The sequence below is a fragment of the Nonomuraea sp. NPDC050786 genome, from assembly GCF_040654115.1.
Classification (GTDB): Bacteria; Actinomycetota; Actinomycetes; order Streptosporangiales; family Streptosporangiaceae; genus Nonomuraea.
This window is the reverse complement of record NZ_JBFAHJ010000029.1, coordinates 57672-113834: the sequence shown is the minus strand read 5'-3', so window position 1 is coordinate 113834 and position 56163 is coordinate 57672. Positions and strand designations below refer to the sequence as shown.

The window sequence follows — 56163 nt, the reverse complement described above, 5'->3', positions numbered from 1 at the left end:
CCTCTCATGCGGGGCCAGCTCGCAGGCGTGCGAGTCCGGCCAGATCAGCACGAAAACGCCCCGCAGGCGTGAGCCGGTCGTGATGGGAGCGGCGGCTATGGCGAAGGGGTACGGCGCGGCGAGCGCGGTCGCCGGGAAGCGCCGGGCGAGATCTTCGTGGTCGGCCACCCAGACCAGCCGGCGTTCGCGGGCGGCGGACGCCACCGGGGCGCCGGCGTTCATCCTGACCCTTGTCCAGGGCTTGACGAGCTGGGCCGGCAGGCCGACCTCCACGTCCATGACGAGGACGGGTTCGGTTTCCGACAGGAGGTAGACGACGCCGATATGGGCGCCGGACTCGCGTACCGCCTGGCGGAGCACCTCATCCGCCTCGGTCCCCTGCCGTGGCGCCGGATACTCCGCTCCACCCTGCGACAACGGTGCCGCATGCGAAGAAAAACCCATATAACGACCGTAAGAGGGCCGCGCCTGAGGCAAGAGTCCCCATTGCCAGATCCTGGCCGCCAACTGGGTGGAAAATGGGCGATTTACAATGTTCCACACATGTCTCCCAGAACCACCGCGTAACAATCTTGCAAAGGGCTCTTCACCAGCCGTGTGTGACCGGTCACACTGATGTGACAGTGATGTGACCGGTCACATGTTCCCTTTGGCGTCCTACGGGCGAATCCGTCCTGTTGCAGGAGAGACCACCCATGCACCGACCCCCCGACGTCGTCACCGTCGACTTCGCGCAGCGCACCGGCCCCGTCCACGGCGGAGCGACCGGCATGCTCTACGGACTGTCGGACCCGGGGGTGCCGGGAGACGCCCTCCTCGCCGGCGCCCGGCCGCGCACCGTCGCGCAGAAGGCGCCGGACGGCGACCAGCACCCCAACGGCGACGCCCTCGTGATCGCGGACGGCTTCTTCGCCGCCGGCGGCGAGGAGATCGTCATCTACATGCAGGACGTCTACAGCCAGTGGCCCTACGAGAACCGCGGCATCGACGACTATGTCGCGAAGGTCGACACGATGGTCCGCAAGGTCGTCCGGGAGCGGCCGCGGGACAAGGAGAAGTTCGTCTGGGTGCCCTTCAACGAGCCCGACAGCATCTGGTACCAGGACTGGGCGAGCGCCAAGGAGCAGTTCTTCAGCGACTGGCAGGCGGTGTTCGCACGCATCCGCTCGATCGACCCTGGCGCCAGGATCGTCGGCCCGAACGAGGCCGACTACAACCCCGGCCGGCTGCGCGACTTCCTCACCTGGGCCAAGGACGCCAAGTGCGGCGCCGGGAACTGCCTGCCGGACATCATGAGCTGGCACGAACTGTCGCGCAGCCGGCTCGCCGACTACCGGGGCCACTACGAGCACTACCGCCAGATGGAACGCGACCTGGGCATCGGCCCGCTGCCCATCAACATCGACGAGTACGGCAACCGCCGCGACATGTCCGTCCCCGGCCAGATGATCCAGTGGATCTCCCTGTTCGAGGAGACCAAGGTCGACGCCGACATGGCGTACTGGACCTACGCCGGCAACCTCGACGACCACGCGGTGCGCACCCGCCAGGCCAACGGCGGCTGGTGGCTGCTCAAGTGGTACGCGGACCTCACCGGGCAGACGGTCGAGGCGCGCCCGCCGCAGGTCGACGTCGCCGACACGGTCCAGGCCGTCGCGGCGATCGACGAGTCCGCCAGGCGCGGCACCATCCTGGTCGGCGGCGGCTCGGAGCCGGTCCGGCTCGACGTCTCCGGGCTCGACCCCGCCGTCTTCGGCGAGCAGGTCGACGTGCTCGTCTCCAGGACCACCTGGACCGGGTACGAGGGCGACGCGCTCCTACCGCCGGTCGTCGCGGCGCGGCGCACCGCCGTGTCCGGCGGCGGCCTGCGGGTCGACCTGCCCGGCGGGGACGTGATGGCCGCCTACCGGGTCACCATCGTCCCCGCCGGCGGCGGCGCGCCGGCGCCGGACGCCCCCTGGACGGTCTCGGTCGAGGCGGAGTCCGCCACGCTCCACTCGGCCCAGGTCTTCGCCCAGGACACGACGGCGGACCCCCAGCTGTACGCGACCTCCGGCAAGCGGGACGTCGGCGCCATGAACAAGGTCGACTCCGCTGTGACGTTCGCCGTCACCGTGCCCCGCGACGGCCGCTACCGGCTGGGCATCCACCAGGGCGCGAACAAGGTGCCCGGCCGGCACGCGCTCTTCGTGGACGGCGCTCTCGACCAGATCGTCCAGTACTCCGCGACCCTCGGCTGGACCTACCGGGGCCGCACCGACGTGGAGCTCCAGCTGACCGCCGGCACCCACCAGCTCTCCCTGCGCACCAGCGCCGACGGCACGAACCTGCTGCCGGGCAGCGACATCACGCTCGACAGGTTCGACCTCACCGAGGCCGGCGCGGCGGAGCGGGCGGCCTACCCCGCCGACGAGGCGCGCCTGTCCGGCGGAGCGCGGATCACGCGGCACGGCACCGGCCCCGCCATCGTCCTGGGCGGCGGCGCGCGTGCCACGTTCTTCGTCGCCGCGAGCGAGCACGGCTACTACGACCTGGAGCTCGACTACCGGGCACGCGAGACGGGCGGCCTCCGGCTCCTCGTCGACGGGCGCGAGATCCCGGGCCTGCGGGCACCGCGTCCCGGCGAGGCCTCCTCGCGGGCCCGGGTGTACCTCCCGGCCGGCATCTCCAAGGTCGACGTCGGTGGCCCGGCCGGCCTGGAGCTGCGCGGCCTCACCACGGTACGGGCCGGGCAGGCGGACTCGGCCGTCCACCGGGTCGAGGCCGAGCAGGCGCCGCTCGCCGGTGCCGCGCAGCTGGTGGAGGTCCCGGCCACGAGCGGCTCGAACGCCTCGGGGCACGCCTATGTCGGGCAGATCGGCAACGGCGCGGGCAACACCGTGACCCTCCCCCGCCCTGACGGGTTCGGTCCCGGCGAGTACGTCCTGACCGTGCATTACGCCAACGCCGCCAGGAACAGCGGCCATCCGTACAACACGGACGTCATCAGCCGGTTCCTCGACATCACCGAGACCGGCGGCTCGACGACGCGCGGTGTGTTCCGGCACACCTACGCGTGGGACAACTTCTGGCCGCAGGCGACCCCGATCACGCTCACGACGGAGAAGGGCGCGATCGTGCTCGGCAACGCGACGGCCCACGGGCCGAACATCGACCGGCTGGAGCTCGCGCGGCTGGTGCTGGAGGTCGACAACCGGCCGCGCGACTGACCCCGTGCCGTCACCCGGCGCACCCCGGCGTCGGCCGAGGCGCCTTCTCCCGGCTGTAGAGGGATCTTCTGTTCGGCCGGCACAGTCCTCACAATGATCAACCCATGTTAGAAAGGGGCTCGCGTTTCTGAGGACGAGGTGTACTGGGTGATGGACGACGTGCTCCGTGCGATGGCCGAGAAGATCTCGGCGGGGGCGCCCTCCGGGTGGCGGCGGGCGGAGCTGCGCGGGTTCGCGAGCGGTCGCGGCGGGTCGGGGCACCGCGGCCTCAGGTTCGAGCCCGGGGGCGCGGGTGACGACATCGACGTGCATCCGGAGCTGACCGCGCTGCACGACCTCGCGAGGGCGCCGAACGGCCGGCTCACCGTCGAGCTGGTCGTCGAGGCCAGGGGCCGGTACGAGGCGGTGATCAGCCGGTCGCTGGAGCGCGATGAGGACAACGGCTTCCTGTACGTGCTCGATCCCACCGCCCTGCCGCCCGAGCCGGGCACGTTCCAGCAGGGCCCGGAGAACGCCACGCCCGCCGGAGACCCGCGCGAGGCGGTCGCCCTGCTCGGGGCGTACCTGAGCGAACGCGACCGGATCCTGGGCTGGGACACGTACGCGCCGCCGCCCGCGCTCCCCGGGGCCCGCCGCGCCCGGCTGGAGGCCCGCCTGCCGGCTCCGCTCCCCGACGACCTGCGCGCCCTCTACACGCGGGTGGACGGCGACGGCGGCGAGGGCCTGCTGGACCGGCATCCGTGGTTCGGCCTCGAACTGCTGGAGAACCAGAGCAGGCGGGAGAACCGGTGGTGGGCGGCGGGCCGCGCCTGGCGCGACCACCTGGAGAGCCCGGTCATCAGCAGCGCGGGCGCCCCGCTGGCGGTGCGCCGGATGTCGGACCACCCGCGCTGGATCCCGTTCGCCACCAGCACCGGCGGCGACTTCCTGGCCGTGGACCTGGCGCCGGGGCCCGGCGGGCGCCCCGGCCAGGTCATCCGCATGGGGCTGCACCACGGCGGCGGCCCGGCCTACGTCGCCGATTCGGTGACCGGCCTGCTGCGGCGGCACGTCGACGCGCTGCGGGCGGGCGCCTACGAGGTGATGCCGAACGGGCTCTGGATCGATCTCGGCAAGCCGGGCCCGGGCGCGCATGAGGAGTCGCGCTCGCTGACGGTCGCCGACGCGGCGTCGATGCGGGGCATGCACCACGGGATCGAGCGGTTATCGGTGGTCAACGCCCCCTCGGCCGATTTCGGGGCGGTACGTGGAGCGCCGGCGCTGTGGGAGGTGCGGGTGGAGAACTGCCCGGGAGCCGACCTGGCGCCGCTCCGGGACACGCCGGTGGAGCTGCTGGACCTGTCCATGGACACGATCGACCTGGCGCCGCTGGCCGGCCACCCCACGCTGCGGATACTGGTGCTGAGGACCGGGCGGCCGGTGGACCTGGCGCCGCTGCTGTCGTGCCCGCGCCTGTACGGGCTGGATCTGTCCGGGGCGCCGATCCGCGACCTCGGCGTGCTCGGTGAGCTGAGCGGCCTGCTCTACCTGCGGCTGCGCCGCGGGCAGTGGGAGGAGCTGTGGAAGCGGGCCGGTCACCCGGCGGGACTCGCGGCGGCCGGGCTGGCCGCCGAGCCACGCCGGGAGAAGACCTGGTGGCGGTCGCTCGACCGGGCCGACCACGCCCCCGAGCCGTCACCGCGGACGGCGGCGGGCTGGGCGATCGCCCTGGCCGGGGAGCGGGCCGACGTGCTGGTACGCACCGGCCGGTACACCCGGCCGCGCTGAGGTCGGCCCTCGTCGACATCAGGTCCGGGGCACGCTGGTGCCGCCCCGGAGAGGGCGCCCTGGTCCAGGTGACCCGGACCAGGGCGGGGTCAAGGAGTCTCGGGCAGGCCCGCCACGCTGTCGCTGAGCGCCGCCGCGACGGCCCCATCCACGGTGGGATGGATGTTCATGATGTCCCACACCTTGGTGATCTGCAGCACACGGGCCGGCATCGGATGCACAGCGGCCAGGTAGAGCCCCTGCGGATGCGCGGCGGCGTTGAGCCGCAAAAGCGTGTGAAGGCCACTGCTGTCCATGAAGCTCAATCCACTCAGATCGAGCACCAAGGGCTGTCCTGACCGGCTCATCCGCGTGGTGTACGACTCGAGCCTGTCAGCGTTGCTACAGTCGATCTCGCCGGCCACGGTGATCAGCACACCTGTGATCAGCTGCCGGCACTCCAGTGTCAGAGGGGTCATGGCGGGTCAGCGCGCCGGTAGCGCCTGCACAACAGTGACGAGCATGGCGTCCTCACAGTAGGTGGTCAGCGTGGATGGGACAACGGCGAAGAGACCGTGTGACAACAATAATCCCCGAAGGGGGTTACCGGAAAGCCGTTTCGCCATAGGATCTTCAGGTAAACAGTTTTTCGCCCGCTCCACGGGTTCGGCATCCCTGGCGCGGAGGAGGCGAAGTGAGCCGTGAGTACATCCGATGACCGTCCCTCCACCTGGACGTTCCTCACCCATCACGCCCGGGTGCTGGTGGAGATCGCCCGTGACCCCGAGGTACGGCTACGCGACATCGCCGCCAGCATCGGCATCACCGAACGCACCGCCCAGAACATCGTGCGCGACCTCTACGAGGCCGGCTATCTCGCCCGCACGCGCATCGGGCGGCGCAACCACTACACCATCAACCTCGATCAGCACTTCCGCTACCCCACCGAGGCCAGCCTGCCCATCAGGCTGCTCATCGACATGTTCACGCAGCACGACCTGCCCACCGCCAAGACCACTCGCGGTGAGCCCTCCGCGTCCTGACCGCCGGGGGTCAGCTCAGCAGTTCGCGGGCCAGCGCCTCGCGCCACCACCGCTCGACCCGATCAGGGGACCAGCCGCGCTCGGCGGTGAGCGTGGTGTAGACGTCGATGCTGCACAGGCCCGCGTAGATGTCGACCGCGGCCGCCACGTTCAGGCCCTCCCGCAGGACGCCCGCGGGCCACGAGGAGAACACCGCCGCGCGGGTCTCGTCGGCCCTCCTGCGGCCGTCGCGGTAGACCGCCGCCAGCTCCGGCTCCGTACGGCCGGCCTCGCGCAGCAGCGTGATCACGTCGCCGGCGCGTTCGTACAGGCGCCGGTCGAAGCCCGCCATCGCGGCCAGCTGCCGCGCGGGATCGCGCTCCGCGGCCTCCAGCTCCGCGAGCTGCTGAGACGGGTCGGCCGACAGGTCGGCCGCGTCGGCCAGCGCCCGGGTCAGCCCGCCCTTGTTGCCGTACGCCGCGTAGACCGTCGGCACGGAGACCCCCGCCTCGCGTGCCACGTCGCGCACGGTGGTGGCGGTCCAGCCTTGATCGACGAAGAGCCGGCGCGCCGCGCGGGCGATCTCGGCACGTGTCTCCAGCGCCTGCGTCGTACGGCGCAACGAGTCGTATCGACGCCGGCCCACCTCTGCATCCATGCTCTGCACCCTAATAAGACACGGGTGCGCGGCGGCCGCGTGGTCCGTGCGGCATGATCGCGGCCCTAGGGTGGGCCTCATGGACCACGTCCTGATGACGGAGCGCCTGATCCTGCGCCCGGTGACCGTGCACGACCATGCCGAGCTACTGGCGCACTGGACCGGCGCCGATGTGCGGCGGTTCCTCTTCGACGGGGCGGTCCTGTCTCCGGCGGAGATCAGCGAGGTCATCGAGGAGAGCGTGCGCGCCTTCGCCGCGGCCGGCCACGGCCTCTGGCTGGTCCGGCAGAAGGACGGGACCGAGCTGGTCGGCACGGCCGGGCTGCGGCCGCTGGAGGAGCTCGGGCTCGAGGTCTTCTACAGCCTGGAGCCCGCCGCGTGGGGCAAGGGCTATGCCACCGAGGCCGCCCGCGCGGTGGTCGAGTACGCGCTCGGCCCGCTCGGGCTGCCCGAGGTGCTGGCCGAGGTGGACGAGGGCAACGCCGCCTCGGTGGCGGTCGTCGAGCGGCTTGGCATGACGGCGTTCGACGTGGTGCCCGGCCTGCTCGGCCAGATGACCCGTTACCGGCGCACCCCCTGACGGGGGCGTACGCGCGTCACGGCAGCTCCCGGATCGCTCCGGCCAGTTCCTCGGCGTGGGTGAGCTGGGGATGGTGATCCGCCCCCTTGATCGTCGTCACCCTCGCCCGCGGGCCGAGCGTGTCGAGCAGCGCTCGGCCCGCGGCGGTCAGCGGGTCCTCGGCGCCCACGATCACATGCACGCGGCCCTGGTAGCGGGCGAGCGCGGCTCGGAGGTCGCCGCGACGGCGCGTGCGGCCGGCGGCGGACAGCAGCCGCGCCGCATGGGCGGCCACGCGGCCTCTGCGCAGATCCTCGGCGCTGGACGCGAGCCGTTCGGCGTGGGCCGCGTCCCCGGTGAGCAGCCGCGCCAGGGCGGCCGGACGCGCCCGGCGGAGGACCAGGCGAGCCAGCGGGGCCACCCGCGTGGCGAGCCCGCCGCGAGCCTGGAGGAAGAAGGGCGAGACCAGGGTGAGCCGCTCGACCCGATCGGGGTGCGCCAGGGCCGCCTCGACAGCGGCGGCGGCGCCGATGGAGTGGCCGACCAGGTGCACGCGGCCGGCCTCCTCGACCAGGGCGCTCAGCCAGGCGGGCAGGTCCCGCGGGCGCCCCGCGCTCATCCCGAGGCCCGGCAGGTCCACCACGCGGGCGTCGCCGAGCGCGACGGCGACCGGAGCCCAGGTGTCGGCGTTGACGGGCAGGCCGGGCAGCACCAGCGTCGGCGCGCCCGGCTCACCGATCCCGAACGTCCGCACGCCCGCGTGCCGCGTGAACCGCCGCACCGGACCGGCGGGCGCGGCCCCGAACCGGTGGGCGGCCAGGTGGTCGGCCCATCGCAGGATCGACTCGGTGGTGGCGGGAAGCGCGAGCCCGTGACGCCCGGCGAGCGCGCGGGCGGGCCCCGTGGGATAGCGGTCCGACGACAGGAAGGTCAGCGTCTCCGGGTCCGTCCTGGTCAGCGCGGCCGGCAGGCGCCGTATCAGTGACACGGGGACCTTCAGGCGCGGGACCTCGACCTCGTAGTGCCGCCCCACGAGCGAGAGGAGCTCCGGCAGCGGCGGGGTGCCGTCGTCCAGGATCCAGTACGAGGCCCGCGCGGCCGCAGGGTCCTCGGGAAGCAGCGTCATGAACCGCGCCAGGTAGTCCACGGGGATCACGGGGACGAACGTCCGCTCGCTCCCGGGCAGAGCCGCGAGCGAGCCGCGCCAGAGCTCCTTCAGGCTCGCGGCGAGCCCGATCTGCTGGTCGGACTCGCCGCTCGTGCTGTCGCCGATCACGCTGGAGGGGTTGACGATGGACCAGGGCACGCCGAGGCGGTCGGCGGTGGCCTGGAAGAGCGCGTCGGACTCGACCTTGGACGCCTCGTAGGGGCCGAGGCGCCGGTAGGCGCGTCGTACGACGTCGTCGCTCCACGGCACCGTCGCGGGGTCCTGGCCTCCCACGCGGTAGCCCGAGACGTGCACGAGCCGCCGCAGGCGGGGCAGCCGCGCGGCGAACGACACGATCGCCCGCACGCTGCCGACGTTGGCGTGACGTGCCTGCTCGACCGTCATCCCGAACCGGTAGGCGCCCGCGCAGTTGTAGATCTCGGTGACGTCCTCCCAGGCCGGCGCGCCGCCCTCGACCAACGCCGGCGCGCCGCCCTCGATCAACGCCGGCGCGCCGCCCTCGATCAACGCCGGCGCGCCGCCCGCGGCCAACGCCGGCGCGTCGAAGTCGACGCGGACGTCGGCCGGGACGCTCCGGCAGCCGTGCTCGGCCAGCCACTCGCCCAGCCGGGCGCCGGAGCCGCTGTCGCGCGTCGCGGCGGTGACCCGGACACCGGCCTCGTCCAGGGCGAGGATGAGGTGGCGACCGACGAACCCGGTCGCGCCGAACACGAGCGCGTGCCTGCTCACGGCGCTCATGGGGTCTCCTTCGCGGGCGGCTGGTCGAGAAGGTCGCCGAGCACCTGGGCGGCGTCGCGCAGCGCCTGCACGTCGCGCCGGGCACGGGAGACGATCACCGCGCCCTCCAGCGCGCTGACGACGGTCGTGGCGAGGGCGCGCGCCGCCGGACGCGCGTGGCCGCGGCCCGCGAGCTGCTCGGTCATCGGCCCGATCCACGACTCGAAGGCGGCGGCGCAGGCGGTGCGGAGCCGTTCGCTCTGCGCGCCCATCTCCAAGGTGACCACGGACACCGGGCAGCCGAGCCGGTAGTCGCTGCCGGTGAGGATCCCGATCAGGACGTCGACCATCCCCCGGAGCACCTCTCCCGGGCTGGCCGCCGCGGCGGCCATTTCGGTCACGAGCCCGCGGAACTGGTCGGCCGCCAGCTCGACGGCCTTCTCGCCCAGCGCCTCCTTGCCTTCGGGGAAGTGGAAGTAGAGCGATCCCTTCGGGGCCCGGGCATGCTCCGTCACCGTGGTGAGCCCCGTGCCGCTGTAGCCGCGCGCCTGGATCAGCTCGAGCATCGACTCCACCAGCCGCCCGCTCGTCCGCGCACCCTTGTCTGTGACCATGGGAGCAAAATAGACCGGTCTACATATTTTTGACAACCCGCAGCCCCCGGTCCGGCTGCCACCAGGCTCCCCCGCGCCCCGCCCTGCCTGCGGGAACGAGGTCGCGAGGGGCCTCGACGATCAACGACCGAAGATCCAGACACGAAGATTCTGGTCACAAACATTTCCTGAAATAACCGGTCTATCGTATTGCCATTGACTGGAATTGTTGGAACATATGGTCATAGTCATCGAGTGAGGTCCAAAGATCGCTTACCGCAATCAGGTGGCGGCGAGGGGAAAGGGGCAACGCTCATGCACCAACGTGCTGTCCGAAACCTGGCCAAGCTCGATACGACGCAAGCCAGAATCACGCGGATCTTCGACGCGGCAGCGGGCGGGAAGAACAACTTCCTGGTGGACAAGGACATGGTGCGCCATTTCGATCAAGTAACCCCCGCACTCACCACCGCGGCCCGCGCCGTGCTCCAATTCCTGTCCCGCGCGGTACGCCACCTGGCCGCCGCCGAGGGCGTGGACCAATTCCTGATCGTGGGCAGCGGCGTCCCCAGCGGCCTTCCGGCCGGGCACCGGCTGCACGACATAGCGCGCCGCGCCTCCGCCGGACCCGGCCCGCGCGTCGTGTACGTGGAGAGCAACCCGATGGTGATGACCATGGCGCAGGCCACCATCGAGCCCTTCGACGACCTGGTCCGCGTGGTGGACGGTGACGTGCGCGAGATCGACGAGCTGCTCCGGGACCACGTGGTCCAGACGTTCCTCGACTGGGACAGGCCGCTGGCGGTGCTGCTGGTGTCGACCCACTGCCTCGACGACGACGAGAGCGCCCATTTCGTGGTCAAGCGGCTCCGGCACGCGGCGCCGAAGGGCAGCTTCCTGGGCCTGCTGCACACCACGTTCGACGCCGTCCCGCCGGAGCTGCTGCCCGCCATCCGGAGCATGGTCGCCATGACACTCCCCCACTTGGCCATCCGCACCCGCGAGGAGGTCCAGGCCCTGCTCGACGGCTTGGACCTGATCGAGCCCGGGCTGGTGTGGGTCCCGCAGTGGCGCCCCGGCGAGCGCGACCTGGCCTGCCCCACCGAGCGCGAGCCCGCCTGCCACGACGAGCCCGCCTCCTCAGGGAACTACGGCGCCGTGGCCCGCATCCCCTGAGGAGCGCGCACCGCCCACCCTTTATCCGATTTATCGGCATATTTCATGATTATCCTGGCCGTCACACCAGCCCCACTGGTCACCAGCGTTACCAGAACGAGACTTCCGACGCGAATGCGTCAATGTATGTCGATTTTATCGGTGGAGCATTTGGGCCATCCGGAAATTTCTCATATGTGCGGTGTCTGACAAGGTCAATTGCCCTGCAAGGCAAATGCAAGGATTTCCCGTCTATGATTCCGCCATGACAAACCGCGGCAGATCCAGCGCGTTGCCGCCATTTTGGCAACTGGGGCTCGGAATAGCGCTCGCCGCGATCGGAGTGCTCCTCTCGGTCCTCGTCGTCGGCGGAGTGCGGCCCCAGCAGCAGGGGCTCCTCCTCGTCGACGCCCGCGGCCAGGACCCGCGGTCCATGGCCGCCCCCGCCGCGCTCAAGACCATCGACCCCGCCGATGTGGACGGCCTGATCATGTTCGTCGACAACCTCCAGCTGTGGAGCGCCTGCTTCGCCAGGAAGGACGGCCCGGTGTGCCGGGCCGTGACGCCGTTCGCGAAGGACGTCTGGTTCTTCACGGACCCCCAGGCCGACGGGGTGCTCCGCATGCTCTCGCTGCCGGCCCGTCCCCTCGCCGGGCCGCGGCCCGTCGCCGTGGTCGGGGTCGGCCCCAAGGAAGGGCGGTCGGCTCTGCCGGGCCTCCTGTCCGGAGCCGCCGCCACCGTCCTGGGGTGCGCCGGCGCCCTGGTCGCCGCCGCCGCTCTCCGGCGGATGCGCAGGCGCGCTGCCGCGGATCCAGCCGGCGTCGAGGAGCGGGAACCGGCCTCCAGGGCTCCCGCCCGCCCGTCCGGCTCCTACCCGCCGCACCACGCACGCTCCGGCGGCGCTTCCGACCCGGCGCACCGCGCGGGCTCCGGCACTGGTTCCGGCCCGGCGCAGCCCGCGCGCTCCGGCGGCGCCTCCGACCCGGCGCACCCCGCGCGCTCGACCAGCATGTGGGACCGGGCGGCCCGCCGCGAGCCGCCCGTCGCGGACCCTGCCCGCCGCGAGCCGCCCGTCGCGGACCCTGCCCGCCGCGAGCCGCCCGGCGCGGACCCTGCCCGCCGCGACCGGCCGGGCAGGGACCCGGCACGCCAAGAAGGATCGGGCTCGGGCCGGACAGGCCGCGAGCGGCCCGGCACGACCACGGACCCGGCGTACCGGACGCGGCCCGGCACGGGCTCCCGCAACCGCGCTCAGCTTGAGGGCGGGAGCGCCGCTCCGGTCCGGGAACCGGAGGCGGGCAGGCGGGACGCGGGCGAGGGGCACGCACACAGCGCGGCGGCGCTGGGCGAGCTGCGCGCGATGGCGGAGCGCGACCAGCCGGGCCTCGGCGCCGTGGCGCGGACGCACTTCGGCCCGGACGGCGGCTACGTGCAGGTGGACGAGGTGGTCGCGTGGGCGAGGCCGGCCGACCCGGGAGCGCCGCCGATCGTCGCGGGAGAACACATACGCCTGGTGGGCGTGGACGAGGTCGGCTGCGCCCTTGTGGTGGCCCGCGCCGGCAACGGTTACGGAGGGAAAGACGGATGAGCATCGACGCGCTGCCCAGGGTGCAACCGGCCAAGAGCCGGCTCCCCATGGCGCTGGTCCTGGACACGTCCAGCTCGATGAGGGAGGGCGACCGGATCGGCGAGCTGAACGCCGCGCTGGGCACCTGGCGTACCGAACTGCGCCGCAACTCCCACCTGGCCAGGCACGGCGAGATCGCCATGATCACCTTCGGCCACCAGGGGGTGCGCGTCGTGGACCCGACGGGGCGCGGCGACGGGGAGCCGGCGGAGCCGTTCGCCTCGGTGGAGGACTTCGCCCCGCGGCCGCTGGTCGCCGGCGGCGTCACGCCGATGATCGAGGCGATCCGGCGCACGTTCGAGCTGATCGCCGCGCGCAAGCAGCAGATCAGGCAGCAGAACCGGGTCCTGCAGAACCGGCCGCTGGTCTACCTGATCACGGACGGCGTGCCGACCGACGACCGGGGCGTGCTCACCGACCGCTGGCGCGACCTCGCTCCGGCGATCCGCGCCCAGGAGAACGGCAACCACCTGCTCTTCTTCGCCATCGGCGTCCAGGGGGCGGACATGGACGTGCTGGCGGGGCTGGCGCCGCGCTCCCACTTCAACCTCGCCGACCTCGACTTCACGCAGGTGCTGCGGCTGGTCTCGACCAGCATGGACAGGACGTCCAGGAGCTCGCGGATGGACCAGCCCGCGGACGAGGCGTACGAAGAGGTCAACCAGCTGATGACGCAGAACGAAGAGATCCGCAAATACCTCGAGAGCAACGGCTGAGATGAACAGGCGAGAGTGGGTCATCGTCAAGGGCAGCGTCACCGGCCCCAGCCACATCCGCGAGGGCGTGACCAATCAGGACGCGACGCTGGTCACCCGGCTCGGGACCGGCGCGTACGTGCTGGCGGTCGCGGACGGCGCGGGCTCGCGCAGCAGGTCCGACCAGGGCGCGCGGCTGGCCATGGACGTCGTCAAGGGCAGCGCGGGCGACTGGTTCGGCACGAAGCTCCCGGCGGACGCCGCGCAGTGGCGGACGGCGGTCAGGATGTACGCCGAGCACTGCCTGACCCGCTTCGACTCCCGGATCGCCCGCCTGGTCGAGGAGATCCGCGCGGAGGAGCGCGACCCGCGGACGGCCGACGACATCCGGGGCGACTTCGCCACCACGCTCTTCGCCGTGATCGCGGCGCCACCGTACTTCGCCTACTTCGCCGTGGGCGACGGCTTCCTCGTCGTGAGCCGGCGGCCGGGCGGCTCGCACCTGCTGCAGGCTCCGTCCGCGGGCCGCGACAACGCCGGCGAGACGGTCTTCATCACCTCGCGGGACCGCGATGCCCACCTCACGCCGCTCGTGCTGGTCGACGACCGGATACGCGGGATCTGCCTGGCCACGGACGGCCTGATCGAGGCGACGCTGGAGCTGAGCGCCGACGCCGGAGGCGAGCAGATGTTCAGCGCCCCGGCCGAGTTCGAGGGCTATTTCAACTACTTCGCCAGACCGGGCGCGGATCCCAGCGATCTGGAACGTCAGCTCCAGTCGACGCAGTTCGCCGAGACCTCCGGTGACGACAAATCGATGATCATCGCGGTGAGGCCCTGATGCAGCGACGGCTGAGAACCCCGGAAGGGCGTTACGTCCCGATCTCCTCGCAGCAGCTGGGCTTAGGGGCCGAGGGCATCGTGTTCGCGCTGGAGGACACTCTCGCCCTGTGCGCCAAGATCTACACCAGGCGGCCGGCCGACGCCGCGCACCGCATCAACAGCCTCGCGCTGCTGCCGCCCGCGACCTGGGACGGCCACGGCCGTGACCACCTGCCGGTGGCCTGGCCCCGGCGGGCGCTGCTGGACGAGGCGGGCGAGCTGCGCGGGTTCCTGATGCCCCGCATCACCGCCGTGGAGCTGGAAGAGCTGTTCGAGCCGCGCGGCCGGGTCATGTCGCTCGACGAGCCCACCTGGAAGACCCTCGTGGCCGTCGCCGCCCGCCTGGCCGAGACCGTCGCCCGCCTGCACGCCGCGGGCATCGTCATCGGGGACGTCAGCCCCAAGAACGTCATGGTGAACCGGAGCGGCCAGGTGACGCTGATCGACTGCGACACCGTGCAGTTCACCGACGCGGGCACGCGCCGCCGCTTCCCGAACACCAAGCGGACCGACGACTACGCACCGCCCGAGATCCTGAACGGCCCGCCGGGCGAGCTGACGCCGGCGCAGGACGCGTTCGGCCTGGCGGTCGTGATCTGCACGCTCCTCATGGAGGGCGACCACCCGTTCGAGGGCCGGGCCGTCAGGCTGGGCCCCGACCAGGACGCCTCGATCGTCCAGAACATCCTCATGCAGGACAACCGCATCTCGCATCCGGAACGGCTGCGCGAGACCGGTGACGAGTACCCGGTGCGCCTGCTGCCGCTGGGCGTGCTGGAGCTGGCGCTGCGCTGTTTCGGCCCCGGCCACTACGACCCGGACGAGCGGCCGACGGCGAGCGAGTGGCAGAGCGCGCTCTACACCGCCGGCCACGACCTCATGGGGTGCCGCGTGAACGAGCGGCACTTCTACTGCGGTGACCTGGACGCCTGCCCGTGGTGCGAGCTGGCCGAGCGGCGCGGCGACGACCTGTATCCGATGCCGGTCACCGGCGCCCGTCCGCGCGCCTCCGAACCGCGCTCCCGTCCGTCCAGGCCGGCCGCCGACAGGCCCGCTGCTCCCAGGCGGCGCCAGACGCCGCCCCGCCAGGCACCGCCCCGTCAGGCACCGCCCCGCGGGCCGGGGCCGGCCCCGCAGCCGGCGCCCGCCCCGAACGCGACCCCGCCGCCGTACTACCCGCCGCCCGCGCCGCCGTCCATCCCCGTGGCGGGGCCGCAGCCGGCCGCCAACCAGCCGCCGACGAGCCAGTACGTGAACGCGCCCGCGAACCAGCCGGGCACGGGCGGCTCCGGCGGCTCGGGGTGGGTCCTGTTCCTGCTGGTCCTCGTCATCATCGTCATCATCATCGCCATCCTGTGAAAGGCGCCCGTTGGCATCCTCCCCCTCGTAAACGAGGGAGAGTCTCACGGTCGCCCGTGAGGGTTCCTGCTTCACCGCCGGTTGCCCGCCCGAGAGGACTCTCGTTGAGGTCTTACACCAGCTCCACAGGCGTTTCAGCTCTCCGCCAGCCCAGCGGCGAGCACGTTCTTGGCCGCGTTCACGTCCCGGTCATGAACCGCGCCGCAAGCACAGATCCACTCACGGACGTTCAGCGGCATCTTGTCTCGCAAGACCCCGCACGCCGAGCACAGCCTCGACGAGGGGAACCAGCGATCCACCGCCACCAATTCCCGCCCGTACCAGGCCGCCTTGTACTCCAGCATGCCCCGCAACTCCCGCCACGAGGCATCGGAGATGGCGCGCGCCAGCGAGCGGTTCTGCACCATGTTCCGCACGGTCAGGTCTTCCACGGCGATCACTTGATTCTCGCGAACAAGCCGTGTCGTGACCTTGTGCAGATGATCCCTCCGACGATCAGCGATGCGGGCATACACCCGTGCCACCCGGCGCCGGGCCCTGTCCCGATTGCTCGAGCCCTTCTCCTTACGGGCGAGCGCCCGCTGCGCCTTGGCCAGCCTCTTGCGGTCGGCCCGCTCGTGACGCGGGTTGACGATCTTCTCCCCGGTGGACAGCGTCGCCAGGGCGGTGATGCCCGCGTCCACACCCACGCTCTGCCCGGCGGGCGGGAGCGGGCTGATCTTCTCCTCGACCAGGATGGACACGAACCAGCGCCCTGCCGCGTCCCTCGACACGGTCACCGTGGACGGGACCGCCCCCTCCGGCAACGGGCGCGACCACACGATGCTCAGCGGCGCATCCATCTTCGCCAGCGTCAACCGGCCGTCGCGCCACCGGAAGGCCGAGCGGGTGTACTCCGCCGACGCCCGCGACTTCTTCCTGCTCTTGAACGTCGGGTACTTGGCCCGCTTGGCGAAGAAGTTCGCGAAGGCGGCCTGCAGGTGGCGCAGTGCCTGCTGCAGCGGCACGGACGACACCTCGGACAGGAAGTCGTACTTACCGCTGCGTTTCCACTCCGTCAGTCGTGCCGAGGACTCCACGTAGGAGATGCGGCGGCCCTGCTGGGTGTAAGCGCGGGTGCGTTCTTCGAGGGCCTTGTTGTAGACGAGGCGGACGCAGCCGAACGTCCGGGCGAGCTCGGAGGCTTGCTCGGGGGTCGGGTAGAAGCGGTACTTGTAGGCCCGCTTCACGGTCTGCGCCACGCCTCACATTCTACCGCCCGACCGGCTAAAAATCGTGCTGATGTTCGATACGGCGGTTCTACCTTACGGCGCATCGCCTAACCCTGCCCTGCTCCGCAGGAGTCCGATTCCTCCCCCGCCTGAAGCTGAAGGCGAGGGGTTCCTCGGAGGTATCTGATGAAGGAAGAGATCCTCATGGTGGCCGACACCCATCCGGCCTGCCACGTGCTCGGGCCCGGCGTGCGGTTCTGCGTGTGGGTGCAGGGGTGCCCGTTGCGGTGCAAGGGCTGCGTCAGCCAGGAGTGGATCCCGATGGCGGGTGGTCGGCCCACGCCGGTCGGCGAGCTGGCCGCACGCGTCGCGGAGCAGGCCAGGGACGGGCTCACGCTCTCCGGCGGCGAGCCCTTCGCCCAGGCCGGGCCGCTGTCCGCGCTCGTCACCGCGGTCCGCCGGGCGCGCCCCGGCCTGTCGGTGATGGCGTACACGGGCTGGACGGTCGAATGGCTGCGCGCCGCCGGCACCGACGACCAGCGGCGCCTGCTGGGCCTGCTCGACCTGCTGGTCGACGGGCCGTACGTCGCCGCCCGCCACGCGGACCTGCGCTGGCGCGGCTCGGCCAACCAGCGGATCCATCTCCTGTCCGACCGCCACCGCGGCGAGCTCGGTGACGATCACGGCCAGGGGCTCCAGTTCGAAGTCACCACGACGGGGTCCGTGCACTGGATGGGCGTGCCTCCCGTGCCCGGCTTCCGCCCCGCGTTCGAGCAGGCGCTGCACCTGAGACTAGGAGAGAGCGGTGAGCAAGTCCCCTAAGTACAGCTCGGCGGAGGCCTCTCGCGAACGGCGGGAGCGCCGCGAGCGCGAGCGGGCCGAACGCGAACGCCGGCGCAGGGAGAAGCTGGAGCGGCAGCGGCTGGCCGCGCTCGAGCGCGCCAGGACCGAGGTCCTGGCGCGGACGGACGTCATCGCCGCGGCCTGCGCCGATCTCGCCGCCCGTGCCGCCGTGCTGCCCGAGCCCGGCCGGTACGGCAAGCCGGCTCGCAAGGCGGAGAAGATCCGCAAGGGCGTCGCGGCCGCCACCGGGCTGCCCGAGCTGGCCGAGGCCGGTCGCCGCCTGGACGAGCTCGAGCAGCGGCAGGCCGCCCTCGCCGTCGAGCTCACCGGCGAGCTGCGCGGCCAGGCCACGGACCAGGTCGAGGCGGTGTCCGCGGCGCTGGAGAGCATGGCCGAGCCGGAGCGCCGGCGGTTCGACGCGAAGGGCGCCGCCGAGGTGGCCGGCGTCCTGGCCGAGCTGCGCTCGGCCGCCGCGGCGGGCGACGCCGTCGCGGTGCGCGACCGCGCCGACGCCGCGTCCGAGCTGATCGGGGCGCACCTCCTGCGGGCGATCGAGGGCCGGAACGCCCACGAGCGGGCCAGGCAGGAGGCGGAGCTGGCGCTGGATCGGGCCGACGCGCGGCTGGCGGCGCTGGAGGACGACGCGCGCGCGACCGGCGTACCGCTGCAGGACCTCGAGCTGGCCCGCGCCGCCGTCACCATGCTCCGCGTCGAGCAGGACCGGGAGCGCTACGCCGAGGTGACGGCGGACGTGGAGCGGCTCGACGGCCGGCTCGACGCGCACGAGCGGGAGCTCGACGACGCGATCGCCCGCATCACCGAACGCCGCCAGCTGCTGACCTCGATCGTGCAGACGCTTCCCAGGCTGGGGTTCATCGTCGAGGCCGGCACCTTGCAGGAGAGCCCTGACGGGGCGATCGGGGTGCGCGCGCACCGCCGGAGCGGCGACGCGGTCGCAGTGGTCGTGGAGGCGTCGGGCACCGGCGAGCACCGCATCCTGTACCTGTCCGACGCGCTGGCCGCGGCGCAGGAGCGCGGCGGCTCCGGCACCCAGGAGTGCGTCTCACTGCTGGACCTGGCCGAGCGCGCGAACGCCACGGTGCGGACCGAGGGGTTCGACGTCGGGCAGGTCGAATGGGACGACCGCGGCGACCCCCGTCCCCCGGGCGGCGCGGCCATGCGCTTCGGGCCCGGCGCCCCGCAGGCACGGCGGCACGGGACGCCGTCATGAGCACCCCGGCCGGACCCCTCGCGTCTGCCTGGATGAGCAGGGCCTTTCAGGAGGTCAACCGCGGCAGGCACCTGCTGCTGCACGGCAACGTCGACGACCTGGCCCTGTGGGGGCGGCAGTTCCTGCCGTTCCGCCAGGCCGTGCTGGAGTTCCTGCGGGTGGCGGGGTTCTCCGCGCTGGGCGAGTACGACCTGGTGGACGGGCTCACGTACCCCGATCCGGAGAGCGAGCAGGTCTTCCGCGCCCGCCTCGACGCACCCCCTCCCCCGCCGTCCGGGCCGGCGCAGCCTCCGCCCGGCGGGAGCGGGGACACGCGGCAGGGGCGGCTCACGGGGTCGGCCGCGGCCCTGCGGCAGTCGCTGCAGACGGCGCAGCACGTGCCGGTACGGGATCCGGGCGACATGCTGGCCGCGGCGATGATCATGATGACGCAGCGCCGGGACCCGTGCGCCGTCGTGCTCCACGGCGTGGACCTGATCGTCGGCGTCAACTACCCGGCGGGCGAGGAGTACCGCTCGCAGGTCGCGCACCTGCGCCGGCTGCTGGCCGACGCCGCCGAGGTGCCCCCCGACGGACGCAGGAACACGGTCGTGCTGGTCGCCAAGGAGCTGTCCGCTCTGCCCGACCTTCTCTACCGGGACAATCCGCACCTGACGCCCATTCAGCTGAGGCCGCCCACGTCCGACGAGCGGGCGCTCTACCTCACCCAGCATCTCGGGTCCTTCCACGGCGCGTTCTCCCTGGAGCCGGCGGCGGCGGCCCGCGCCGTGAAGACCCTGGCGAACCTCACGGAGGGCATGACGCTGCTGGACATCGCCGCGCTCAGGGCCACCTCCCGCATGGCGCACATCCCGGTCGACGCGGGCAAGCGGCTGGTGGCCAGGCACCGTTTCGGCGTACAGGACGACCCGTGGGAGAAGCTCGACACCGCCAAGGTCGTCAACGCCTCCGCGTTCCTGGCCCGGCGGGTGATGGGCCAGCCGGCGGCGGTGCGCGCGGTCGCGAGCGTGCTCGGCACCGCCAAGGTCGGCCTCGACTTCGCCGAGGACCAGCAGGCCGGCACCCGGCCCAAAGGGGTGTTCTTCTTCGTGGGGCCCACCGGCGTGGGGAAGACCGAGCTGGCCAAGGCCATCGCCGAACTGGTCTTCGACGACGAGTCCGCGCTGCGCCGCTTCGACATGAGCGAGTTCAACCAGGAGCACACCAGCGAGCGGCTGACGGGCGCCCCGCCCGGCTACATCGGGCACGAGCAGGGCGGCGTGCTCACCAACTGGATGCTGGAGCGGCCGTTCAGCGTGGTCCTCTTCGACGAGATCGAGAAGGCGCACCCGAAGATCTTCGACAAGTTCCTGCAGATCATCGACGACGGCCGGCTGACCGACGGGCTCGGCAGGACCGCCCACTTCTCCCACTCGATCGTGATCTTCACCTCCAACCTGGGCGCCGACGAGCTCGGCTCCCTGCCCGTGGCCGCCGACCAGCAGCCGGCGTACGAGCAGATCGAGCGGCACTTCCTGGCCAGCGTCAGCCGCTTCATGTCCGAAGAACTGGGCCGGCCGGAGCTGCTCGGGCGGCTCGGCGGCGGCGTCACCGTCTTCGACGTGCTGCGCGAGGACGTCATCGCCGGCATCGCGGGCAAGTTCCTGGACCAGCTCGCCCGCGGCGCCCGGGATCGCGGCCTGGAGGTCATCTACCAGCGGGACGCGATCGTCAGGGACGTGACGGCGGCGGTGATGTCGGACCATGCCGCCCTGGGGGCTCGGCAGGTGCGCAACCCGCTGCTGGAGCGCTGGGTCCGGGACCCGCTGGCGCAGTGGATCCTGCGCCACGACCCCAAACCGGGCACGCGCGTCTGGATCCACGGCAACGCCCAGTCGCCGCCGTACGTGGTGGAGGAGTTCCCGGAGTAGCCGGGGGCGGCGGCTCCGTCGACCCCGGACTACTCCGGGGATGGCGGTTCCGTCGATCCCGGACTACTCCAGGGATGGCGGTTCCGTCGATCCCGGACTACTCCGGGGGCGGCCGTCAGGCGCCCATGCCGGTCTTGATGGCCGCCTCCGCGGCGGTCAGCGCCAGCTTCTCGGCGATGGTCAGCGCCCAGCGGCCGGCCTTGGCCAGATGCCGGCGCACGCCGCCCTCGTCGCCGTTCTGCGCCGCCTTCTCCGCCGCCTCGACCGCGGCCACCGACTCCTGCTGCTCGGGCGTGCGCGCCCCCGCCATCATGGCCTCGCGCAGGGAGACGAGCTCTCTGGCCAGCCCGACCAGGTCGACGGGGGCGGCCGTCGTGATGTTCTGCTGGGCCGTGATGCTGGTGTTGTGGCTCACGTTGTTGGAGCCGACCTGGTTGACGTTGGCGTTCTGGAGATTGAACTGGTCACCCGCCATGGCGCTGCCTCCGTGGACGTTCAACACGAACCTGCTCATCCGACTGATGTCGGCCTGCAATCTCGCCACCTCGGCGTGGTGGGCGCGTTCGCGCTCGAGCCGGCGTTGCGTGCTGCGTACGCTCATCTCGGTGCTGCCGAGCAGGGGCCTGACCCCGATCTCGGCGATCGACTCGCCGGCGAGGCTGAGCGCGGTGGCGTGCTTCCACTCGGTACGCGCCTCGCGGATGGACTTGACGCACGCGTCCCAGTCCTGCCTGCCGATGGCGTCCTCCGCCTCCGCCCAGTGCAGCCAGCCCCGCATGTGCGCCAGCTCCATCTCGCGGATGTTGCGGTGCGCCTCCGGGTCGTTGGCGGCCTCGGACGACTCCAGCAGCTCCTTGAGCAGCCGGACCACCTCGCGCCCGTAGTCGACCGCCTCGCCGAAGTTGCCGTCCTGCGCCTCCCGCTGGAACTCCGCCTCGGCCTGCATCGCCGCCGAGTACTTCGCCATCTCTATGGAGTTGCGGTTCATCGCCGCGTACGCGCCGACCGCGGGCAGATCCAGGGCCTCGGCCTCCGAATAGAGCTGGAAGTACTTCTCGCACAGCGTCTGGGCCAGCTGGAAGCCTTCGAGCGCGCTCGTGAGGTGGCCCTGCCGCAGGTTGGAGGTGGCCCGGTGGAAGGCGATGTTGGCGTCGGTGATGGCGTTTCTCAGGACACCCTGGTGGGCCTGGGCGGAAGGGCCGTTCGCGAGCTCGATGAAGTATTCGCGGGCGCCCTCCAGAAAGGCGAGCGTCGAGTTGAGGTCGCCGCGCAGGCGTCTGTCCTCGGCCTCGAAGGTCCGTTTGACGCCCTCGGCGAGCAGCGTCAGCGCGTGCGCCTCGATCTGGGCGCTCCGCAGCCGGTCCCGGTACTCTTCGCCAGGCGGCGGCTCGGTGCGCTCGAGCTCGCGGCCGCAGATCGCGCGCAGCCGCCGGTTCAGCTCGATGATCTCGTCGAAGGCCTCACTCGCGGTGCTGAAGTTGAGGTATCCGGCGCAGAGATCGGCGAACTCGGCGATCCTGTTCTCCAGGTCTGATTCGACGGCGAAATAATCGTCGAACTCCGCCGGGGTGAGCGCGGCCATCAGCTCGTAAGAATTGACGCGCTCCTGCAATCGTTCGATCTCGTCGTAGTCAACTTCGGTCACGCGCCGCCTCACCAGATGGTCAACAGCCGAGCCCCCGCCCCGGGAATCAGAAATACATAATCGGCGCACGGCCGTGAAAAGTCCACCGGTTCTCATGCTCCGAAAAATACGATCAAGAAATGGCACCCTAATCCCGCAAAGAGGCAAATATGCCTTCAAATGCCGACAAGTCACTTTTATGGTGTTTTGTCCGGGCCGGGATAGAATGACGGCGAAAGACCCAAGGGGGAAGTCTCATGGGAAATCGCGTGGACTTCAAGACGTCCGAGTCGCTGGACAGAAGTGTCCAACACCTGACCCAGACCGAGCTGGACCGACTCGAAGAACTGCTGACCACCGACGATGGCGAACCTCGGCCGGCATCGGCAGCCACGCGGTGAAGTGGAGCGGGCGGTGCCGCTGCGCGAGGCCCGAAGGCGCGTGACGGCGGCGCTGGCCGCTCTTGGACTGCGGGCGGAGCTCGTGGACGCGGGCCCGGACCGCGAGCCGACCGCCTGGTGGTGCGAGCTGCTCGACGGCGCGCCACAAGGCCCGCCGGTCGCCTCCGGGATGGGCAAGGGGCGCCCGGAGGAGGCCCGCGTGGGCGCGCTGTTCGAGGCCGTCGAGCACTACCTCACCGGCCCGGCCGGGTTCGACCCCGCCGCCGTGGAGCCGGCCGCGCCCGCCGGGATCGCCGCGGGGCCGCTGCGCGCGGACGCCTGCGCCCTGCTGCTGGCCGGGCTGCCCGGCCGGCGGATGGCCTGCCTGCGCTACCGCGCCCTCGACGGGAGGAGGGAGGCGCTGGTGCCGCTCTTCCTCTCCGCCCCCTGGTACGTCGAGACCGACGCCGTACGGCTGCGCGAACTGGCCGGGGACGACTGCGACTACGCCCACCTCATGCGCTACAGCTGCAACAGCGGCTCGGCCACCGGCGTCACCACCGCCGAAGCGCTGCTGCACGCGCTCAACGAGGCAATCGAGCGGGACTGCCTCTCCCTGCTCCTGGTGCGGGCCTTCCTCACCGAGGACGGCTTCCGGCCCAGGCTGATCGACCCGCAGACGCTTCCGTACGGCCTGGCGCGAGCGCACGCGACGGCGGAAGAGCTGACCGGATCGCCGGTCCACCTCCTGGACATCACCAGCGACATCGGGGTGCCGACCATGCTGGCGTACACGGCCCCCACCTCCAGCCGTCCGCACCGGCGCGGCGCCGGGACCTCGCTGAGCCCGGCCTACGCCGCCTGGCGCGCGCTCGCCGAACTCGTCCAGACCACCCTCGGCGAGCGCCTCCCGGGAGGCCCGGCGCGGCGGGACCTGGCGGGGCTGGCGCCGTACCCCGCGCTGCACGCGTGCGGGCGGTTCGACCTCACCGGCCACCTGCGCGAGGCGCACGTGCTCCCCTTCCCCCAGGCCGCCGAGCCGGCCGCGGCGCCGCCGTCCGGCCAGGTGCGGAAGGTGGCCGCGATGCTGGCCGCGCGGGGCCATACGGCCTACCACCGTAAGGTGCGCGCGCTACCTGGTGGGATCACCGCCGTGCATGTGATCGTGCCAGGCCTGGAGCGGTTCATGCTCGTCATCGACGGCAACCTGGTCCTGCCCGGCCGCCGGGGACTGGCCGCCGCGGCCGGGAAGACGGGCGCATCGACCCCGCCCGATCGACGGTCCCCTCAATAAGGTTTCCGGTTGATCCGCCTTACGCGGGAGGTTTTCATGTCCGCACGCTACTGGCAGAACCGAAAGGCGAAGACGTCGATAGTGCTGGGGGTTCTGCTCCTGGCCCTGGCCACCCTGTTCCTGTCCAAGGCGAAGGACTGGGGAATAGCGGCCGGATACGCCCAGCTCCTGGCGGCGGTGACGAGCGCGGTGGGGCTGGGTAACGGCCTGGTGCAGTTCCTGTCCTGGTGGCGCAGGCGGGGCGCGGCCGCGGCCGCGCCCACGTCCGCCGACATCGCCACCGCGAAGGACGTCCTCGGCGGGCTGGTGGCCCAGCAATGGCGCGACGAGACGGTCCTGCGCTCGCTGTGCGATCCCGAGCCCATGCCGCTGCCCTGGCGCTCGGCCAGCCGGCGCGAGCTGGCCGACCGTCCGGAGATCATCGCCAAGGGCACCGTGGCCTTCCCCGGCCTGGACGTGCACATCGCGGACATGGCACGTAACTTCCGCGCCCTGGCTTCCCGCCGGCTGGTCATCCTGGGCGCTCCGGGCACCGGGAAGACGACCCTGGCGGTGCAGCTCGTGCTCGAACTCCTGCGCACGCGGGAGCCGGAGGAGCCCATCCCGGTGCTGCTGTCGGCCGCGCGCTGGGACGACCGCGTCCATCGGCGGCTGCAGGACTGGCTGGCCGCGAGCTTGGCGATGGACTATCCGGCGCTGCGCGCCGAGGGCCTCGGCGTGGACATGCCGGAGACGCTCGTGTCGCGGGGCGAGGTGCTGCCCGTCATCGACGGGCTGGACGAGCTGCCCGACACCGCCCGCGCGAACATGCTCACCGCGCTGAACCGGTCGATGTACGAGACCGACCAGCTCATCCTCACCTGCCGTACGGACCAGTTCGCCGAGTCCGTCGAGGAGATCGGCGACGTTCTCACGGCGGCGGCGGTCATCGAGCCCCAGCCCATGTCCCCCGCCGCGGCGGCCGACTACCTGGAGGCCTGCCTGCCCCCGGTGCCCCATCGCGCCTGGCCCCACGTCCTGGAGGAGCTGCGCAAGGACACCGCTCCCGCCCTGTCCGAAGTCACTTCGACCTCTCTGGGGCTCTGGCTGGTCCGCGCCACCTATATCGGCCCCCGGTTGGATCCGAGCCCGCTGCTGGAGCTCGGGCGCGACAGCGCGGCCGAACTGCATGACCATCTGTGCGACCAGCTCATCCCCGCCCTGGTGAGCACGCGCACGCCCGCCGACGGCCCGCCCCAGCCGTTCCGGCCGCAACACGCGTGGACGGCGGAGCAGGTCGACCGCTGGCTCACATACCTGTCCCGCCAGCTCGCGCGGAACGAGGAGGACCCGCGCGACGTGGCATGGTGGCATCTGGCCCGCTACGCGTCCAGCCGCACGGTCCGGATCGCGGCCGCCGTCGCGATCGGGGCCGTGGTCTGGCTGGCCTTCGGGCTGCTGACAGGGGAGCCTTTCCTCGGCGGGATGATCGGGCTCTTCTGCGCGCTCGTGGCCGAGATCCTGATCGGTTCCTGGTTCAGCGAGTCGCCGGGCCACGCCGACTTCCACGTGCGCGGCAGGCTCGCCGAGCTCCTTCCCGTTCTCCGGGACGGGGTGATCGTCGGAGCCCTGGGGGCCATCATCGGCTGGCTCATGCCGTACGCGAGCGGGCACCCGGACCTCGCCCTGACCTCATCGGTGCAGATCGGGCTGCTGTCGTTCGTCGGATACGTCTCCCTGCTCAGCTTGATCCGCTGGGTGGAGAGCCCCACCGCCGACCTGACGGCGAGATCCCCGCGCTCCACCTGGCAGGCCGACAGGAACCTGACCTCCATCAGGATCCTCGGCGGGCTCGTGGTCGGGCTCGTCACCGCGGGCGTCCTGCTGTATTCGGGGATCCCGTGGGACATGTCGATCCTGGTCGGCCTGGCGCTGGGCCTGCTGTTCGGGCTCATGCTGGGCCGCCACCACGCCTGGCTGGCCTACACGCTGACCATCCCCCGCCTGGCCACCAGGGGGAGGCTGCCCCTGCGGGCCATGGATTTCCTGGACGACGCCCATCGCCTGGGCCTGCTGCGGACCGAGGGGCCGTACTACCAGTTCAGGCACATCGAGCTGCAGCAGCATCTCGCGCGCGAGCGGGCCGTCCCACGGGGAGGGGGCGCCTGACCCGGGGTTGCCGGGCCAGGCGCCTCGTGTGCGGGGTCAATGGCGCAGCAGCAGTGCGGTCAAGGGCCCCACCAGGCTCGGCGGCGGGTCTTCCGGCACCGTGTAGACCTTGCCGAGGCCGTCGCCGACGGTGATCCGGTAGGTCATCAGGTCGGCGCCCACCTCACCGGGCTCCCGGGCCGTGGCGGCCTCGATCGCGGAGAGCGCGTCGTACACCTTGGCGGCCTCCTGCTCGGGGAGGTCGTCGGTGTCGTACGCGGCGACGGTCTGCTCTATGCCGGCGAAGCCGCCGGTGCTCTCGATCTTCACACGCATGGGCGGCTACTTGAAGGCCTTCTTGAGTGCGGCCAGCTCGGTGGCCAGGATGTCGTCGTCGCCCAGGTCGCCCTTGGTGGTCAGCTTCTCCTTGGCGATGATCTGGAACTCGGGCAGTTGCATGGTGCCGCAGCACATCGACCGGTCCTGGACGGCGCGCAGGCTGGCGGAGGACGTGTCGGCCGGCTTCACGCTGGTGACGTCCTTGGCGGTCTTGCCGTCGCCGGTGTAGCCGGCGTTCATGAGGTCCATCTCGCCGGAGAGCATCTCGGTGAACGGCGTGGGCGAGGTGACCACCTCGCGGAAGGCGAACCGGTTGCGGATGAAGGTGCGGTAGATGACGGGGTCGCCCTGGGCGGCCGAGATCTGCAGCATCTGGTTGACGACGTCGGTGTACGTGGCCCCGGTCGCCGGCGCCTTCACGATGGCGTCGAACAGCAGCTTGCAGAGCCTGTCGGCGACCTCCATGAGGATCATGGTGGGGCTCTTGAGCAGGCCCTGCTTGGTGCGTTCGTGCGCGTAGATGTCGGCGAGCACGTCGTAGATGCCGCCGGTGAAGACCTGCGAGACGGCGTGCACCTCGTTGCTGACCTCGCTCAGCTTGAGGTCGTTGTCGGCGTTGCGCAGCCCGAACGGCATGCCGAGCGCCTGCCCGAACTGCTCGGCCAGGGACGACAGGAAGGACTTGGCGTGCAGGTTGGCCTTGGTGAGCGCGACGAGCGCCTCGGCCAGGTCCGGCATCGACAGCGCCAGGAAGATGGCCGTCAGGTCGCCGAACGACTCGTGCAGGCCACCGGTCTGCGGCGGGTTCTCCGCGCTGAGCCAGCCCGGCTTGATGCCGTCGAGGATCGCGTGCCCGGTCTCGTGGGCGACGATGTCGAGCGAGCGGCAGGTGAAGACCTGCTGCGAGGAGCCGGTCGGGGCGAAGAAGAGGAACTTCAGCGCCTTGGCCGTCCTGCTGTAGAACGCGTTGGCGCCGGCGGCGGCGCGCGGGAAGACGGTCAGCCGGTCGAGGTTCCCGCCGGTGTTCCACGCGAACGGAATGGGCGCGCCGCCGTTGTGGCGCTGGTACATCGTCATCGTCTCCCGGACGACCGCGTACGTGTGCGCGCAGTCGAACTCCGGCGAGTTGGGGACGAAGATGAAGTCGCCGTTGATGTTGCGTGCCACCGGTGTGGTGCCGGTCAGTACCGTGGTGACGCGGGCGTCGGTGGGCCCGTTGAGCACCGGGCTGGGGATGAAGATCCCCCTGACGCCCAGCTCGGCGACGGTGGGGTCCTGCTTGTAGATGAGGACCCGGGGTCCGACGATCGGCGGGATCGGAATCGGGACCGGGGGCGGGAGCGTGCCCGGGACGGGCGCCGCCTCCATCGTGAAGGGCGGCTGGAGCAGCTGCTTGGTGTAGTCGGCCACGGCCGCTCCCGTGACTTCACGGTATTCAGGGACGGCTTTCTCCCTGAGTTCCTGAACAATCATCTATTTTCTCCCCATATGCGCGCGAGGACCCGGATGACGAGCCCTTCCGGCGCCTGTGACGAAAGGATGCCTACCCACGCGCATTCACGGAGAAGTTCGCAAGCATTCCAAATGGATAGCGACAATCTCAGACGCGCTTCTCGGATCTTCCCCAGCGTCGGATAAGCACTCGCACATGGGATTTCCAAGGTTTCCGCCGGGCCGCGGCGATCGTCCGTCGGGCACGAGCGTTTCGTTCAGGGCCTGTCCGGCTAGGTTGACCTGCATGAACGCAGACCTGAGCCGGTGAGGCCGTGCGGATCGGAATCGGACTGCCGTCAGCCGTACCAGGGGCCGACGCCAGGTCCATCGGGCCATGGGCGGCGGAGAGCGAGCTTCGCGGCTTCCGATCGCTGGGCGCGTTCGACCGGCTGGTGTACGACAACCTCGACCCCCTGATGGCGCTGGCCGCTGCGGCGGCCCGTACCGAACGCGTCGAGCTGGTGACCACCGTCCTCAACGCCGGCTACCGCGGCAACCCCGTCGTGCTGGCCAAGCAGATCCACTCGCTCGAACGGCTCTCCGGCGGGCGGCTGACCGTGGGCCTCGGCATGGGCGGCTGGGCGGAGGACTACGCGGTCAGCGACGTGCCGATGACCGGGCGGGGCGCGGCGCTCGAGGCCACCCTCGCCACGATGCGCGCCGTGTGGCGCGGCGAGATGACCGGCCCCGCCGGCTCCATCCCCGCGCTGCCCCCGAACCGCCCGCAGCTCCTGCTCGCCGGGTTCGTGCCCGCCGCCTTCACCCGGGCCGCCACCCTGTCCGACGGCTGGGTCGCGCCCTCCTTCGGGCTGCAGCTCCTGAAGAGAGGCGTCAACGCGGTACGGCGGGAGTGGGCACAGGCCGGGCGCCGGCGACAGCCGCGGATCATCGTGGAGCGCTACTTCTGCCTGGGACTCGGCGCGGCGGAGACCGCCGACGCGTACATCGCGCGCTACTACGGCGACCTGTATCCCCAGGTCCGTCACGACGTGGTGACCGACGTGGAGCACCTGCGCGCGGAGATCGACCGCGTCGCCGAGGCCGGCGCCGACGATCTGGTGCTGCTGCCGTGCTCGAGAGAGTTCGAGCAGATCAGCCTGCTGGTGGACGCCCTGGACCGGGCGGGCCGCAGGCCCTGAACGCGGCGCGCGGGCTCAAACCCCCTTGGCCCGCATTCTGGCCGCCATCGCCGCCGAGTCGTGGTCGGGCTCAACTCCGTCGACCAGCACCAGGTCACCGGGGATGTGGTCCGCGCGCAGGTGCAGGATGTCCTGGTAGGCAGGCGAGTCGTACCACGCGCGCGCCTGCTCGATCGCCGGGAACTCGATCATCACCAGGGTGCCCGGCCACGTGCCCTCGCGCACCTCCACCGGCGCCCCGTGCACCACGAACCGGCCACCGAACGGGTCCAGCGTGGCCTGGATGCGCTCCATGTACTCGTACACCTCCTCGTGCGGCTCCGCCAGGGGGCGCAGGTGGGCGAGAGCGTACGCGCTCATGGCTTTCTCCTTCGTCAGCGGGCCGCCGTCCTGCCGCCTCGATGACCATGCTGCCGTGATGACGTAATCGAGTCGATTACCTCAGAGGTAGCGCGTCACGCGACCTCGCCGTCGAGCGCGGTGCCGAGGGCCCGGTATCGCCGCAGGCGCCTGGCGAGCAGCTCGGGACGCCGGGTGTGCACCATGGCGAGGAGTTCGCGCTCCAGCTCGCGCCCGACGCGGCGGCAGAACGCCCGCGGCTCCTCGGCCGCGTCCGGGCGTTCGGCGACGATCCGGTCGGCGATGCCGCCCGCGACCAGGTCGGCGGAGCGGACGCCCTGCGCGGCGGCCAGCTGCGGCGCGTGCTCGACGTCGCGGTGCACGATGGCGCTGGCGCCCTCGGGCGGCAGCGGGGACAGCCAGCCGTGCTGGGCGACGAGCACCCGGTCGCACGGGATGAGCGCGAGCGCGCCGCCGCCGCACCCCTGCCCGAGGATCACCGAGAGCGTCGGCGCTTCGAGGGTGACCAGTTCGGACAGGCATCGGGCGATCTCGCCGGCCAGCCCGCCCTCCTCCGCCTCCGCGCTGAGCGCCGCGCCGGGGGTGTCGATGACGGTGACGAGCGGCAGGTCGAGCTCGCGGGCCAGTCGCAGGCCGCGCCTGGCCGCGCGCAGGGCCCCGGGCCCCATGGGCCCCACCTCCGTCTGGCTGCGGCGGTCCTGGCCGAGCAGCACGCAGGAGACGCCGCCGAATCGGGCCAGCGCCAGGTAGAGGCCCGGGTCCCGCTCCCCCGCGCCGGTCCCGCTCAGCGGCAGCACGTCCGAGGCGGCGTAGCGGAGCAGCTGCCTGACGCCGGGCCGGTCGGCCCGCCTGGAGCGCGTGATCGACTCCCACGCGGGCACGTCCGGCAGCCGCACCTCGGGCGGAGCGTCGTCCCAGGCCGGCTCCGCGGGCGGGGCCAGCAGGATGCGCAGCGCCCGGTCGGCGATGCCGGCCAGCGCCTCCGGCGGCAGCACGGCGTCGACCAGGCCGTGCCGGTACAGGTTCTCGGCGACCTGGACTCCCTCCGGGAACGCCTCGCCGTACAGGGCCTGGTAGACGCGCGGGCCGAGAAAGCCGATCATCGCGCCGGGCTCCGCGGCCGTGACGTGGCCGAGCGAGCCCCACGAGGCGAGCACGCCGCCAAAGGTCGGGTCACGCAGGTAGACGAGGTACGGCAGGCCGGCGGCCTTGTGCTGCGCGACCGCGGCCGAGATCTTCACCATCTGCAGGAACGCCACGGTGCCCTCCTGCATTCTCGTGCCGCCCGAGGCGGGCGCGGCGAGCAGCGGAAGCCGTTCCCCGGTCGCCCGTTCCACGGCCGCCACCATGCGCTCCGCAGCGGCGACCCCGATGGAGCCGGCCAGGAAGCCGAACTCGCAGGCGACGACGGCCACCCGCCGGCCGTGCAGCAGCCCCTCCCCCGTGATCACCGCCTCGTCCAGGCCCGTGCGCCGCCTGGCCGCGGCCACGTCGGGGTCGCTCGCGGGGCCGAGCGGCTCGTCCCAGCTGCGGAACGAGCCGTCGTCGAGCACGAGTTCGACGAGTTCGAGCGCCGTCAGCCGGCCAGCCATGCGCGGATCTCCTCCTCGTCGGCGTTGAGCACCGGAGGCGGGGCGTGATCGGTCCGGGTGGTCTCGACCTCGCCGTCCGGCCCCGTGGGGTCGAAGAAGCGCAGCGGCGGCCCCGGGAGCGTGACCTCGCCGATGCTCTCGTGCTCGACGTCGATGAGCAGCCCCTGCGAGCGGGTCTGCGGCCACTCGTACACCTCGTCGAGGGAGCGCACCCGGCCGGCGGGCACGCCGGCGGCGGCGAGCCGCTCCAGCAGTTCGTCCGGGCCGAAGGCGGCGAAGACGGCTTCGATCCGCTCGACCAGCCGGGCGCCGGCCGCCACCCGCTCGGCGTTCGTGGCCAGCCCCGGCTCCTGCGGGTCCAGGCCGAACTCCGCGCAGAACCGCTGCCACAGGCCCTCGCTACCGACCGCGATCTGCACCTGGCCGCCCTCGCAGCGGAACAGCCCGTACGGGGCGATGGACGGGTGATGGTTGCCCTGCGCCCGCCCGACCTCGCCGGCCACGGTCCAGCGCGTGCCCTGGAAGGCGTGCACGCCGACGATCGAGGCCAGCAGCGAGGTGCGCACCACCTGGCCGCGCCCGGTCCGCTCGCGCTCGAGCAGCGCCGACACCACGCCGTACGCGCCGTACATGCCGGCCAGCAGGTCGCCGATCGGCACGCCGACCCGCTGCGGCTCGTCCGGGCCCGACCCGGTGAGCGACATCAGGCCGGCCTCGCCCTGGGCGATCTGGTCGTAGCCGGCCCGTCCCGCCTCGGGACCGTCGTGGCCGAAACCGGTGATGGAGAGCACCACCAGCCGCGGGTTGAGCTCGAGCAGGCGCGTGGTGGTGTAGCCGAGCCGGTCGAGCACGCCGGCGCGGAAGTTCTCCAGCAGCACGTCCGCCTTGCGGATCAGCGCCTCCAGGGTCGCCCGGCCCGCGTCGTCCTTCAGGTCCAGGGCGATCGACTGCTTGTTGCGGTTGCACGACAGGAAGTACGTCGACTCGGACCCGGCGAACGGCGGCCCCCAGCCGCGGGTGTCGTCGCCGCTCCCCGGCTGCTCCACCTTGATCACGCGCGCTCCCAGGTCCCCGAGCATCATCGCGGCGTGCGGCCCGGCGAGCGCCCTGGTCAGGTCGACGACGACGTAGCCCGCGAGCGGCCCGCTCATGACAGGCTCCCGGGCACGACGAGGATGGCCCAGCACAGCACCGGCGCGACAATCATGATGGTCATACCCCATGTCATCAGGCGTTTGAACACGTTGTCACGCTCGTCGGCGTCGGCGTTCGCGACGACCAGTGCGCCGTTGGTCGAGAACGGGCTGCAGTCGACCACCGAGGCGGAGATCGCCAGCGCCGTGACCAGGCCGACGGCGCCGACCTGCCCGGTCTGCAGGAACGGCACGGCGAGCGGGATGAGCGCCCCGAGGATGCCGGTCGTCGAGGCGAAGGCGGAGACCACGGCGCCGATCAGGCAGATCAGGAACGCGGCGAGCAGCGGGGTGCCGACGTGGGCCACCCCGTCGCCGAGCCACTTCACCGTGCCCTGGTCCTCGAGCAGCGAGACGTAGGTGACGATGCCGCCGACCAGCAGCACCGTACCCCAGCTGATCTTGTCGACGGTGCCGCGGGCGGCGGAGGGGAAGATCAGCGTGAGGACGACCGCCACCGCCAGCGCCAGGAAGCCGATGTCGAGGTCGAAGACGAGCGCGCCCACGGCGAGCACGGCCAGGCCGACCAGCGTGAGGGAGCGCTGCGCGTCGAGGCGGGGCAGGTCGTCGGCGGCGGGCTCCGGTTCGCTGTCACCGGCGGACCCGCCCACCCCCGCGGAGACCATCGCGGGCACCTTCGGGGACTCGCGGTCGCGCCGCAGCAGCTTCGCGCCGCCCAGGGTGAGGAAGCCGATCAGGCTGATCAGGGCGCACGCGCCCATCGCGCTGAAGAAGAGCACGGCCGGATTGCCCGGCAGGTGGCTCTTGTCCACCACGCCGTTGGTGATCGCGCCGAAGATGCCGATCGGCGAGAAGCTTCCGCCGGTGGCGCCCTGCACCACCATGAGGCCCATCATCACCGGGTTGATCCGGTAGCGGACCGCGAAGCCCATCGCCACCGGGGCCACGATGGCGACCGCGGCCGGGCTGGCGGCGCCGATCGCCGTGATCGCGGCGCACACCACGAACATCACCCACGGCATCAGCGCGACGCGGCCGCGCACCGCGATCACGGCCCGGTGCACGATCCAGTCCACGGTGCCGTTGTTCTTGGCCAGCGCGAAGAGGTAGGTGACGCCGACCAGGATGACGAAGAGGTTCGCCGGGAATCCGCCGAGCACGTCGGTCACCTTCACGCCGAACACGGCGGTGCCCACGACGAACGCGGCCACGAGCGCGAGCGCGCCCATGTTGATGGAGCGGACCGTGGCTATCAGGAAGACCAGCACCAGCACGATCAACGCAATGACTTCCGCCGACATCGGCGACTCCTCGGGTCAGTGACAGTCCGGTTACGGGGGGATTTCCGGATTGGCCTAGCCTCTGCTCCACTGCGCCGTATGTCAATAGACTGTCGCCGTGACCAAGAAGCGCCCCCAGAGCTCCGCCGCCCCCGAGCGGCTGGAGCGCCCCCGCCTGTATGTGCAGCTGGCCGAGCACATCGCGCGCTTCATCGACGCTCAGGGGCTCTCCCCAGGCGACCGCCTGCCGCCCGAGCGCCGCCTGGCCGCTGAGCTCGGCGTCAGCCGGGCCACCCTGAGCCGCGCCCTGGTGGCGCTCGAGGTCCAGGGCAAGGTCGAGGTTCAGCACGGCAACGGGGCCGTGGTGCTCGCGCCGGCCGCCGAGGAGGCGCGACCGGACCTCTCCTTATTCCTGGCGGGGCGGGATCTGAAGGAGGTCGCGCGGGCCAGGGAGGCCGTCATGTCGGGGCTGGCGCGCAGCGCTGCGGCGCACCCCGACCGCAGCCTCCGGCTCGCCCTGCTCGACGCCGACGGCCGCCCGATCCGCTTCTCCGACACCTGGCCGTGCGTGCGCAGGCTCGCGGGCGAGAGCCTGCTGGCCGACCTCGACGATCTGCTCGCCGAGGCCGCGCCGCTGGACGAAGCCCGGATCCCGGGCGACCGTCTGGCGGCTCTCGCCCGGGCCGTCGTGGTCGGCGACGCCGACGCCGCCGCTGCCGCCTGCGCCCACCTGCTGGAGCCTTGAGTTCAGACGGTGCCTCAGACGGTGCCTCAGACGGTGCCTCAGACGGTGCCTCAGACGGTGCCTCAGACGGTGCCTCAGACGGCGCCTCAGACGGTGGCCGCGCGGGCGGCGTGCGCGACGGCCGCCGCCGCGAACGCCCGCACGATGGGGTGGCACAGGTCGCCGTCCCCTGCCAGCTCCGGCTGGAAGAGCGTCACCAGGTAGAACGGGTGCTCCGGTAGCTCCGCGACGCGGATCTCGCCCTCGTCGTCGTGGCCGGTGAAGCGCATCCCGTGCGCGCGGAGCGTGTCGGCGTACTTGGCGTTCATGCCGTACGCGCAGTGGTAGCGCTCGACGGAGCGCTCGGTGCCGAGGATCCGCTCCACCGTCGAGCCCGGCTCGACCAGCACCACGCCCTCGTGTCCGACCAGGGAGCAGGCCAGCGGCACGACGATCTGCTGATCGGCGTCCGGCGCGATCTCCGCGTTGCTCGCTCCGGCGATGCCGCAGACGTGGCGCGCGTACTCCAGCAGCGCGTGCTGGAACCCGCCGCAGGTGCCGAGCAGCGGGATGCCGCGCTCGCGGGCGGTCCGGAGCGCGGACAGCGCCCCCGCCTCGCTGCGGTACGGGGTGCCGGGCAGCACCCACACCCCGTCGAAGCCCTCGACGCCGGTGTCCGGCACGTCGTCGGTGGCCATCCAGTACGCGTCCAGCGCCAGCCCGTCATGGGCGCGCAACGTCTCGATCAGGTGGGGGATGCGGGTGTGCGAGCGTACGTGTGGCGAGCGGTCCCCCACGAGGGCCACCCGCGCGGTGCGAGTCTCAGACATGGCTCTCATCCTCGCGACGCGCCGCCGATAAGGCCAACGACTCTTTCTCCTCAGTCCATTAGCGATACTGATGCCGTGGACCCCCACCTGATCCGGACGTTCGTGACCGTGGCCCGCTGCTCCTCCTTCTCCAGCGCCGCCGAGGAGCTGGGCTACACCCAGTCCGCGGTGTCCCAGCAGATCGCGGCCCTTGAGGCCGACCTCGGCGTGCCGCTGCTGAGCCGGCGGCCGGTGACGCCCACCGAGGCCGGCCGCCGGCTGCTGGAGCACGCCGCGCCGATCCTGCTGCGCCTGGACGCGGCGCGCGCCGACATCCGCCGGGCCTCCGGCGCGCCACCCGCCCACCTGCGGGCGGGCGCGTCGCCCTTGGCGGACAGCGGCCGCCTCACCGAGGCGCTCGTGCAGGTAGGCCGATCGATGCCACGTGTGTCGGTGGCGCTGTCGGTGCTAGGGCGGGAGGAGGTCGTCACCGGCGTCGCCCGCGGCGAGCTGGACCTCGGCCTGGTCGACGGCGTGACGGCGCCCAGCGACCCGCTGCGGTTGGTCGACGCCGGCACGCTGACCACCACCGTGGTCGCCGAGTGCCCGCTGGCGGTCGCGCTGCCGGCCGGTCATCCCCTGGCCGGCCGGGCCACGCTGCGGCTGGACGACCTCGCGGACGCCTTATGGATCGACGCCCCTGATGCCGCCACCCCGCTCGCCCAGCTCCGGGCGGTGGCACGCGCCGACGGCTTCCGCCCCGGCTTCGGGTACGACGGCGCGGAGCTGTCCATGCTGCTGGCGCTGGTGGCGGCCGGCGCCGGGCTCGCGCTGCTGCCCGAGACGGCGGCCCGCGACCGGCCTGACGTGGCCGCGGTCCCCCTCGCCGCCCCGGCCCCGGTGCACCGCACCGAACTGGTGCACGGCAGCCTCACCGGCCCCGCCGCCGCCTGCGCCCGCCTGCTCCAGCCCTGAGCCGGGGCATCGAGGCGTTCGCCAGCGTCAGCTCGCGTCGCCGGGGACGATCAGGCCGCTCTCGTAGGCGGCGATCACCGCCTGGGCCCGGTCGCGCAGCCCGAGCTTGGTCAGCACGTTGCTGACGTGCGTCTTCACCGTGTGCTCGCTGACCACCATGGCCTGCGCGATCTCGGCGTTGGACAGGCCGCGGGCGATCATCCGCAGCGTCTCCTGCTCGCGTGCCGTGAGCACAGCGAGCCGCTCGGACGGCGGCGCGGCGGGCCGGGCGGCGGCGGCCCTGGAGGTGAACTCGGCGATCAGCTTCGTGGTCACCGACGGCGCGAGCAGCGACTCGCCGGCGGCCACCACCCGTACGGCGTGGACGAGGTCGTCGCGGCGGACGTCCTTGAGCAGGAACCCGCTCGCCCCCGCGCGCAGCGCGTCGTAGACGTAGTCGTCCAGGTCAAACGTGGTCAGCATGAGGACGCGGCAGCCGCTCTCCGCGCACACGATCCTGGCCGCCTCGATCCCGTCCATGACCGGCATGCGGATGTCGAGCAGGAGCAGGTCGGGAGCATGGTCGCGGACGGCCGCGACGGCCTGGGCGCCGTCGCCCGCCTCGGCGACGACCTCGAAGTCCGGCTGGGCGCCGAGGATCATGCTGAACCCGGCGCGTACGAGCTCCTGGTCGTCGGCGACCACGATGCGCACGCTCACGCCGCCACCGCCCGGCCGGTCACGGGCAGCCGTACGAGGACCCGGAAGCCCGGCCCGTCGGTGCGCCGGCCGATGTCGGCGGTGCCGCCGCAGGCCGCGGCCCGCTCGCGGATGCCGATCAGCCCGTTGCCGCCCGAGGGCAGCGAGGACGCGGAGCCGTCGCCGTTGTCGGTGATGTCGATCATGAGGGTGTCGTCCTGCCAGGCGAGTCTGATGTCGGCGCGGGTCGCGCCCGCGTGTTTGACGATGTTGGTGAGGGCTTCCTGGGTGATCCGGTACGCGGCGACCTCCGCGTCGGGAGGCAGCGGCCCCGGCTCGCCGGAGGTGGAGTATGCCACGTCGAGCCCGGCGGCCCTGACCTGCTCCGCCAGGTCGGCGACCGCGGCGATCGTCGGCTGTGGCGCCCGCGAGCCCTCCTCCTTCTTGAGGACGTTCAGGAGCCGGCGGAGCTGGTCCATGGCGTCGCGGCCCGCGGCGGCGATCGCGTCGAAGGCCGCCTCCGCCCTGGCCGGGTCGTTCCTGACCACCACCGGTCCCGCCTCGGCCTGGACCACCATGAGGCTGACCGCGTGGGCCAGGATGTCATGCATGTCGCGGGCGATCCTGGCCCGTTCGCGTTCGGCGGCCCGCTCGGCCTCGGCCTGGCGTTCGCGGGCCAGCTGGGCGGCCCGTTCCTCCAGGGCGGCGGCGTGGGCGCGGGAGACGGCGGCGGCCCGGCCGATGGCGTACGCGGCGACGCAGAGCACGACGCCGCGCATCGCCGTCTCGGACGAGCCCACCACGAGCAGCCCGCCGCCGACCGTGACGACGATCATGATCCGTCTCGTCCATCGGGTGGAGTAGGCGGCCACGGTGTAGATCGCTATCCCCGCGCCGTACCAGATGGGCTGGGCGGCCACCTCGTCCACGAGGTCGTAGGACCCGGTCGCAACGAGGGTGGCCAGCAGGACGGCCGCGGGCGCGCGCCGCCGCCAGACCAGCGGCACCGTGGCGGCGACCACGACGACGTAGCCCCACCAGTGCCAGGGACCGCCGGTCGGGTTGTCGCGGGTCAGGAGCGGCCACAGCTGTACGACCAGCACCAGCCCGGCCAGCGCGGCCTCCACCCAGAGCGGCGGCAACGCGCTCGACCAGCGCCGGACCGGCGCCAAGAATCTCAGATCGGACACAAGGCCCCATCCTGCCTTCCCTGTCACGCGAGGGCGGCGGCGGGCCTGGGGGCGGTGCGGGCCGCCCGGACGAGCGGGACGAAGGAGATCAGCAGGCAGACGGACCCGAGCGGGATGAGGTCCTTGTCGATGAACGGCACGACGAGGTCGACCAGCACCAGGGCGGGCGTCCACGCCTTGACCCGGCGCATGACCGCGAGCTGCCCGACGAGGGCCAGCTGGCAGGCGAAGAAGAGGATCGGCACGCCGTCGTAGACCACGAACGGCACGCCGGGAACCTCCTTGACCTGCTCGAACAGGCCGCTCATGGCGGCGTGGTCGGCGGACATGAACCCGATCGCGATGTCGATGCCGAACTGGGCGAGCAGCGCCACGACGCCCGCGGTCCCGGCCACCGCGCTCACGGTGGCCAGGGCGTTGGCGCCGGCCATCCGCCGCAGCTGCCAGAAGATGTGGACGAACAGGACGAGGGCCGCCATGAACGCGAGATGGCCGGTGGTCCACGCGAGGCCGGGCCCGCGGCTGCCGTCGAGACCGTCGAGGATGCGGATCACACCGTAGGCGAACACGAGGACGGGTGCGGCGATGAAGGAGAAGCGGGAGTTCATGGCGGAAATCCTCCGGCTCGCCGGGGGTGGCGGGCATCGCCGGTAGGGGCGATTCCGCGGCTCACTCTCAAGAGTGAGGACGAATCGGTAGTACCGGTCTTATGGCCTAGAATCCGACGAATGTTCCCCGCCCCCGCCCGGCTGGCCTGGTTGGACGCCCTGCGGGGGCCGGCAGCGCTGGCCGTCACCATGCACCACGCCGGCTGGACCTTCGTTCCGGCCCTCTGGACGGAAGTGGACCGCCGGATCGATCTCGGCACGTGGGGCGTGTTCGTGTTCTTCCTGGTCAGCGGCTACATCATCCCCGCCTCCCTGGAACGGCGCGGCGACCTGCGCGCCTTCTGGACCGGCCGGGCCTTCCGCCTCCTCCCCCTGCTGCTCGCCGCCTGCGGACTCGCGCTCCTCCTCGCTCTCGCGGGCGTGTTCCCCCTGGAACCGACGCTCGGCGAGCGCCCCCTGCCCGTGGTCGCGCTCGGCAACCTGACGATGCTGCAGGAACTGCTCAACCTGCCCGCCGTCGTCAACGTGACGTGGACGCTCTCGTACGAGATGGCGTTCTACCTGATGAGCGTCGCCCTGTTCGAGACCCGCCAGGCGCACAGGTCGGCGGGGATCGCCATCGCGCTGGCGTTGCCGGCCGTGCCCTTGGGACTGCTGCTGCCCGGGGCGACGATCGGCGGCCGGGCCGACCTGGCCGCCGCGCTGCTCGCCCTCGCGGTCGTCGCGGCCATCGCGGTGACCGCGCTGGGGCACGGCAGGGCGCGTACGGCGGCCGCGGTCGCGGGCGGTCTCCTCGGGCTCGCGCTGGTGGTCCTGGGCAGCCGGGCCGGCACCTGGCAGGGCGTGATCATCCTGGCCACGATGTTCGCGGGAACGGCGGTGCACCGCGCCGAGCAGGGAGCGATCTCCTGGCGCACGGCAGGGGCCGCGGTGGCGGTGGTGCTGGCGTGCGGGATCCCCGCCAAGGACGATCCGGCCTGGGCACCGGCGATCGTCCTGGCGTACGGCGCGTTCGCGCTGGCGTTCGCGCTGCGCCGGCGGGCCTTCCCGCGCTGGCTCACGGGCCTCGGCGTGATCAGCTTCTCCCTCTACCTGCTCCACCCGATCCTGCTGCACGTGCTCCCGCACCTGGCGCTGTTCTACCTCGCCCTGATCCCGCTCAGCCTCCTCACCTACCGCCTGATCGAGGCCCCGGCCCAGCGCCTCGGCAGGCGCCTGATCCGCCGCGCCCCGGAGCACTCATGACGCCGCGTACCGCCGGATCTTCGGCACCGCCTGGTCGCGGCGGGCCGCCTCCAGCCTGACCCGCCTCTTCAGCTCCTTGCGCTGTCGGAGGAACGACCGGACCTGCTCCCGGTTGCTGCCGGCCAGGCTCCAGTCGTTGAGCGCCCGCTCCACCTCGACCTCCAGCCGGTCCCCCGTGCCGCTCCCCCATCCCACCAGCACGACGTGCTCCTGCCCGCCGGTCGGCGAGTACCAGTGGAACGTCAGGCACACCGGCCCTGGCACGGCCGCCACTCCGGCGGGCAGCCGCAGGTCGAAGCCGCGTTCGGTGCGGACGGCGGAGCGGGCGCGCACCGGCAGCGGGAGCCCGTCGGCCACCGTCGACACGACGGGGACGCCGAGGCGCAGCGCGCGATCGGCGTAGGGCCGCCAGTCGGCCGGCGGGGCCGATCGGCTCGGCAGCCGCGGCCCCGACGGCGGCAGGTCGGACCGGGGGAAGGCCACCTCGCCCAGGACGCTCCAGGTGCAGGGCTCGCGGGCGAGGTCGCCTTCGGGCCACCAGGTGACGCGCTCGGGCGTCACCTCGATGTAGATGCGGGCGAAGTACCAGCTCAACCGCTTGAGCAGGAACCAGGGCAGGCCGTCGAACGCCTCCGGGGTCTTGGCCATCGACTCGCGTACGTACCGGTCGGTGTTGCCCTGGAGGTCTGCGTCGCGTACGGCGGCCCGGCCCTGGACGAGCACCATGGGCGGCCGGTCGAGGCCGCTGCCCGTGGGGTCGGAGTAGAGCAGCGCCACGCGCGGGTCCCGGCGGGCGCGTTCGGCCTTGTCGGGGTAGGATAGGCCGGTGGTGACGTCGAGCGTGCCGTACCGGCCGACGTACGGCGTGATCGGCCAGGTCACCGGGCGGCCGGCGCGGGTCAGCGAGGTGTACTCGCAGACGAGCGAGCGGTCCAGCACCTGCCGGACCTCCGCGGGCACGGTGACGGGCGTCGGCGAACGTCCTTCTGCGATCATCAAGGTGTCTCCCTCCCATCGTTCGGGAGACAGCGTGCGGCACGCTTCTTCCTCATGTCTTGGCGCACGCTTGGGGAGCTCTTGCGGCCCAGTACAGGAGCGCCCGTCCCGGTGTGGACATGAGAAGCCCTGAATCAGGACCGGCATGAACGAAGGGCCGTTTCCCGCTACGCCGGTCCTTCATGCGGCCTGTCACAGCCCTCTGACAAGCCGTAAGTAGATTTTTTACTCCTATGTGTCATTTGCGAGGTATCGCCCTCTAAACTTCATAGATGCGTTATGTCCCTTTTGCCCTGATTGCTGCCGCGTCGCTCGCGTTCACCGCGACGCCCGCGGTGGCCATCACGAACGGCTCCGCCGACGGCGGGACGCACCCTGAAGTAGGGGCTCTCGTCGCCAGGAAGCAGTATGACGACGGCACATGGACGTACTGCACGGGCACGCTCATCTCGCCGACCGTCTTCCTCACCGCCGCCCACTGCGGGGGGCACAAGCTCAAGACCGCCCAGGTGACCTTCGCCAGCCGCTACCAGCCCGGGATGCCGGTCTTCACCGGCCGCTACATCATCGACCCGCGCTACAAGGGGAAGTCCAGCAACCACGACATGGCCGTCGTGGTCTTCGATACGCCCATCCCGGGCATCAAGCCCGCCCAGCTGCCGACCGCAGGGCTGCTCGACGAACTCAAGGCCAACAAAACCCTCAAGTCCACCCGTTTCACTCCTGTCGGGTACGGCTCGCTACTCCCGGTCAAGAAGGGGCGTCACCAGCAATTCAAGTACACCGACACGCGCCACCAGGTCTCCATTTCCTTCAAGGACCTGTCGCGCAGGTGGCTTGACCTCTCCCTGTCCACCAAGGGCGACGGGAGCACCTGCTTCGGCGACTCGGGCGGCCCCAACTTCCTGGGCGGGCCCGACTCGCATCTCCTCGTGGCCACCACGATCAGCGGGGCCGACGACGCCTGCAAGGCGACCAACTACGACTACCGCCTGGACAGCGCCACGGCCCGGCACTTCCTCGGCAAGTACGTCACCCTGCCCTGACCCCGCCCGGCACGGGACGGCGCTCAGTCACAGGGAGGCGGCGCCACGTCGTCCGGGCCCGCGCCGACCACGGTAACGACCGACTCCACGTCGTCCGGGCCCGCGCCGACCACGGAAACGACCGACTCCACGTCGTCCGGGCCCGCGCCGACCGCGGAAACGGGCGGCGCCACCTGGTCGGCCCCGGGTTGCGGCGCCTCATCGACGAGCGTCTGGATCGCCGTCCTGCGCCTCTCGAGGCCCGCCCCGTCAATGCTGATCCGCCGTCTGCCCCGGCTCTTCTCATTCGCCACGGTCGGGAGCGTACTGATCCGGAGACCAAGGCCGGGTCACGAGCGCACCCGCGTTTCCCCGGCAGGCCCGGCCTACTCGATGACCAGGTTGACCGGGATGTTGCCGCGGGTGGCGTTGGAGTACGGGCACACCTGGTGGGTGGCGTCGACGAGCTCGCGGGCCGCCTCCGGCGAGAGGGTGTCGGGCAGCTCGACCCGGAGCGTGGCGTCGAGCTGGAATCCGCCCTTGCCGTTGGGCGAGAGGCCGATCTCGGCCGTGACCGACGCGTCCGAGACGTCGAGACCCTTGCTCGAGGCCACCAGCCGCATCGCCGAGGCGAAGCAGGCGGCGTAGCCGGCGGCGAAGAGCTGCTCGGGGTTGGTGCCGTCGCCGTCGCCGCCGAGCTCCTTCTGCATGGCCAGCTTGACGTCCAGCTTGCCGTCCGAGGAGACCGCGCGGCGGTCACGTCCGGCGGAGGTCGCGATGGCGGTGTAGATGCTCATGTCGTTGCTCCTTCGTTCTAGACAGACCTGTCTGTCTGCCGACAAGAGGAGACTAGACAGACCTGTCTGGTATCGTCAACTCGTGAGCGCAGAAACGTCGAAAGGCAGCCGCCCCGGTTCGGCGCGCACCCGCGTCCTGGAGACCGCGACCCGCCTGTTCTACGCGGAGGGCGTCCACTCGGTCGGGATCGACCGGATCATCGCGGAGGCGGGCGTCGCCAAGGCGACCTTCTACCACCACTTCCCGAGCAAGGACGACCTGGTCCGCGCCTATGTGGAGGAGCAGAGCTCACTGCAGCGCACCCTGGTCGCCGGGATGCGTGCCGGCGCGCCGCGCGAGAGCCTGCGGGACATCTTCGCCTTCATGTGCGACTTCGGCTCCGGTCCCGGCTACCGCGGCTGCCCCTTCGTCAACACGGCGGCCGAATATCCCGATCCGGCCCATCCCGTACGGCAGGCCATCGCCGAGCACCGCCGCTGGAACCGCGAGGTGTACCGCGACCTGCTGGCCGCCGACGGCCACCCCGACGCGGAACGGACCGCCGACATCCTGCTGCTGCTGCGGGACGGGCTCGTGGTCGGCTTCGACCTCGACCACCCGGCCACGGTTCGCACCGCCGTCACGGAAGCCCTCGCCAGGGTGATCGGATAGCCGCGCCCAGCAGGTGATCGAGGGCTCGCAGGGGAGCCGTTCATGCCCCACGACCACGCCCCCGAAGCCGCCCGCGAGAGGGCGGCCCCGTCGGCGGCCCCGTCGGCGGCCCCGTCGGCGGCCCCGTCGGCGGCCCCGTCGGCGGCTCTGCGGCCTCGCCAAGGCGAGGACGCGTCGCCGCGCTCTCAGCGCAGGACGCAGAACTCGTTGCCCTCGGGATCGGCCATGGTCACCCACGCGTCGAGCTCGTAGAGCACGCGCGCGCCCAGCCCGGTCAGCCTGCGGACCTCCGCCTCCGTGTCGTCGGCCGTCAGGTCGAGGTGCAGGCGGTTCTTGACCACCTTGGACTCGGGCACGAGCGTGAAGAAGAAGCGCGGCCTGACCCCGGGCCCCGCCTCCACCAGGACGCTGGGATCGTCCTCGGGATCGTCGATGCCGTTGCTCCGCAGGCGCTCCAGCTCGGCCTCGTCGTACGGGGCGACCTGGTAGCCCTCGAGCGCCTGCGCCCAGAAGCGGGCGAGAGAGGCGGGATGCCGGCAGTCGATCACGATGTCGTGGATGCGCGCCATGATCACATACTGTCACCGTCCTACGACCGCCGCCACTGCGCTCCGGAGCGGGCCGTGCGGCGACGGTATTGACACCCAGTTGAGCCGATGTTTACATGTGGCCCCAGGCTGTGATCTACGCAATTGCGCCGACTCGGGGAATTGCGGGCAATTTCCATATGGCGCCCCCAACCCTCGGCTGGCCGCGGAATGGGGCGCGCTGAGTATGAGGCCGATGCTGCGAGCAGAGAACCTCACCAAACGGTTCGGCTCACTGGACGTGGTGAGCAATGTCAGCTTCGCGGTGCGGGCAGGGGCGGTCACCGGCTTTCTGGGGCCCAATGGGGCGGGTAAAACGACGACGCTCCGTCTTTTCCTCGAACTCGTCCATCCCACCTCGGGCTCGGCGCTCATCGACGGCCGGCCGCTCCACGAGTGGCCGGCGCCAGGCCGTAAGGTCGGCGCGGTGCTGGACGGCCATTGCGCGCATCCCGGCCGGCGGGCCATCGACACCGTGCGCTGGGCCGCCCGGCTGGCCGGCGCCGGAACGGACGCCGAGGAGCTGCTCGGCCGGGTGGGCCTCGCCGAGGCGGCCGGCCGGCGCACCGGCGCCTTCTCCCGCGACATGCTCCAGCGCCTCGCGCTGGCCATCGCGCTGGCCGGCGACCCGGAGATCGTGATCCTGGACGAGCCCATGAACGGCCTCGACACCGAAGGCATCGCCTGGATCAAGAGCGTCCTGCGCGGCTTACGCGACGAGGGGCGCACCGTGTTCATCGCCAGCCGCCTGCTGGCCGAGCTGGAGGACCTGGTGGACGATCTGGTGGTGATCGCGCAGGGCAACGTGGTGGGCAGCGGCTCGGCCGGGGCCTTCATCGACCGCTTCCAGCCGCAGGCCGTCAGCGTCCTGTCGGACCAGCCGCAGGCCCTGGGGATCGCGGTGAGCCGGGCCGGCGGGCAGATCCTCGACACCAACGGGCAGCGGGTCCTGATCAGCGGCCTGACCTCCGCCCAGCTGGGCGAGATCGCGCGAGACGCGGGGATCGCACTGTTCGGCGTCACCGAGGAACGCGGCCCACGCGCGGCTCTGAGCCCGGACTTGAGCCCGGCGTCGGACCCGGCTTTGAGCCCGAACGTGGACCCGGCGTTGGACCCGGCGTTGGACCGGGACCTGGGCCCGGCGTTGGACCGGGACCTGGACCCGGCGTTGGACCGGGACCTGGACCCAGCGTTGGACCGCGACCTGGACCCGACGTCGGGACCGGCCTTGGGCCCGGCCTTGGACCCGGCCCTTGGCCCGGAGGTGAACACGGCCATCGCGGACGTGGCCGGGATCGGGGGCGAGGTCTGCTAAAGGCGGTCCTCAGACGACCGTCTCCGCGCCCCGCGTCCGAGACACCCGGCGCGCCCAACGGCGCCGCCCCCTTCCCCAACGGCGCTGTCCTTCCCCACGGCGCTGCCCTCCGCAACGGCGCTGCCCCTTCACAACGCGGAGCCCCTTCACAACGCGGAGCCCTTCCCCAACGGCGCTGCCCTTTCGCGACGCGGCGGCCACTGACGCGCGCCGCCGCACCGGATGCGCCGGGGAACGCGCCGCAGGAGCACTCCGCCACTGCCGCGCGCCACCGCCCCGGGTGCGCTGGTGGAACGCGCCGCCGGCGCACCCGGGGCACCCGAAGCCGCCGGCGCACCCCCGGGCGGCTCCCCGAAGCCGCCCCGTCGTTCAGGTGCCCTGGGTGGCGAGGCCGTTGCCGTTGATGAAGGCGCGGGCCATCTTGGCCCTGGACGCGGTGCGCTGCATCCCCGAGACCCGGGCGATCTCCTCAGCGGTCGCCAGGTCGTCGTAGGCGGCCTTGGGGTCGCCCAGCAGAATCCGCGTCGTACCCAGATCCAGCAGGATGTCCGACTGCACCACCCGATCGCCGATGTGGATGGCGATCTCCAGTGCCTCGATCAGCTTCGGGTAGGCCTTCTCCGGCGTCCCCGCCTTGGCCGCGTGCATGGCCACCGCGCGGCGGATGCGGGCCTCGCTGCGCAGGCTGCCCGCGTCGCGGCACAGGCGGAGCGCGCGGTCCAGGCAGTCCTTCGACGCGGCCCTCTCCCCCGAGCTGTGCAGCACCGTCGCCAGCCCGACCAGGGCCTCGGCCTCGGCGATCACGTCACCGCTGCGGTGCAGCGCCGCCACCGCCTCCTGGTAGACCTCGCGCGCCGTGATCGGGGCCTGGTTGACGCGGTCGAGGTCGCCGACCAGGCGCAAAGTCAGCCCGCGGCCGTGCTCGTCGCCCAGGCGCTGGAAGATGGTCAGCGCCTCCTCCAGGTGGCAGGCGGCGCCGGTGTGGTCGCCCACCAGCAGGGCGCGGTAGCCCAGGGAGTACGTCAGAACGGCCTGGCCGCGCAGGTTGGCCGCGTTCCGGACACTGGCCAGGGCGATCTGGTGCGACTCCAGCCAGACGTCGAAGCGGGCGCCCGCCTCGAAGAGCGCGAGCGGCGCGATGGCCAGCTCCCAGCAGGTCTCGGGGAAGGCCACGGCACGGCGTACGAGGGCGAGGTTGATGTCGATGTTCGCCTCGAACCAGGCCGAGCCGCCGCCCGTCCACGCCCGCGCCGCGGCGGGCCGGTAGCGGGGCGCCGTACCGCGCGGGATCGAGTTGTCCTTGCCGCGCATCGAGGCGTGGGCGGCGTCGGTCAGGGCCAGCCAGCCGCCGAAGGCGCGTCCCACGGCCGCGATCAGGTCCCGCTCGTCATCCTCCATGCGGGCGCGGGCGTCACCGAACCCGAGCAGCAGCTCGTGGCAGTGGTAGCGCTCGCCGCCCGCGAGGGGGGTGACGAAGTGGGTCTCGGCCAGCTCCTCCAGCAGCACCTCGGCGGTGTCCACCGACACGTCCGCGAGCGCGGCGGCGAGCGGGGCGGTGGGGTTGGTGATGCCCAGGAAGCCGATCCTGCGGATGAGCGAGCGCGACTCGGCGGGCAGGGCCTCGTATCCGGCCATCAAGGTCGGCGTGATGCTCTTGCCGCCGTACCGCAGCTCGCCGAGGATCCTCGCCGGGGAGGACAGGCGTTCGGCCAGGCGCCGCAGGGTCAGGTGCGGCCGGGCGGCCAGCTTGGCCGCCACGATGTCGAGGGCCACCGGCAGCCCGGCGCACAGCTCCACGATCCGGTTGGCCGCCGCGGGCTCGTCCTGCATCCGCTGCCGGCCCGCCCCCGCGGCCAGCAGGGTACGCGCGGCGGGAGCCTCCAGCCGGGAGACGGTCACCGTGAGGGCGTCGCGCGGCAGGGCGAGCGGCGAGCTGCTGGTCACGAGCACGGCACAGCCGGCGTGCCCCGGGAGGAAAGGCTGTACCTGCCCGGGGTCGGTCACGCCGTCCAGCACGATCAGCACATGACGTACGGCCAGGACGCTACGCAGGAAGGCGGCACGCGCTCCGATGCCCTCGGGAATCTCCTCGGCCGCCACTCCGAGCGCCGTCAGGAAGCCCGCCAGCACCTCGCCGGGATCACTCAGATCGTCGGCGAACAGCTGCCCGTCGGGGAAACGACCGGCCACCCGGTGCGCCGCCTCCAGGCTCACCGTGGTCTTGCCGACGCCTCCGGAGCCGGTGACCACCACCAGGGGCGAGGTCCCCCGCTCGGTCAGCCCCTCGATGATCTGGCGTACCTCGCCGTCCCGCCCGGCCAGCACGCCCGGACGGGCGGGCAGCTGCCTGGGCAGGTCCATGACGGGGTGCGGCAGCTCCAGCGCGGTGTCCTGGCGGAGGATCTGGAGTCTCAGGTCGCGCAGCGTGGGGCTGGGATCCGTGCCGAGCTCCTCCCGCAGCCGCTCCTCCAGGTCGGTGAAGGCCTGCAGCGCCTCACTGCCCCGCTGGGAACGGTAGAGGGCGATCATGAGCTGGGCCCAGAAGCGCTCCTTCAGCGGGTGCTGGTCGGTCAGGTGCTGGAGCTCCGCGATCACCGCGCGGTGCCGTCCGAGCTCCAGGTCCGCGTCGATGCGGGCCTCGATGGCGGCCAGCCGCCGTTCGTTCCAGACTGCCGCCTCCGCGACGAACGCCTCGCTGTCCAGGCCGGACAGCGCAGGTCCGCGCCACAGCTTGAGCGCGGCGTCCAAGGTCTTGGCGGCCTGGGCGTGGTCGCGCTTCTCGGCCAGCAGGCACGCCTGGTCGTACATGCGCATGAACACGAAGGCGTCGATGCCGTCCTCTGCCGCCTCAAGCGTGTAGACGTTGTCGTGCACGTCGATCGTCACGCCGCTGCGCCTGAGTTCGCCGACACCACGGTGGACCTGATTTCGGGCGCTCTTTGTAGGGGAGTCGCCATAGATCGCGTCAATGAGGCTGTCAACCGATGCCGACCGCGTGGGGCTCAGCAACAGATGTGCCAGCACCGCCCGCGATCGACGGGTGGCCAGCCTGATCTCACTTCCCTGTCTCCATATTGTCGGTTGCCCCAGGATTCCGTAGTGCATCAAGAGCACTTGCCCCCTCCGTCGCTCCCCGACCATCTCCCACACGGACAGCTCTGTCGTCGTTTCGGGCGTACTCACCTTGGTTGTGGCAAGTGTGACGATCACGACTTGCAGCTGACTTTCGGTTCGCCTTAAAGCCTGTTGTCTTGGCGACCTCTCGGAGGGGTTTTATCGGCAAGGGGCGTTAGATGTACGTTTGTCGCTTTCGCTGCATGATAGATGTCACATCGCCCCAATGACATAGGCGCCTACCGGGCAAAACGGCGCCAGAGTCAGACTCCTGGTATGTCCACAGAGTCGCCTATCCGAGTTCTCCTCGCCGTCGACGAGCAGCAGACTCGGCGGGTGCTGGCCGCCCTCCTCAGCCTGGAGGAGGGCATCCAGGTCATCGCCGAGATCGGACATGGGGACGACGTCGTCGGCGCGGTCCGGCGGTACCGGCCCCACGTGGCCGTCATCGACGCCGAGCCGCCCGGCAGCGACGGCCTGACCGCCGCCGTGCTGATCGGTGGCCGCTGCGCGATCGTCGTGCTGAGCAGCTTCGGCAGGCCGGGGTACCTTCGCCGGGCGATGGCCGCGGGGGTGGGGGGCTTTCTCGGCAAGGACGCCTCCGCCGACGAACTGGCGGCGGCGATCCGCAAGGTGGCCGCCGGCGGCCGGTACCTCGACACCGAGCTCGCCGCCGCCTCGATGACGACCGGGGACAGCCCGCTCTCCGAGCCAGAGCGCGACGCGCTGCGCCTGGCCGGGGGCGGGGCCACGATCACCAAGATCGCCATCGAGCTCCACGTGTCCGAAACCATGGCACGCGGGCTCGTCTCCAGCGCGATGACCAAACTCAACGCTGAGGGCCATCACGAAGCCGTCCACACCGCACGGCGACAGGGCTGGCTGTGACGCGATCCGACAAGCACATGCAGACAAGTCAAGTCGCACAGACGCGGACGGGAATCATGCACGGCGAGCGCAGTGAACGGTTTCAGCGCGACACCAACGACGAGGTCACGGTGGAAGTAAACGGGGAAGAAGTCGGCCTGGATCCGGATCGCACGCGTACCATCCGCTATCCACCGCCGAACCTGTCCAAGGAAGCGGACGAACCGCCTTCGTCTTCTGTTCCGGAGCCTCCCATGTGGTGGCAGGACTCGGGGGACGATCCTGACCGGCGGCTCGGACATTTCTCTGCGAACGATGCCGACGGGGAGCTCACGAGGAAGACGCCGCCCATCGACCCGCTGAGCTCGCTCCAAGGGCTGGGGTCCTTCCCGCCGCCGCCCACGCTCAAGCCGCCGGTCTGGAACCCTCCGGCATGGGAGCCGTCGGCCTGGACACCGCCGGCCGGGGGCCCGCCGCCGATGCCGGCCATCCCGGACCTCTCTGACGTACCGGCCCCCGCGGAGCGCCCACGCCCGGAGGCACCGGCCTCCTCGAAGCGCCTACGCCCGGAGGCGCCGACCGCGCCCGAGGCCCCCGCCACCGGAGCGCCGGGAACCGGAGCGCCCCCAGCCGGAGCGCCCATTCCCGGAGCGCCCGTCCCCGGCGCACCACGCGCCGAAATGCCGGGTGCCCGGATGCCAGGTGCCAGTGCGCCGACCGCGTCCGAGGTACCGGTCTACCCGCCACCCCAGCACGGCGAGCCCGAGGTGCCGGCCTTCCCGCCGCCCCGGCAGGGCGAGGCCGGGGCGGCGCCGTCCCCTGCGGACGTTCCGCCGGCCGGCACGTCCTCGGAGAGCCTGCGCCCGGACCGGCTGCTGCGCACGCGACGCCGCCCGCCCGTCGGTGGCTGGCGCAGGGCCGTCTTCAACCTGACCGGCGGCCTGATCCATCTCCAGGACTCCAAGGCGGAACGCCACCGCCAGGAGCTGGTCGAGCGCATCAGGCAACCGGTCGCCGCGGGCCACTTCAGGGTCGCGGTGATGAGCCTCAAGGGCGGCGTGGGCAAGACGACCACGACCATCGGCCTGGGCGCCACGCTCGCCCACCACCGGGGCGACCGCGTCATCGCGGTCGACGCCAACCCCGACCGGGGCACGCTGTCGGAGAAGCTCCGGGTGGAGTCGCCGGCCACCGTACGGCACCTGCTCAACGACCGCGCGGGCATCTGGCGCTATGCCGACGTCCGCTCGTACACCTCCCAGGCGCCCTCACGGCTCGAGGTGCTGGCCTCCGACCGGGATCCGGCCATTTCCGAGGCGTTCAACGCCGACGACTACCGCGCGGTCGCGCAGATCCTGGAGCGGTTCTACTCGATCGCCATCACCGACTGCGGCACCGGCATGCTCCACTCCGCGATGAGCGCGATCCTCGACATGTCCGACCAGATCGTCCTGGTCAGCCCGGTCACCGTGGACGGCGCCAGGTCCGCGTCGGCCACCCTCGACTGGCTGCAGGCCCACGGTCACCAGGACCTGGCCGCGAGCGCCGTGGTGGTGCTGTCGGCGGTGAAGAACCCGCGGCGGAGCGCCGTCAACCTCAACGAGCTGAAGGACCACTTCACCAAGCGCTGCCGGGCGGTGATCGGCGTGCCGTTCGACCCGCACCTGGAGCAGGGCTCGGAGGTCGACCTCGACCTGCTGCGCACCGCCACCCGGGACATGTACCTGGAGGTGGGGGCCACCATCGCCGACCGCTTCGGCCCGGGGGCGGCCTCATGACCTCCCTGCTCAGCGTCACCGACCTGTCCAGGTCGCCGGGCCTTGAGGAGGTGTCGTTCACCGTCGAGCGCGGCGAGGTCGTCTGCGTGGTCGGCCCGCCGGGCAACGGCGGCGCCACGCTGATGGAGTGCCTGGCCGGCACGGGCGAGCCGGACGCGGGCCACATCGAGATGCTCGGCGTGACGGTCGGCCCCGGTGACCGGCGCCCGCCAGGGCTGGGCGCCGCCCTGCGAGGTGAGGCCCTCCCGGCCCGGATGAAGGTCGCCGAGGCCATGCGGCTGTTCTCCCGCCTGTACGGGACGCGCGGCCTGCCGGGGCGCCTGGTCGACCTGCTCGACCTGGAGCCGCTGCTGCCCAAGCGCTTCGGCCGCCTCACCGACGGCCAGCGCAGGCGGGTCATGATCGGCCTGGCCCTGGTGGGCAACCCCGAGCTGGTCCTGCTGGACGACCCGGCCGCCGGGCTCGGGGAGGGCAGCAGGCGTCGCATCGAGCAGGCCGTCGACGAGGTGCGCGCCGCCTACGGCGGGGTCTGCGTCGTGCTCGACGACCTGGCCCAGGCCGAGCGCCTGGCCGACCGGGTGGTCCTGCTGCGCGCGGGCCGCGTACTGGCCGAGGGCACGCCGACCCGGCTGATCAAGCTGCTCGGCTCGACGTGCGTCATGGGCGTGCCCCCGCACCTGCGGGTGGACCGGCTCCGTGACGTCCGGGTGCTGCGCGGCGCGGCCGCCACCTACCTGTACGGCTCGCGCCCGGCACTGGAGGCCGCCATCCAGGACCTGTCGCCGATGAGCGGCGACCGGGTCTGGTCCATTCGCACGCCCACGCTCAGGGACGCCTATCTCACGCTGTCGGCCGTGCCCGAGCCTGCCGCCTTGGAGGCATGAGGACATGGCTGCCACAGCTCTGACGGAACGGCCCGCGGGTGACGTGCGGGTGACCGGGACGGTGTGGACCCTCGTACGCGCGCAGCTGGCGCTGCTGCTGCGCACGCCGGTCGTGCCGGCGGCCGTGTTCGCCCTGCCGTTCGCGGTGCTGCTGGTGCTGATGCTGGTCGTCGGCTTCCGCTTCCCCACGATCGAGTTCGGGGCGATGCCGGGGGTCAGGGTCATCGACCGGCTGGTGCCCGAGATGGCCGGGACGGTCGCCGCCGCGGCCGGGATCCTGGTGATCACGCTGCACCTGTCCGAGACGCGGGCCACCGGGATGCTCAGGCGGCTGCGGCGCACCCGCATGCGGGACGCGTCGTACCTCACGGCGCAGGCGATCGTGGCCGGTGCGCTGGTGGCGGCGTCCACGCTGCTCTTCATGGTCGTCACCTTCGTCATCTACGGCTTGCCCCGCTCCTGGCACCCGCTGTACCTGGCGGGCGCGCTGCTGGTGGTGACGTACTGCTCGGTCAGCGCCGGGCTGCTGCTCGGCGGCCTGCGGATGTCGCGGATCGGGGCCAGGGTCGCCGCGCCGCTCTGCTTCGCGCTGCTGTTCCTCGGCAGCGGGCTGGGCGTGCCGCGCGAGGGCTGGGAGGGCGTGGCGCCGTGGTTCTACCAGGTCACCACGGTCAACCCGCTGGCCCAGCTGAACGATTTCGTCTTCCACGCCTATCAGGGGCGGCTGGCGGAGACCTGGCCCGCCGTGGCCGGGCTGCTCGCCACCGCCGTCGTCGCGAACGTCATGACCAGGCGGGTCTTCGACTGGGAAGGTACGTCATGAGACGCGTACTGGTAAGCATGGCCGCGCTCGTCCTGCTGGCCGGCGGGTGCGCGCAGCGGGACGAGCGGCACCCCATCGCGATCGCCATCGCCGGCACCCCGCAGGCCGCCGTCGCCAAGAAGGCCGCGCCCAAGGCGGCGCCGACCGCGACGGGCGACGCGAACGACGCGATGCTCAAGCTCGCCCAGTGCCTGCGCCAGAACGGCATCGACGTGCCCGACCCCGGCTCCCCCGAGGAGAAGACGTGGAAGTACACCGGGGATCAGGCCACCCTGGAGAAGGCCGTGAAGGCGTGTGAGAAGTACGCCTCGCAGATCCCCAACCCCCTCAACGACCCGAAAGCCCGCGACCAGCTCATCCAGTACGCGCGGTGCATGCGGGAGCAGGGCATCGACATGCCGGACCCGCCCCAGGTCAACAACAACCTCGACCCCAACGACCCGAAGCTGCAGAAGGCGGCGGAGGCCTGCGCCAAGCTGATACCGGGAATGGAGGGCGGCCAGTGAACGGGGCACTCAAGGGAGCCGTGGCGGCCCTGGGCACCGTGGTCGTCGGCAGCGCGGTCACCGCGGGCGGCGTGTTCGCCTCGGCGGCGCTGTTCGACGCCGGTCCGCAGGCGAAGGCGGAGCCCACGCCGACCGCCCGCCCGGTCTCGGCCGCCACCGCGGAGATCACCCGCGGCGACCTGGTGGACGAGGAGAGCGTGGACGGCAAGCTCACCTATGCCGACAGCCGTACGATCAAGTCCGCCTCCGGCGGGACGATCACCAGCCTGCCCGCGGAGGGCCAGGTCATCAGGCGCGGCAAGAGCTTCTACGCCGTGGACCGCCGCCCGCGCGTCCTCATGTACGGCACGCTCCCCGCGTACCGGACGCTCAAGGACGGGGTCAAGAAGGGCCCGGACGTCAAGCAGCTCGAGCGGAACCTGCGCGCGCTCGGCTTCGGCCGCGGCGTGACGGTGGACAACCGCTTCACCGACGCGACGGCCCGTGCCGTACGGCGGTGGCAGAAGAAGAACGGGATGGAGCGGACCGGAAAGGTGACCACGGCGGACGTCGTCTTCCTGCCGGAGGCGGTCCGCGTCGCCAAGACGAACGTGGAGGTCGGCGACCAGGTCGGCGCCCTGCGGCCGATCCTGGACATCACCGCCACCGACCGGCTGGTCCGCATCAACCTGGACGCCGACAAGCAGGACCTCGCCAAGAAGGGCAGGAAGGTCACCGTCAAGCTGGCCGACGGCAAGAGCGTCGCAGGCAGGATCGGCCAGGTGGCCAAGGTCGCCCAGGTGGCCAAGGGCTCCGACAACCAGGAGAAGAGCGCCACGGTCGAGGTGGAGATCAAGGTCGCCGCCAAGTCGCTCGGGTCGCTGGACGAGGCGCCGGTGACCGTCGAGCTGACCAGGCAGCGGGCGAAGAACGTGCTGACCGTGCCGGTGGAGGCGCTGCTGGCGCTGCCCGAGGGCGGCTACGGCATCGAGATCGTCGACCAGGGCGTGGCCAGGCGGGTGCCCGTGCAGACCGGCGCGTTCGGCAACGGCCGGGTCGAGGTGAGCGGCCCCGAGCTGGCCGAGGGCATGAAGGTGACGGTGTCGGGCCGATGAACGTCCTGGAGATCCGCGGGGTCAGCAAGACGTACGGCCGGGTGCACGCGCTCCGCAACGTGGACCTGACCATCCGCAAGGGCGAGATGGTCTCCATCGTCGGCCCGTCCGGCTCGGGCAAGTCCACGCTCCTGCAGATCGCGGGCACCCTCGACCGGCCGACCTCGGGCACCGTACGGGTGGCCGGCTACGACGTGAGCACGCTGTCCGACAGCCAGCTCTCGGCGCTCCGCGCCCGCTTCATCGGCTTCGTCTTCCAGCAGTTCCACCTCTCCCCCAGCCTGTCCGCGCTGGACAACGTCGCCGACGGCCTGCTCTACACCGGCCTGTCCAGGCGGCAGCGGCGGGAGCGGGCCGAGGCGGCGCTCCAGCTCGTGGGGCTCTCCCACCGCCTGGGGCACCGGCCGAACCAGCTGTCCGGCGGGCAGATGCAGCGGGTGGCGGTCGCCCGCGCGGTGGCGGGGCGGCCTCCGCTGCTGCTCGCCGACGAGCCCACCGGCAACCTGGACTCCGAGGCGGGCGCCGAGGTGCTGTCGCTGTTCCGGACGTTGAATGCGCGGGGCATCACGATCGCGATCATCACGCATGACACCGAGGTGGCCATGGCCTGTCCGCGGCGCATCCGCGTACGCGACGGCCTGGTCAGATCCGAGGTCTCATGACGGCGGAAGTGCGGGGGGATTCATGAGCACGGCGCTGCGCCCGGCGCGGCTGCGGACGACGGACATGGCCAGGCTCGGCACCTCGGGCCTGCGCGCCAGGCCGGCCCGGGCGATCCTCGCCGCGCTGGGCATCGCGATCGGCATCGCCACCATGGTCACGGTGGTCGGCATCTCGGCCTCCAGCCAGGAGAAGCTCCTGCGCCAGCTCGACGAGCTCGGCACCAACCTGCTCAGGGTCTCCCCGGGGGACAGCCTCTTCGGCGACAAGGTCAAGCTCTCCAAGAATGCCGCCGAGATGGTCAAGCGCATCGACGGCGTCACCAGCGCCGGCCAGACCGCCGAGACCGGCACCACGGTGCGCCGCAACGACCTCATCCCCAGCGGCATCTCGCTGGGCATCACGGTCCAGGCCACCAGCCTCGACCTGCTCACCACGCTCGACGGCCGGGTACGCCAGGGCACCTGGCTCAACGCCGCCACCGAACGCCAGCCCGTGGTGGTGCTGGGCGCGGTGGCCGCCGAACGGCTCGGCCTGCTCACCCCGAACGCCCAGGTCTGGATCGACAACAGGTGGTTCACGGTCATCGGCATCCTGGACAGGACGCCGCTGGCCGAGGAGATCGAGCGGTCGGCGCTGGTGGGCTTCCCGGCGGCCAAGGAGTACCTCAATCATGACGGCCACCCCACCACCGTCTACGAGCGCTCGGCCGACGAGGCGGTGGAGAGCGTGCGGGCGGTGCTGGCCCGCACGGTCAGCCCGGAGAACCCGAACGAGGCCAAGGTGAGCCGGCCGTCGGACGCGCTGAAGGCCAAGGCCGCCGCGGCGGGCGCGTTCACCGGGCTCATGCTCGGGCTTGGAGCGGTCGCCCTGTTCGTCGGCGGGGTGGGGGTGGCCAACACCATGGTGGTCGCGGTGCTGGAGCGGCGCAGGGAGATCGGCCTGCGCAGGTCGTTCGGGGCCACGAGGGCTCAGGTACGCAACCAGTTCCTGGTCGAGGCGCTGCTGCTGTCGGCCTTCGGCGGCGGGGCCGGGGTGCTGCTGGGGGCGCTGGCCACGTTCGTCTATGCCCAGCTCAACGGGCTGCCGACGGTGGTGCCGCTGTGGGCGCTGGGGGGCGGGCTGGGCATCACGGTGGTGATCGGCGCGCTGGCGGGCATCTATCCGGCGCTCCGCGCGGCCCGCGTCCCTCCGACCGTGGCCCTGAGCACCTGACAGCGCTCCCACCGGCGCTGCGGGCGCTCCGCCTCCGGCCGATGCTCGGGCCTCTCAGGATCTCGCCCCGCCGGTGACGGGGCGGCCGCGTACACGTGCGCCTCCTGCACGCGCCCGGGCCACCGCCTGCGGACCCTCCCGCTCCGTGGTCGCCGTGTGGAGTGGCGGTCAGGCCACCTTGTGCGCGGCGTCCAGAGCCGCCAGATGCTCCGCCGGCAGGCGCAGCGCCCCCGCGGCCACGTTCGCGACCAGG

The 56163-nt window shown here is 71.9% G+C and carries 52 protein-coding genes (2 of these 52 running past the window's edge); 29 read left to right on the top strand and 23 right to left on the bottom strand.

Going from position 1 to position 56163, the window contains the following annotated elements; genetic code table 11:
* On the bottom strand, window positions 1–360 hold the start of the coding sequence (locus tag AB0H84_RS39595; RefSeq protein ID WP_357616579.1) for a SpoIIE family protein phosphatase. It extends 1755 nt beyond the left edge of the window; the window shows 360 of its 2115 coding nt (coding positions 1–360); the start codon lies at window positions 358–360; its stop codon lies off the left edge, out of view.
* Window positions 361–695: 335 nt separating this feature from the next.
* Between AB0H84_RS39595 and AB0H84_RS39590 the strand changes: the two genes are divergently transcribed.
* Together AB0H84_RS39590 and AB0H84_RS39585 are read left to right on the top strand one after the other, a co-directional pair.
* A complete protein-coding gene (locus AB0H84_RS39590; RefSeq protein WP_357616576.1) occupies window positions 696–3209 on the top strand; it encodes a hypothetical protein in 2514 nt (837 codons plus the stop codon).
* Between the two features lie 150 nt (window positions 3210–3359).
* Complete coding sequence (locus AB0H84_RS39585; protein ID WP_357616572.1) at window positions 3360–4976, top strand: SMI1/KNR4 family protein; 1617 nt, start codon at window positions 3360–3362, stop codon at window positions 4974–4976.
* An 89-nt stretch (window positions 4977–5065) separates the two neighbouring features.
* On the opposite strand, the gene AB0H84_RS39580 is transcribed toward AB0H84_RS39585, so the two are convergent.
* Window positions 5066–5434 carry an STAS domain-containing protein gene (locus tag AB0H84_RS39580; RefSeq protein ID WP_357616569.1) on the bottom strand — a complete coding sequence of 123 codons (369 nt, stop codon included), beginning with the start codon at window positions 5432–5434 and terminating at the stop codon, window positions 5066–5068.
* 222 nt (window positions 5435–5656) lie between these two features.
* Between AB0H84_RS39580 and AB0H84_RS39575 the strand changes: the two genes are divergently transcribed.
* Window positions 5657–5998 (top strand): helix-turn-helix domain-containing protein, encoded by a 342-nt coding sequence (locus AB0H84_RS39575; protein WP_357616566.1) that lies wholly within the window; start codon window positions 5657–5659, stop codon window positions 5996–5998.
* Window positions 5999–6008: 10 nt separating this feature from the next.
* Here AB0H84_RS39575 and AB0H84_RS39570 read toward each other — a convergent pair whose 3' ends face one another.
* Window positions 6009–6635 (bottom strand): helix-turn-helix domain-containing protein, encoded by a 627-nt coding sequence (locus tag AB0H84_RS39570; RefSeq protein WP_357616563.1) that lies wholly within the window; start codon window positions 6633–6635, stop codon window positions 6009–6011.
* Window positions 6636–6714: 79 nt separating this feature from the next.
* Between AB0H84_RS39570 and AB0H84_RS39565 the strand changes: the two genes are divergently transcribed.
* A complete protein-coding gene (locus tag AB0H84_RS39565) occupies window positions 6715–7215 on the top strand; it encodes a GNAT family N-acetyltransferase (protein WP_357616560.1) in 501 nt (166 codons plus the stop codon).
* 16 nt (window positions 7216–7231) lie between these two features.
* On the opposite strand, the gene AB0H84_RS39560 is transcribed toward AB0H84_RS39565, so the two are convergent.
* Both AB0H84_RS39560 and AB0H84_RS39555 read right to left on the bottom strand, forming a co-directional pair.
* Window positions 7232–9100 (bottom strand): alpha/beta fold hydrolase, encoded by a 1869-nt coding sequence (locus tag AB0H84_RS39560; RefSeq protein WP_357616557.1) that lies wholly within the window; start codon window positions 9098–9100, stop codon window positions 7232–7234.
* Complete coding sequence (locus AB0H84_RS39555) at window positions 9097–9693, bottom strand: TetR/AcrR family transcriptional regulator (protein WP_357616554.1); 597 nt, start codon at window positions 9691–9693, stop codon at window positions 9097–9099. Before AB0H84_RS39555 ends, AB0H84_RS39560 begins: the two co-directional genes overlap by 4 nt.
* A gap of 294 nt (window positions 9694–9987) precedes the next feature.
* Between AB0H84_RS39555 and AB0H84_RS39550 the strand changes: the two genes are divergently transcribed.
* The 5 genes from AB0H84_RS39550 to AB0H84_RS39530 all read left to right on the top strand — a co-directional run bounded on the left by AB0H84_RS39550 (window position 9988) and on the right by AB0H84_RS39530 (window position 15390).
* Window positions 9988–10848: an SAM-dependent methyltransferase gene (locus AB0H84_RS39550; protein ID WP_357616551.1), complete on the top strand. Its 861-nt coding sequence runs from the start codon at window positions 9988–9990 to the stop codon at window positions 10846–10848.
* Window positions 10849–11092: 244 nt separating this feature from the next.
* Window positions 11093–12415 (top strand): hypothetical protein, encoded by a 1323-nt coding sequence (locus AB0H84_RS39545; protein WP_357616548.1) that lies wholly within the window; start codon window positions 11093–11095, stop codon window positions 12413–12415.
* Window positions 12412–13170: a VWA domain-containing protein gene (locus AB0H84_RS39540; protein ID WP_357616545.1), complete on the top strand. Its 759-nt coding sequence runs from the start codon at window positions 12412–12414 to the stop codon at window positions 13168–13170. The genes AB0H84_RS39545 and AB0H84_RS39540 overlap by 4 nt, the downstream gene beginning before the upstream one ends.
* A gap of 1 nt (window position 13171) precedes the next feature.
* Entirely contained in the window at window positions 13172–13990 is an 819-nt protein-coding gene (locus tag AB0H84_RS39535; protein ID WP_357616542.1) for a PP2C family serine/threonine-protein phosphatase, read from the top strand.
* Entirely contained in the window at window positions 13990–15390 is a 1401-nt protein-coding gene (locus AB0H84_RS39530; RefSeq protein ID WP_357616539.1) for a protein kinase, read from the top strand. The genes AB0H84_RS39535 and AB0H84_RS39530 overlap by 1 nt, the downstream gene beginning before the upstream one ends.
* Before the next feature lie 134 nt (window positions 15391–15524).
* Here the strand turns inward: AB0H84_RS39530 and AB0H84_RS39525 are convergent, their stop codons facing one another.
* Complete coding sequence (locus tag AB0H84_RS39525) at window positions 15525–16631, bottom strand: RNA-guided endonuclease TnpB family protein (protein ID WP_357616536.1); 1107 nt, start codon at window positions 16629–16631, stop codon at window positions 15525–15527.
* A 156-nt stretch (window positions 16632–16787) separates the two neighbouring features.
* Between AB0H84_RS39525 and AB0H84_RS39520 the strand changes: the two genes are divergently transcribed.
* The 3 genes from AB0H84_RS39520 to AB0H84_RS39510 are packed head-to-tail and all read left to right on the top strand — an operon-like array spanning window position 16788 to window position 20585.
* On the top strand, window positions 16788–17423 hold the full coding sequence (locus AB0H84_RS39520; protein WP_357616533.1) for a 4Fe-4S single cluster domain-containing protein: 636 nt from the start codon (window positions 16788–16790) through the stop codon (window positions 17421–17423).
* On the top strand, window positions 17407–18675 hold the full coding sequence (locus AB0H84_RS39515) for a hypothetical protein (RefSeq protein WP_357616530.1): 1269 nt from the start codon (window positions 17407–17409) through the stop codon (window positions 18673–18675). Before AB0H84_RS39520 ends, AB0H84_RS39515 begins: the two co-directional genes overlap by 17 nt.
* Window positions 18676–18707: 32 nt before the next feature.
* Window positions 18708–20585, top strand: coding sequence for an AAA family ATPase (locus tag AB0H84_RS39510; RefSeq protein ID WP_357616527.1), 1878 nt, complete (start codon window positions 18708–18710; stop codon window positions 20583–20585).
* A gap of 115 nt (window positions 20586–20700) precedes the next feature.
* Here AB0H84_RS39510 and AB0H84_RS39505 read toward each other — a convergent pair whose 3' ends face one another.
* Window positions 20701–22230 carry a hypothetical protein gene (locus tag AB0H84_RS39505; protein ID WP_357616524.1) on the bottom strand — a complete coding sequence of 510 codons (1530 nt, stop codon included), beginning with the start codon at window positions 22228–22230 and terminating at the stop codon, window positions 20701–20703.
* 393 nt (window positions 22231–22623) lie between these two features.
* Between AB0H84_RS39505 and AB0H84_RS39500 the strand changes: the two genes are divergently transcribed.
* Both AB0H84_RS39500 and AB0H84_RS39495 read left to right on the top strand, forming a co-directional pair.
* On the top strand, window positions 22624–23883 hold the full coding sequence (locus tag AB0H84_RS39500; RefSeq protein ID WP_357616521.1) for a YcaO-like family protein: 1260 nt from the start codon (window positions 22624–22626) through the stop codon (window positions 23881–23883).
* Between the two features lie 36 nt (window positions 23884–23919).
* Entirely contained in the window at window positions 23920–26031 is a 2112-nt protein-coding gene (locus AB0H84_RS39495; RefSeq protein ID WP_357616518.1) for an NACHT domain-containing protein, read from the top strand.
* Between the two features lie 36 nt (window positions 26032–26067).
* On the opposite strand, the gene AB0H84_RS39490 is transcribed toward AB0H84_RS39495, so the two are convergent.
* The gene (locus AB0H84_RS39490; RefSeq protein ID WP_357616515.1) at window positions 26068–26346 is read right to left on the bottom strand and encodes a protealysin inhibitor emfourin; all 279 of its coding nucleotides are present in this window, start codon (window positions 26344–26346) and stop codon (window positions 26068–26070) included.
* 6 nt (window positions 26347–26352) lie between these two features.
* Complete coding sequence (locus AB0H84_RS39485; protein WP_357616513.1) at window positions 26353–27822, bottom strand: hypothetical protein; 1470 nt, start codon at window positions 27820–27822, stop codon at window positions 26353–26355.
* A gap of 293 nt (window positions 27823–28115) precedes the next feature.
* On the opposite strand from AB0H84_RS39485, the gene AB0H84_RS39480 reads away from it, so the two are divergent.
* Window positions 28116–28982 carry an LLM class flavin-dependent oxidoreductase gene (locus AB0H84_RS39480; protein ID WP_357616510.1) on the top strand — a complete coding sequence of 289 codons (867 nt, stop codon included), beginning with the start codon at window positions 28116–28118 and terminating at the stop codon, window positions 28980–28982.
* 15 nt (window positions 28983–28997) lie between these two features.
* Here AB0H84_RS39480 and AB0H84_RS39475 read toward each other — a convergent pair whose 3' ends face one another.
* The 4 genes from AB0H84_RS39475 to AB0H84_RS39460 all read right to left on the bottom strand — a co-directional run bounded on the left by AB0H84_RS39475 (window position 28998) and on the right by AB0H84_RS39460 (window position 33389).
* Window positions 28998–29342 (bottom strand): DUF1330 domain-containing protein, encoded by a 345-nt coding sequence (locus tag AB0H84_RS39475; protein WP_357616507.1) that lies wholly within the window; start codon window positions 29340–29342, stop codon window positions 28998–29000.
* Between the two features lie 95 nt (window positions 29343–29437).
* Window positions 29438–30934 (bottom strand): carboxyl transferase domain-containing protein, encoded by a 1497-nt coding sequence (locus AB0H84_RS39470; protein WP_357616504.1) that lies wholly within the window; start codon window positions 30932–30934, stop codon window positions 29438–29440.
* Window positions 30919–32085 carry a CoA transferase gene (locus tag AB0H84_RS39465; protein ID WP_357616501.1) on the bottom strand — a complete coding sequence of 389 codons (1167 nt, stop codon included), beginning with the start codon at window positions 32083–32085 and terminating at the stop codon, window positions 30919–30921. The genes AB0H84_RS39470 and AB0H84_RS39465 overlap by 16 nt, the downstream gene beginning before the upstream one ends.
* Window positions 32082–33389, bottom strand: coding sequence for an SLC13 family permease (locus AB0H84_RS39460; protein ID WP_357616498.1), 1308 nt, complete (start codon window positions 33387–33389; stop codon window positions 32082–32084). The genes AB0H84_RS39465 and AB0H84_RS39460 overlap by 4 nt, the downstream gene beginning before the upstream one ends.
* 97 nt (window positions 33390–33486) lie before the next feature.
* Between AB0H84_RS39460 and AB0H84_RS39455 the strand changes: the two genes are divergently transcribed.
* Window positions 33487–34113: a GntR family transcriptional regulator gene (locus AB0H84_RS39455; protein ID WP_357616495.1), complete on the top strand. Its 627-nt coding sequence runs from the start codon at window positions 33487–33489 to the stop codon at window positions 34111–34113.
* Window positions 34114–34199: 86 nt separating this feature from the next.
* Here the strand turns inward: AB0H84_RS39455 and AB0H84_RS39450 are convergent, their stop codons facing one another.
* Window positions 34200–34922, bottom strand: a complete 723-nt coding sequence (locus AB0H84_RS39450) for a hypothetical protein (protein WP_357616493.1) — start codon at window positions 34920–34922, stop codon at window positions 34200–34202.
* A 75-nt stretch (window positions 34923–34997) separates the two neighbouring features.
* Between AB0H84_RS39450 and AB0H84_RS39445 the strand changes: the two genes are divergently transcribed.
* Complete coding sequence (locus tag AB0H84_RS39445; RefSeq protein ID WP_357616490.1) at window positions 34998–35876, top strand: LysR family transcriptional regulator; 879 nt, start codon at window positions 34998–35000, stop codon at window positions 35874–35876.
* Between the two features lie 27 nt (window positions 35877–35903).
* Here AB0H84_RS39445 and AB0H84_RS39440 read toward each other — a convergent pair whose 3' ends face one another.
* Genes AB0H84_RS39440 through AB0H84_RS39430 form a run of 3 tightly spaced genes read right to left on the bottom strand, consistent with a single transcriptional unit; the run spans window position 35904 to window position 38352 of the window.
* Window positions 35904–36575 (bottom strand): response regulator transcription factor, encoded by a 672-nt coding sequence (locus AB0H84_RS39440; protein ID WP_357616487.1) that lies wholly within the window; start codon window positions 36573–36575, stop codon window positions 35904–35906.
* Window positions 36572–37744, bottom strand: a complete 1173-nt coding sequence (locus tag AB0H84_RS39435) for a histidine kinase (RefSeq protein ID WP_357616485.1) — start codon at window positions 37742–37744, stop codon at window positions 36572–36574. The genes AB0H84_RS39440 and AB0H84_RS39435 overlap by 4 nt, the downstream gene beginning before the upstream one ends.
* 23 nt (window positions 37745–37767) lie before the next feature.
* Window positions 37768–38352 carry a hypothetical protein gene (locus AB0H84_RS39430; RefSeq protein WP_357616482.1) on the bottom strand — a complete coding sequence of 195 codons (585 nt, stop codon included), beginning with the start codon at window positions 38350–38352 and terminating at the stop codon, window positions 37768–37770.
* Between the two features lie 120 nt (window positions 38353–38472).
* On the opposite strand from AB0H84_RS39430, the gene AB0H84_RS39425 reads away from it, so the two are divergent.
* Window positions 38473–39597: an acyltransferase family protein gene (locus AB0H84_RS39425; RefSeq protein WP_357616479.1), complete on the top strand. Its 1125-nt coding sequence runs from the start codon at window positions 38473–38475 to the stop codon at window positions 39595–39597.
* On the opposite strand, the gene AB0H84_RS39420 is transcribed toward AB0H84_RS39425, so the two are convergent.
* Window positions 39592–40593 (bottom strand): hypothetical protein, encoded by a 1002-nt coding sequence (locus AB0H84_RS39420; RefSeq protein ID WP_357616476.1) that lies wholly within the window; start codon window positions 40591–40593, stop codon window positions 39592–39594. The genes AB0H84_RS39425 and AB0H84_RS39420 overlap by 6 nt on opposite strands.
* Before the next feature lie 272 nt (window positions 40594–40865).
* Between AB0H84_RS39420 and AB0H84_RS39415 the strand changes: the two genes are divergently transcribed.
* Window positions 40866–41639 carry a trypsin-like serine protease gene (locus tag AB0H84_RS39415; protein WP_357616473.1) on the top strand — a complete coding sequence of 258 codons (774 nt, stop codon included), beginning with the start codon at window positions 40866–40868 and terminating at the stop codon, window positions 41637–41639.
* A 23-nt stretch (window positions 41640–41662) separates the two neighbouring features.
* Here the strand turns inward: AB0H84_RS39415 and AB0H84_RS39410 are convergent, their stop codons facing one another.
* Both AB0H84_RS39410 and AB0H84_RS39405 read right to left on the bottom strand, forming a co-directional pair.
* Window positions 41663–41932, bottom strand: a complete 270-nt coding sequence (locus tag AB0H84_RS39410) for a hypothetical protein (protein WP_357616470.1) — start codon at window positions 41930–41932, stop codon at window positions 41663–41665.
* A 72-nt stretch (window positions 41933–42004) separates the two neighbouring features.
* The gene (locus tag AB0H84_RS39405; protein ID WP_357616467.1) at window positions 42005–42415 is read right to left on the bottom strand and encodes an organic hydroperoxide resistance protein; all 411 of its coding nucleotides are present in this window, start codon (window positions 42413–42415) and stop codon (window positions 42005–42007) included.
* Window positions 42416–42497: 82 nt separating this feature from the next.
* On the opposite strand from AB0H84_RS39405, the gene AB0H84_RS39400 reads away from it, so the two are divergent.
* The gene (locus AB0H84_RS39400; protein WP_357616464.1) at window positions 42498–43067 is read left to right on the top strand and encodes a TetR/AcrR family transcriptional regulator; all 570 of its coding nucleotides are present in this window, start codon (window positions 42498–42500) and stop codon (window positions 43065–43067) included.
* Between the two features lie 185 nt (window positions 43068–43252).
* Here the strand turns inward: AB0H84_RS39400 and AB0H84_RS39395 are convergent, their stop codons facing one another.
* Window positions 43253–43636, bottom strand: coding sequence for a VOC family protein (locus AB0H84_RS39395; RefSeq protein WP_357616460.1), 384 nt, complete (start codon window positions 43634–43636; stop codon window positions 43253–43255).
* Between the two features lie 214 nt (window positions 43637–43850).
* On the opposite strand from AB0H84_RS39395, the gene AB0H84_RS39390 reads away from it, so the two are divergent.
* Window positions 43851–44969, top strand: a complete 1119-nt coding sequence (locus AB0H84_RS39390) for an ATP-binding cassette domain-containing protein (RefSeq protein ID WP_357616457.1) — start codon at window positions 43851–43853, stop codon at window positions 44967–44969.
* A gap of 369 nt (window positions 44970–45338) precedes the next feature.
* On the opposite strand, the gene AB0H84_RS39385 is transcribed toward AB0H84_RS39390, so the two are convergent.
* Window positions 45339–47855: a BTAD domain-containing putative transcriptional regulator gene (locus AB0H84_RS39385; protein ID WP_357616454.1), complete on the bottom strand. Its 2517-nt coding sequence runs from the start codon at window positions 47853–47855 to the stop codon at window positions 45339–45341.
* A 504-nt stretch (window positions 47856–48359) separates the two neighbouring features.
* Here AB0H84_RS39385 and AB0H84_RS39380 point away from each other — a divergent pair.
* The 8 genes from AB0H84_RS39380 (at window position 48360) to AB0H84_RS39345 (ending at window position 55910) form a co-directional block, all read left to right on the top strand.
* Window positions 48360–48971: a response regulator transcription factor gene (locus AB0H84_RS39380; protein ID WP_357616452.1), complete on the top strand. Its 612-nt coding sequence runs from the start codon at window positions 48360–48362 to the stop codon at window positions 48969–48971.
* A 674-nt stretch (window positions 48972–49645) separates the two neighbouring features.
* Complete coding sequence (locus AB0H84_RS39375; RefSeq protein WP_357616449.1) at window positions 49646–50728, top strand: AAA family ATPase; 1083 nt, start codon at window positions 49646–49648, stop codon at window positions 50726–50728.
* The gene (locus tag AB0H84_RS39370; protein WP_357616447.1) at window positions 50725–51612 is read left to right on the top strand and encodes an ABC transporter ATP-binding protein; all 888 of its coding nucleotides are present in this window, start codon (window positions 50725–50727) and stop codon (window positions 51610–51612) included. The genes AB0H84_RS39375 and AB0H84_RS39370 overlap by 4 nt, the downstream gene beginning before the upstream one ends.
* A 4-nt stretch (window positions 51613–51616) precedes the next feature.
* Window positions 51617–52435, top strand: coding sequence for an ABC transporter permease (locus AB0H84_RS39365; protein ID WP_357616444.1), 819 nt, complete (start codon window positions 51617–51619; stop codon window positions 52433–52435).
* Window positions 52432–52941 (top strand): hypothetical protein, encoded by a 510-nt coding sequence (locus tag AB0H84_RS39360; RefSeq protein ID WP_357616441.1) that lies wholly within the window; start codon window positions 52432–52434, stop codon window positions 52939–52941. Before AB0H84_RS39365 ends, AB0H84_RS39360 begins: the two co-directional genes overlap by 4 nt.
* On the top strand, window positions 52938–54035 hold the full coding sequence (locus AB0H84_RS39355) for a peptidoglycan-binding protein (RefSeq protein WP_357616438.1): 1098 nt from the start codon (window positions 52938–52940) through the stop codon (window positions 54033–54035). Before AB0H84_RS39360 ends, AB0H84_RS39355 begins: the two co-directional genes overlap by 4 nt.
* The gene (locus tag AB0H84_RS39350; RefSeq protein ID WP_357616435.1) at window positions 54032–54697 is read left to right on the top strand and encodes an ABC transporter ATP-binding protein; all 666 of its coding nucleotides are present in this window, start codon (window positions 54032–54034) and stop codon (window positions 54695–54697) included. Before AB0H84_RS39355 ends, AB0H84_RS39350 begins: the two co-directional genes overlap by 4 nt.
* Window positions 54698–54719: 22 nt before the next feature.
* Window positions 54720–55910: an ABC transporter permease gene (locus tag AB0H84_RS39345; RefSeq protein ID WP_357616432.1), complete on the top strand. Its 1191-nt coding sequence runs from the start codon at window positions 54720–54722 to the stop codon at window positions 55908–55910.
* 168 nt (window positions 55911–56078) lie between these two features.
* Here AB0H84_RS39345 and AB0H84_RS39340 read toward each other — a convergent pair whose 3' ends face one another.
* Window positions 56079–56163, bottom strand: partial view of an oxidoreductase gene (locus tag AB0H84_RS39340; RefSeq protein ID WP_357616430.1) — the 3' portion only. It continues 821 nt past the right edge of the window; only the last 85 of its 906 coding nucleotides appear in the window; its start codon lies beyond the right edge, outside the window; the stop codon is at window positions 56079–56081.

Coding starts and splice junctions, on each gene's coding strand:
- AB0H84_RS39420 (WP_357616476.1), bottom strand. CDS start 40,593: ATGATCGCAGAAGGACGTTCGCCGACGCCCGTCACCGTGCCCGCGGAG.
- AB0H84_RS39520 (WP_357616533.1), top strand. CDS start 16,788: ATGAAGGAAGAGATCCTCATGGTGGCCGACACCCATCCGGCCTGCCAC.
- AB0H84_RS39430 (WP_357616482.1), bottom strand. CDS start 38,352: ATGAACTCCCGCTTCTCCTTCATCGCCGCACCCGTCCTCGTGTTCGCC.
- AB0H84_RS39365 (WP_357616444.1), top strand. CDS start 51,617: ATGGCTGCCACAGCTCTGACGGAACGGCCCGCGGGTGACGTGCGGGTG.
- AB0H84_RS39565 (WP_357616560.1), top strand. CDS start 6,715: ATGGACCACGTCCTGATGACGGAGCGCCTGATCCTGCGCCCGGTGACC.
- AB0H84_RS39395 (WP_357616460.1), bottom strand. CDS start 43,636: ATGGCGCGCATCCACGACATCGTGATCGACTGCCGGCATCCCGCCTCT.
- AB0H84_RS39375 (WP_357616449.1), top strand. CDS start 49,646: ATGCCAGGTGCCAGTGCGCCGACCGCGTCCGAGGTACCGGTCTACCCG.
- AB0H84_RS39560 (WP_357616557.1), bottom strand. CDS start 9,100: ATGAGCGCCGTGAGCAGGCACGCGCTCGTGTTCGGCGCGACCGGGTTC.
- AB0H84_RS39550 (WP_357616551.1), top strand. CDS start 9,988: ATGCACCAACGTGCTGTCCGAAACCTGGCCAAGCTCGATACGACGCAA.
- AB0H84_RS39585 (WP_357616572.1), top strand. CDS start 3,360: ATGGACGACGTGCTCCGTGCGATGGCCGAGAAGATCTCGGCGGGGGCG.
- AB0H84_RS39580 (WP_357616569.1), bottom strand. CDS start 5,434: ATGACCCCTCTGACACTGGAGTGCCGGCAGCTGATCACAGGTGTGCTG.
- AB0H84_RS39570 (WP_357616563.1), bottom strand. CDS start 6,635: ATGGATGCAGAGGTGGGCCGGCGTCGATACGACTCGTTGCGCCGTACG.
- AB0H84_RS39450 (WP_357616493.1), bottom strand. CDS start 34,922: ATGTCTGAGACTCGCACCGCGCGGGTGGCCCTCGTGGGGGACCGCTCG.
- AB0H84_RS39345 (WP_357616432.1), top strand. CDS start 54,720: ATGAGCACGGCGCTGCGCCCGGCGCGGCTGCGGACGACGGACATGGCC.
- AB0H84_RS39540 (WP_357616545.1), top strand. CDS start 12,412: ATGAGCATCGACGCGCTGCCCAGGGTGCAACCGGCCAAGAGCCGGCTC.
- AB0H84_RS39590 (WP_357616576.1), top strand. CDS start 696: ATGCACCGACCCCCCGACGTCGTCACCGTCGACTTCGCGCAGCGCACC.
- AB0H84_RS39415 (WP_357616473.1), top strand. CDS start 40,866: ATGCGTTATGTCCCTTTTGCCCTGATTGCTGCCGCGTCGCTCGCGTTC.
- AB0H84_RS39460 (WP_357616498.1), bottom strand. CDS start 33,389: ATGTCGGCGGAAGTCATTGCGTTGATCGTGCTGGTGCTGGTCTTCCTG.
- AB0H84_RS39425 (WP_357616479.1), top strand. CDS start 38,473: ATGTTCCCCGCCCCCGCCCGGCTGGCCTGGTTGGACGCCCTGCGGGGG.
- AB0H84_RS39535 (WP_357616542.1), top strand. CDS start 13,172: ATGAACAGGCGAGAGTGGGTCATCGTCAAGGGCAGCGTCACCGGCCCC.
- AB0H84_RS39530 (WP_357616539.1), top strand. CDS start 13,990: ATGCAGCGACGGCTGAGAACCCCGGAAGGGCGTTACGTCCCGATCTCC.
- AB0H84_RS39495 (WP_357616518.1), top strand. CDS start 23,920: ATGTCCGCACGCTACTGGCAGAACCGAAAGGCGAAGACGTCGATAGTG.
- AB0H84_RS39475 (WP_357616507.1), bottom strand. CDS start 29,342: ATGAGCGCGTACGCTCTCGCCCACCTGCGCCCCCTGGCGGAGCCGCAC.
- AB0H84_RS39370 (WP_357616447.1), top strand. CDS start 50,725: ATGACCTCCCTGCTCAGCGTCACCGACCTGTCCAGGTCGCCGGGCCTT.
- AB0H84_RS39405 (WP_357616467.1), bottom strand. CDS start 42,415: ATGAGCATCTACACCGCCATCGCGACCTCCGCCGGACGTGACCGCCGC.
- AB0H84_RS39510 (WP_357616527.1), top strand. CDS start 18,708: ATGAGCAGGGCCTTTCAGGAGGTCAACCGCGGCAGGCACCTGCTGCTG.
- AB0H84_RS39390 (WP_357616457.1), top strand. CDS start 43,851: ATGCTGCGAGCAGAGAACCTCACCAAACGGTTCGGCTCACTGGACGTG.
- AB0H84_RS39555 (WP_357616554.1), bottom strand. CDS start 9,693: ATGGTCACAGACAAGGGTGCGCGGACGAGCGGGCGGCTGGTGGAGTCG.
- AB0H84_RS39485 (WP_357616513.1), bottom strand. CDS start 27,822: ATGATTGTTCAGGAACTCAGGGAGAAAGCCGTCCCTGAATACCGTGAA.
- AB0H84_RS39350 (WP_357616435.1), top strand. CDS start 54,032: ATGAACGTCCTGGAGATCCGCGGGGTCAGCAAGACGTACGGCCGGGTG.
- AB0H84_RS39465 (WP_357616501.1), bottom strand. CDS start 32,085: ATGAGCGGGCCGCTCGCGGGCTACGTCGTCGTCGACCTGACCAGGGCG.
- AB0H84_RS39360 (WP_357616441.1), top strand. CDS start 52,432: ATGAGACGCGTACTGGTAAGCATGGCCGCGCTCGTCCTGCTGGCCGGC.
- AB0H84_RS39490 (WP_357616515.1), bottom strand. CDS start 26,346: ATGCGTGTGAAGATCGAGAGCACCGGCGGCTTCGCCGGCATAGAGCAG.
- AB0H84_RS39470 (WP_357616504.1), bottom strand. CDS start 30,934: ATGGCTGGCCGGCTGACGGCGCTCGAACTCGTCGAACTCGTGCTCGAC.
- AB0H84_RS39380 (WP_357616452.1), top strand. CDS start 48,360: ATGTCCACAGAGTCGCCTATCCGAGTTCTCCTCGCCGTCGACGAGCAG.
- AB0H84_RS39545 (WP_357616548.1), top strand. CDS start 11,093: ATGACAAACCGCGGCAGATCCAGCGCGTTGCCGCCATTTTGGCAACTG.